The 56,283-nt window shown below is 60.9% G+C and carries 50 protein-coding genes and 1 tRNA gene (2 of these 51 running past the window's edge); 21 read left to right on the top strand and 30 right to left on the bottom strand.

Translation table 11 applies throughout. The features are described from left to right. Positions 1 to 433: the 3' portion of a lytic transglycosylase domain-containing protein gene (locus AB4Z25_RS01955; protein WP_112386970.1), read on the top strand. 521 nt of this gene lie to the left of the window's left edge; only the last 433 of its 954 coding nucleotides appear in the window; its start codon lies off the left edge, out of view; it ends in the stop codon at positions 431 to 433. A gap of 25 nt (positions 434 to 458) precedes the next feature. Here the strand turns inward: AB4Z25_RS01955 and AB4Z25_RS01950 are convergent, their stop codons facing one another. Next, a complete protein-coding gene (locus AB4Z25_RS01950; RefSeq protein ID WP_112537758.1) occupies positions 459 to 1,838 on the bottom strand; it encodes a serine hydrolase domain-containing protein in 1,380 nt (459 codons plus the stop codon). Between the two features lie 177 nt (positions 1,839 to 2,015). Between AB4Z25_RS01950 and AB4Z25_RS01945 the strand changes: the two genes are divergently transcribed. The 4 genes from AB4Z25_RS01945 to AB4Z25_RS01930 all read left to right on the top strand — a co-directional run bounded on the left by AB4Z25_RS01945 (position 2,016) and on the right by AB4Z25_RS01930 (position 6,175). Beyond that, complete coding sequence (locus AB4Z25_RS01945; protein ID WP_112537759.1) at positions 2,016 to 3,260, top strand: DUF3419 family protein; 1,245 nt, start codon at positions 2,016 to 2,018, stop codon at positions 3,258 to 3,260. Between the two features lie 50 nt (positions 3,261 to 3,310). Next, positions 3,311 to 3,931, top strand: a complete 621-nt coding sequence (locus tag AB4Z25_RS01940) for a class I SAM-dependent methyltransferase (RefSeq protein WP_442207898.1) — start codon at positions 3,311 to 3,313, stop codon at positions 3,929 to 3,931. Between the two features lie 124 nt (positions 3,932 to 4,055). Beyond that, complete coding sequence (locus AB4Z25_RS01935; protein WP_112537760.1) at positions 4,056 to 4,850, top strand: glycoside hydrolase family 25 protein; 795 nt, start codon at positions 4,056 to 4,058, stop codon at positions 4,848 to 4,850. Between the two features lie 80 nt (positions 4,851 to 4,930). Beyond that, positions 4,931 to 6,175: a lytic murein transglycosylase gene (locus tag AB4Z25_RS01930; protein WP_112537761.1), complete on the top strand. Its 1,245-nt coding sequence runs from the start codon at positions 4,931 to 4,933 to the stop codon at positions 6,173 to 6,175. 519 nt (positions 6,176 to 6,694) lie between these two features. Here the strand turns inward: AB4Z25_RS01930 and metF are convergent. From metF to AB4Z25_RS01910, 4 genes are all read right to left on the bottom strand, one after another. Beyond that, entirely contained in the window at positions 6,695 to 7,600 is a 906-nt protein-coding gene (gene metF / locus AB4Z25_RS01925) for a methylenetetrahydrofolate reductase [NAD(P)H] (RefSeq protein WP_442207825.1), read from the bottom strand. Positions 7,601 to 7,603: 3 nt separating this feature from the next. Then, positions 7,604 to 8,620: an ArsR/SmtB family transcription factor gene (locus AB4Z25_RS01920; RefSeq protein ID WP_112386963.1), complete on the bottom strand. Its 1,017-nt coding sequence runs from the start codon at positions 8,618 to 8,620 to the stop codon at positions 7,604 to 7,606. Positions 8,621 to 8,780: 160 nt separating this feature from the next. After that, the gene (gene ettA, locus AB4Z25_RS01915; RefSeq protein WP_112537763.1) at positions 8,781 to 10,430 is read right to left on the bottom strand and encodes an energy-dependent translational throttle protein EttA; all 1,650 of its coding nucleotides are present in this window, start codon (positions 10,428 to 10,430) and stop codon (positions 8,781 to 8,783) included. 113 nt (positions 10,431 to 10,543) lie between these two features. Further along, positions 10,544 to 11,281 carry a ribonuclease T2 family protein gene (locus tag AB4Z25_RS01910; protein ID WP_112537764.1) on the bottom strand — a complete coding sequence of 246 codons (738 nt, stop codon included), beginning with the start codon at positions 11,279 to 11,281 and terminating at the stop codon, positions 10,544 to 10,546. A 150-nt stretch (positions 11,282 to 11,431) separates the two neighbouring features. Between AB4Z25_RS01910 and AB4Z25_RS01905 the strand changes: the two genes are divergently transcribed. Genes AB4Z25_RS01905 through AB4Z25_RS01890 form a run of 4 tightly spaced genes read left to right on the top strand, consistent with a single transcriptional unit; the run spans position 11,432 to position 16,211 of the window. Further along, complete coding sequence (locus tag AB4Z25_RS01905) at positions 11,432 to 12,361, top strand: alpha/beta hydrolase (protein WP_112537765.1); 930 nt, start codon at positions 11,432 to 11,434, stop codon at positions 12,359 to 12,361. A 29-nt stretch (positions 12,362 to 12,390) separates the two neighbouring features. After that, positions 12,391 to 13,329 carry a DMT family transporter gene (locus tag AB4Z25_RS01900; RefSeq protein ID WP_442207824.1) on the top strand — a complete coding sequence of 313 codons (939 nt, stop codon included), beginning with the start codon at positions 12,391 to 12,393 and terminating at the stop codon, positions 13,327 to 13,329. Positions 13,330 to 13,347: 18 nt separating this feature from the next. Beyond that, positions 13,348 to 14,562: a CaiB/BaiF CoA transferase family protein gene (locus AB4Z25_RS01895; RefSeq protein WP_442207823.1), complete on the top strand. Its 1,215-nt coding sequence runs from the start codon at positions 13,348 to 13,350 to the stop codon at positions 14,560 to 14,562. Beyond that, on the top strand, positions 14,559 to 16,211 hold the full coding sequence (locus AB4Z25_RS01890; RefSeq protein ID WP_112537768.1) for a thiamine pyrophosphate-binding protein: 1,653 nt from the start codon (positions 14,559 to 14,561) through the stop codon (positions 16,209 to 16,211). The genes AB4Z25_RS01895 and AB4Z25_RS01890 overlap by 4 nt, the downstream gene beginning before the upstream one ends. Before the next feature lie 64 nt (positions 16,212 to 16,275). On the opposite strand, the gene AB4Z25_RS01885 is transcribed toward AB4Z25_RS01890, so the two are convergent. The 3 genes from AB4Z25_RS01885 to AB4Z25_RS01875 all read right to left on the bottom strand — a co-directional run bounded on the left by AB4Z25_RS01885 (position 16,276) and on the right by AB4Z25_RS01875 (position 17,927). Next, on the bottom strand, positions 16,276 to 16,620 hold the full coding sequence (locus tag AB4Z25_RS01885; RefSeq protein ID WP_112515859.1) for a RidA family protein: 345 nt from the start codon (positions 16,618 to 16,620) through the stop codon (positions 16,276 to 16,278). Between the two features lie 57 nt (positions 16,621 to 16,677). Further along, positions 16,678 to 17,016: a TIGR01244 family sulfur transferase gene (locus AB4Z25_RS01880; protein ID WP_112386955.1), complete on the bottom strand. Its 339-nt coding sequence runs from the start codon at positions 17,014 to 17,016 to the stop codon at positions 16,678 to 16,680. A gap of 71 nt (positions 17,017 to 17,087) precedes the next feature. Then, entirely contained in the window at positions 17,088 to 17,927 is an 840-nt protein-coding gene (locus AB4Z25_RS01875; RefSeq protein ID WP_112537769.1) for a DUF4432 family protein, read from the bottom strand. Between the two features lie 249 nt (positions 17,928 to 18,176). On the opposite strand from AB4Z25_RS01875, the gene AB4Z25_RS01870 reads away from it, so the two are divergent. Beyond that, entirely contained in the window at positions 18,177 to 19,541 is a 1,365-nt protein-coding gene (locus AB4Z25_RS01870) for a L,D-transpeptidase (protein WP_112387446.1), read from the top strand. Positions 19,542 to 19,607: 66 nt separating this feature from the next. Here AB4Z25_RS01870 and AB4Z25_RS01865 read toward each other — a convergent pair whose 3' ends face one another. The 8 genes from AB4Z25_RS01865 to AB4Z25_RS01830 all read right to left on the bottom strand — a co-directional run bounded on the left by AB4Z25_RS01865 (position 19,608) and on the right by AB4Z25_RS01830 (position 27,948). Continuing rightward, positions 19,608 to 20,321 carry a ParA family protein gene (locus AB4Z25_RS01865; protein ID WP_112386953.1) on the bottom strand — a complete coding sequence of 238 codons (714 nt, stop codon included), beginning with the start codon at positions 20,319 to 20,321 and terminating at the stop codon, positions 19,608 to 19,610. Positions 20,322 to 20,552: 231 nt separating this feature from the next. Next, positions 20,553 to 21,704, bottom strand: a complete 1,152-nt coding sequence (locus tag AB4Z25_RS01860) for an iron-containing alcohol dehydrogenase (protein WP_112537770.1) — start codon at positions 21,702 to 21,704, stop codon at positions 20,553 to 20,555. Then, positions 21,701 to 23,086 (bottom strand): aldehyde dehydrogenase family protein, encoded by a 1,386-nt coding sequence (locus AB4Z25_RS01855; protein ID WP_112537771.1) that lies wholly within the window; start codon positions 23,084 to 23,086, stop codon positions 21,701 to 21,703. Before AB4Z25_RS01855 ends, AB4Z25_RS01860 begins: the two co-directional genes overlap by 4 nt. An 18-nt stretch (positions 23,087 to 23,104) precedes the next feature. Next, positions 23,105 to 23,521, bottom strand: a complete 417-nt coding sequence (locus AB4Z25_RS01850; RefSeq protein WP_112515854.1) for a type II toxin-antitoxin system VapC family toxin — start codon at positions 23,519 to 23,521, stop codon at positions 23,105 to 23,107. Then, positions 23,514 to 23,909 (bottom strand): DUF7662 domain-containing protein, encoded by a 396-nt coding sequence (locus tag AB4Z25_RS01845; protein ID WP_442207822.1) that lies wholly within the window; start codon positions 23,907 to 23,909, stop codon positions 23,514 to 23,516. The genes AB4Z25_RS01850 and AB4Z25_RS01845 overlap by 8 nt, the downstream gene beginning before the upstream one ends. An 81-nt stretch (positions 23,910 to 23,990) precedes the next feature. Then, the gene (locus AB4Z25_RS01840) at positions 23,991 to 25,361 is read right to left on the bottom strand and encodes a glutamine synthetase family protein (protein WP_112537772.1); all 1,371 of its coding nucleotides are present in this window, start codon (positions 25,359 to 25,361) and stop codon (positions 23,991 to 23,993) included. Between the two features lie 149 nt (positions 25,362 to 25,510). Further along, positions 25,511 to 27,058: an amino acid permease gene (locus AB4Z25_RS01835; protein WP_112538007.1), complete on the bottom strand. Its 1,548-nt coding sequence runs from the start codon at positions 27,056 to 27,058 to the stop codon at positions 25,511 to 25,513. A gap of 116 nt (positions 27,059 to 27,174) precedes the next feature. Then, entirely contained in the window at positions 27,175 to 27,948 is a 774-nt protein-coding gene (locus AB4Z25_RS01830; protein WP_112537773.1) for an N-formylglutamate amidohydrolase, read from the bottom strand. A gap of 215 nt (positions 27,949 to 28,163) precedes the next feature. Here AB4Z25_RS01830 and AB4Z25_RS01825 point away from each other — a divergent pair, with 215 nt between their 5' ends. From AB4Z25_RS01825 to AB4Z25_RS01805, 5 genes are all read left to right on the top strand, one after another. Next, the gene (locus tag AB4Z25_RS01825; RefSeq protein WP_112537774.1) at positions 28,164 to 29,036 is read left to right on the top strand and encodes a MurR/RpiR family transcriptional regulator; all 873 of its coding nucleotides are present in this window, start codon (positions 28,164 to 28,166) and stop codon (positions 29,034 to 29,036) included. Positions 29,037 to 29,226: 190 nt separating this feature from the next. Continuing rightward, positions 29,227 to 30,330, top strand: a complete 1,104-nt coding sequence (locus AB4Z25_RS01820; RefSeq protein ID WP_112537775.1) for an ABC transporter substrate-binding protein — start codon at positions 29,227 to 29,229, stop codon at positions 30,328 to 30,330. 75 nt (positions 30,331 to 30,405) lie between these two features. Then, positions 30,406 to 31,299, top strand: coding sequence for an ABC transporter permease (locus AB4Z25_RS01815; RefSeq protein ID WP_112537776.1), 894 nt, complete (start codon positions 30,406 to 30,408; stop codon positions 31,297 to 31,299). Continuing rightward, positions 31,296 to 32,084, top strand: coding sequence for an ABC transporter permease (locus AB4Z25_RS01810; RefSeq protein ID WP_112537777.1), 789 nt, complete (start codon positions 31,296 to 31,298; stop codon positions 32,082 to 32,084). The genes AB4Z25_RS01815 and AB4Z25_RS01810 overlap by 4 nt, the downstream gene beginning before the upstream one ends. A gap of 11 nt (positions 32,085 to 32,095) precedes the next feature. Continuing rightward, complete coding sequence (locus tag AB4Z25_RS01805; protein WP_112537778.1) at positions 32,096 to 33,157, top strand: ABC transporter ATP-binding protein; 1,062 nt, start codon at positions 32,096 to 32,098, stop codon at positions 33,155 to 33,157. Positions 33,158 to 33,338: 181 nt separating this feature from the next. On the opposite strand, the gene AB4Z25_RS01800 is transcribed toward AB4Z25_RS01805, so the two are convergent. The 5 genes from AB4Z25_RS01800 to AB4Z25_RS01780 form a co-directional block, all read right to left on the bottom strand. Continuing rightward, entirely contained in the window at positions 33,339 to 34,340 is a 1,002-nt protein-coding gene (locus AB4Z25_RS01800; protein WP_112537779.1) for an ABC transporter ATP-binding protein, read from the bottom strand. 12 nt (positions 34,341 to 34,352) lie between these two features. Further along, positions 34,353 to 35,417 (bottom strand): Gfo/Idh/MocA family protein, encoded by a 1,065-nt coding sequence (locus AB4Z25_RS01795; RefSeq protein ID WP_112537780.1) that lies wholly within the window; start codon positions 35,415 to 35,417, stop codon positions 34,353 to 34,355. Beyond that, positions 35,414 to 36,256 carry a carbohydrate ABC transporter permease gene (locus tag AB4Z25_RS01790; protein ID WP_112386942.1) on the bottom strand — a complete coding sequence of 281 codons (843 nt, stop codon included), beginning with the start codon at positions 36,254 to 36,256 and terminating at the stop codon, positions 35,414 to 35,416. The genes AB4Z25_RS01795 and AB4Z25_RS01790 overlap by 4 nt, the downstream gene beginning before the upstream one ends. A gap of 10 nt (positions 36,257 to 36,266) precedes the next feature. Further along, positions 36,267 to 37,214 carry a carbohydrate ABC transporter permease gene (locus AB4Z25_RS01785; protein WP_112537781.1) on the bottom strand — a complete coding sequence of 316 codons (948 nt, stop codon included), beginning with the start codon at positions 37,212 to 37,214 and terminating at the stop codon, positions 36,267 to 36,269. Positions 37,215 to 37,460: 246 nt separating this feature from the next. Beyond that, complete coding sequence (locus AB4Z25_RS01780) at positions 37,461 to 38,720, bottom strand: ABC transporter substrate-binding protein (RefSeq protein WP_112537782.1); 1,260 nt, start codon at positions 38,718 to 38,720, stop codon at positions 37,461 to 37,463. 531 nt (positions 38,721 to 39,251) lie between these two features. Between AB4Z25_RS01780 and AB4Z25_RS01775 the strand changes: the two genes are divergently transcribed. From AB4Z25_RS01775 to AB4Z25_RS01765, 3 genes are read left to right on the top strand one after another with little or no spacing between them, the layout of a single operon-like run. Continuing rightward, positions 39,252 to 40,136 carry a BadF/BadG/BcrA/BcrD ATPase family protein gene (locus AB4Z25_RS01775; RefSeq protein ID WP_112537783.1) on the top strand — a complete coding sequence of 295 codons (885 nt, stop codon included), beginning with the start codon at positions 39,252 to 39,254 and terminating at the stop codon, positions 40,134 to 40,136. After that, entirely contained in the window at positions 40,133 to 40,894 is a 762-nt protein-coding gene (locus AB4Z25_RS01770) for a GntR family transcriptional regulator (RefSeq protein ID WP_112537784.1), read from the top strand. Before AB4Z25_RS01775 ends, AB4Z25_RS01770 begins: the two co-directional genes overlap by 4 nt. A gap of 51 nt (positions 40,895 to 40,945) precedes the next feature. Beyond that, positions 40,946 to 41,818, top strand: a complete 873-nt coding sequence (locus AB4Z25_RS01765) for a protein phosphatase 2C domain-containing protein (protein ID WP_112537785.1) — start codon at positions 40,946 to 40,948, stop codon at positions 41,816 to 41,818. Between the two features lie 92 nt (positions 41,819 to 41,910). Here the strand turns inward: AB4Z25_RS01765 and metH are convergent, their stop codons facing one another. After that, entirely contained in the window at positions 41,911 to 45,684 is a 3,774-nt protein-coding gene (metH, locus tag AB4Z25_RS01760) for a methionine synthase (protein WP_112537786.1), read from the bottom strand. Positions 45,685 to 45,856: 172 nt separating this feature from the next. Here metH and AB4Z25_RS01755 point away from each other — a divergent pair, with 172 nt between their 5' ends. Then, the gene (locus AB4Z25_RS01755) at positions 45,857 to 47,116 is read left to right on the top strand and encodes an AGE family epimerase/isomerase (protein ID WP_112537787.1); all 1,260 of its coding nucleotides are present in this window, start codon (positions 45,857 to 45,859) and stop codon (positions 47,114 to 47,116) included. Positions 47,117 to 47,160: 44 nt separating this feature from the next. On the opposite strand, the gene AB4Z25_RS01750 is transcribed toward AB4Z25_RS01755, so the two are convergent. From AB4Z25_RS01750 to AB4Z25_RS01735, 4 genes are all read right to left on the bottom strand, one after another. Next, complete coding sequence (locus AB4Z25_RS01750; protein ID WP_112538008.1) at positions 47,161 to 47,649, bottom strand: heme-degrading domain-containing protein; 489 nt, start codon at positions 47,647 to 47,649, stop codon at positions 47,161 to 47,163. A 152-nt stretch (positions 47,650 to 47,801) separates the two neighbouring features. Continuing rightward, positions 47,802 to 48,203: a DUF4174 domain-containing protein gene (locus AB4Z25_RS01745; RefSeq protein ID WP_112537788.1), complete on the bottom strand. Its 402-nt coding sequence runs from the start codon at positions 48,201 to 48,203 to the stop codon at positions 47,802 to 47,804. A gap of 100 nt (positions 48,204 to 48,303) precedes the next feature. After that, positions 48,304 to 48,684, bottom strand: a complete 381-nt coding sequence (locus AB4Z25_RS01740; RefSeq protein ID WP_112386932.1) for a hypothetical protein — start codon at positions 48,682 to 48,684, stop codon at positions 48,304 to 48,306. Between the two features lie 243 nt (positions 48,685 to 48,927). Next, entirely contained in the window at positions 48,928 to 49,674 is a 747-nt protein-coding gene (locus AB4Z25_RS01735) for an SIMPL domain-containing protein (RefSeq protein WP_112537789.1), read from the bottom strand. Between the two features lie 153 nt (positions 49,675 to 49,827). On the opposite strand from AB4Z25_RS01735, the gene AB4Z25_RS01730 reads away from it, so the two are divergent. Both AB4Z25_RS01730 and AB4Z25_RS01725 read left to right on the top strand, forming a co-directional pair. Beyond that, positions 49,828 to 49,903, top strand: a tRNA-Ile gene (locus AB4Z25_RS01730). A 190-nt stretch (positions 49,904 to 50,093) separates the two neighbouring features. Continuing rightward, positions 50,094 to 50,864: a hypothetical protein gene (locus tag AB4Z25_RS01725; protein WP_112537790.1), complete on the top strand. Its 771-nt coding sequence runs from the start codon at positions 50,094 to 50,096 to the stop codon at positions 50,862 to 50,864. Between the two features lie 442 nt (positions 50,865 to 51,306). Here the strand turns inward: AB4Z25_RS01725 and AB4Z25_RS01720 are convergent, their stop codons facing one another. From AB4Z25_RS01720 to AB4Z25_RS01705, 4 genes are all read right to left on the bottom strand, one after another. After that, positions 51,307 to 53,031 (bottom strand): peptidoglycan D,D-transpeptidase FtsI family protein, encoded by a 1,725-nt coding sequence (locus tag AB4Z25_RS01720; RefSeq protein ID WP_112386929.1) that lies wholly within the window; start codon positions 53,029 to 53,031, stop codon positions 51,307 to 51,309. A 181-nt stretch (positions 53,032 to 53,212) separates the two neighbouring features. After that, positions 53,213 to 54,757 (bottom strand): SpoVR family protein, encoded by a 1,545-nt coding sequence (locus AB4Z25_RS01715; RefSeq protein WP_442207821.1) that lies wholly within the window; start codon positions 54,755 to 54,757, stop codon positions 53,213 to 53,215. Further along, on the bottom strand, positions 54,754 to 56,028 hold the full coding sequence (locus AB4Z25_RS01710; RefSeq protein WP_112537792.1) for a YeaH/YhbH family protein: 1,275 nt from the start codon (positions 56,026 to 56,028) through the stop codon (positions 54,754 to 54,756). The genes AB4Z25_RS01715 and AB4Z25_RS01710 overlap by 4 nt, the downstream gene beginning before the upstream one ends. 18 nt (positions 56,029 to 56,046) lie before the next feature. After that, on the bottom strand, positions 56,047 to 56,283 hold the final stretch of the coding sequence (locus AB4Z25_RS01705; protein ID WP_112537793.1) for a PrkA family serine protein kinase. 1,707 nt of this gene lie beyond the right edge of the window; only the last 237 of its 1,944 coding nucleotides appear in the window; its start codon lies beyond the right edge, outside the window — the gene reads right to left on this strand; the stop codon is at positions 56,047 to 56,049.

The following is a 56,283-nucleotide window of genomic DNA, read 5'->3' as shown; positions in this document are numbered from 1 at the left end:
ATCGGCCCCGATGGATCCGCCGACGGCACCGCCAATGTTCAGCGACAACGATGCCGACGATGCGCCGACCGCAGAAAAGGGCTTCGTCAGCAAGCTGATCGCCAAATACGCCAAGCTCTACGAGATGCCGGAATCGCTGCTGCATCGCGTCGTTCACCGCGAAAGCCGCTATAATCCGCGCGCCTATAACAAGCGCGGCTATTTCGGCCTGATGCAGATCAAGTACAACACCGCGAAGTCTATGGGCTACGACGGCCAGCCGTCCGGTCTGCTCGATGCCGAGACCAACATCAAATATGCCGCGAAATATCTGCGCGGCGCCTGGCTCGTGTCCGACAACAAGGAAGACGATGCCGTTCGCCTCTATGCCCGCGGCTATTATTACGATGCCAAGCGCAAGGGCATGGACGACGTTGCCCAGGGCAACTACTGAGCCTCACCATCCGTGAACCGAATGGTCAGGGCGCCGACAGCGCCCCGACGATCTGCTTGACCAGCACCTGCGGCCTGTAACCGAGCCGGCTCGGCGTCAGCCCCATGCGGACAACGATGAGACCGGCGGATGGCACGATCGCCACGCTCTGCCCGTCATGCCCCTCCAGCCAGAACGTATCGCCCGGAAGCCCCGCAGCCGCGCTCAGATCGCCGCCTGGGGCCGCAAGCCAGGCCTGCGCCTGCGTATATTTCCCGCCCGACGACTGCGTCGGCGTCCGCATTGTCGCCACGAACCCTTCCGGCAACAGCCGCTGGCCGTTCCAGACGCCATCCTGGATCAAGAACTGCCCGAAGCGCGCCCAGTCGCGCGCCGTCGCGTAGAGATAGGAGCTTCCGGCGAAGGTGCCGCGCGCATCGACCTCCAGCACGGCGCTGGACATGCCGAGCGGCCCGAACAGCGCATCGCGCGGATAATCGAAAGCACTCTGCGGATCACCGAGCCTGTCCATCCAGATGCGGGACAGAAGCACCGCCGTGCCGCTCGAATAACGGAAGCGCTGGCCGGGCTTGTCTTGCAGCGCCGCATTTACCGGCAGGGTCACCATATCGGGGTCGAGATAGAGCATGCGCGTCACATCGGCGACGGCGCCGTAATCCTCGTTGAACGCCAGGCCGCTTTCCATGCCGAGCAGATCGGCAAGGGTAATCGCCGCCCGCCCATCGCCATGCCAGGCGGCAAACAGCTTGGCGTCGTCGAAATTGAGCTTGCCCGACAGCATCACCCGGCCGACTAGCGCCGCATTGACGGTCTTGGTCATCGACCAGCCGAGCAGCGGTGTGCGCGCATCAAATCCGTCGCCATAGCGCTCGGCGACGATCCGGCCATTGTGGACGACGACGATCGCTCGCATCTCCGGACCGGCCAGCGCCTCGTCGGCAAGCAGCGGCGCAAGCTTGCCGTTATTGGCGGCAGCGACCCGCTCGCCCTCGGGCCACAGATCGTCGCTCGGTGGCGGCGCAGCGAGATCCTCTTCGGGCGCGGCATTCATCGCAGCGCCGAAGTCGCCATCGGGAACGCTGGTGCAGCCAAAGGCGCCGCGATAGAGCGCATGGCCCGGCGCAAACAGGCCGAGGATGCGGGCCGATACTTTCCCCTCCTCGCGGTTGACGGAAACGCGGATCAACCGCAGCAGCGGATTTCCGGGCGCCTGAACGTCCTCGGCAAGAACGGTATCCGGATCACGCCCGGCCATGAATACATTCGAGCAGACGATCTTTGCCGCATAGCCATCGCCGACGCGCAGCAGTTCCGGCGGACGAACATAGAGCCACAGCGCCCCGCCGATGACCGCGACGATCACCAGCGCCAGAAGCGCCTTCAGGATACGCAGAACTACTCGCATGTTTCTTCCTCCACAGGTGGAGAGAAGCAGCAAACGCCACCATAGAAAAGGGCACAAAAGCGAGAGCGCCGTTTCATCCACGCTATTGCCCGCAAAACGCCGCCCACAGCCCGCGTCATCAAACTGTAGCAGCGCCGCGTTAAACGCCCTGAACGCTAAAAACGGTGATGGAATCAGATGACCGAATTTGCACCGGATGCCGGCTTCCGCAAGAACCGGAAACTCAAGGACGCACTTCTCCGCCATAAGGCATTCTCCAAGGAAGGCTTCTCGGAGCGGCTTTTTGGCTTGCTTTTCTCCGGCCTCGTCTATCCGCAGATCTGGGAAGATCCCGATCTCGACATGCAGGCGATGGAGCTGCAGCCGCATCACCGCATTGTCACGATCGGCTCCGGCGGCTGCAACATGCTGGCCTACCTTTCCAAGGGTCCGGCCTCGATCGACGTCGTCGATCTGAACCCGCATCACATCGCGCTCAACCGCCTGAAGCTCGCCGCCTTCAAGCATCTGCCCGGTCATGCCGATCTCGTCCGCTTCCTCGCCATGCCGAACGAAGCATCGAACAGCCACGCCTTCGACCGTTACCTCTCTCCGGTTCTGGATGATGCGACGCGCAGCTACTGGAACGGCCGCAAGTTCGGCCGCCGCCGCGTCACCGTCTTCGACCGCAACATCTATGAGACGGGCCTGCTCGGCCGCTTCATCGGCGCCGCCCATCTGCTGGCCCGCCTGCATGGCGTCGATCTGAAGCAGATCACCAAGACGCAGTCGCTGGAAGAGCAGCGCGCCTTCTTCGACCAGCAGGTCGCTCCTCTCTTCGAAAAGCCCGTCGTGCGCTGGATCACCGGCCGCAAGAGCTCGCTGTTCGGCCTCGGCATCCCGCCGCAGCAATATGACGAGCTGGCAAGCCTCGCCGCCGACCATTCGATCGCCCCGGTTCTGCGCCACCGTCTTGAGAAGCTCGCCTGCCACTTCCCGATGCGCGACAACTATTTCGCCTGGCAAGCCTTCGCGCGCCGCTACGCCGCTGGCGACGAAGGTCCGCTGCCGACCTATCTGAAGCCGGAGCACCATGAGGTGATCCGCGCCAATGTCGATCGCGTCACGGTTCACCATGCGAACTTCACCGAGCTGCTCGCCGGTGAGCCCGCCGCATCGCGCGACCGCTATATCCTGCTCGATGCGCAAGATTGGATGACCGACGAGCAGCTGAACGGCCTCTGGGCCGAGATCAGCCGCACCGCCCGCCCCGGCGCCCGCGTCATCTTCCGCACGGCTGCGGAGAAGAGCATCATCGAGGGACGTCTGTCGCCGGCGATCCGCGATCAGTGGGACTACTTCGAAGACAAGTCGCGCGACATGACGGCGCTCGATCGCTCGGCGATTTACGGCGGCTTCCACATCTACGGGAAGAAGGCGTGACAGAGATCCGCACGCTTCCGGACGATCGCTCCGAGGCACATGCCGGCCTGATGGACGGCATGTACCGCTACCAGCGTCATATCTACGATCTGACGCGCAAATATTACCTGCTTGGCCGCGACAAGACAATCCGCGGCCTCGACGTGCCCAAGGGTGGCACGCTGCTGGAAGTCGGCTGCGGCACCGGTCGCAATCTGGCGCTCGCCCACAAGCGCTTTCCGGATGCCCGGCTCTATGGCCTCGACATCTCGCAGGAGATGCTGATCTCCGCCCGCAAAACCTTTGCGACGAAGGCCATCCTGCCCGACTTCCGCGTTGCCGACGCGACCGCCTTTACCCCGCGCGAATTCGGCGCCGCCGGTTTCGATCGCATCCTGATCTCCTACGCCCTGTCGATGATACCCGATTGGGAACGCGCCATCGACGCAGCGATCGCCGCACTCAACCCCGGCGGCCAGCTGCATATCGTCGATTTCGGCCAGCAGGAGGGTCTTCCCGGCTGGTTCAGAGCCCTGCTGCAGGGATGGCTGACAAAATTCCACGTCACGCCGCGCGCCAATCTGCGTGAGGTTCTGGAAGCCCAAGCCCATGAAAACGGTGCAGGATTGGCCTTTGAGACGATCGGCGGCGGCTATGCCTGGCAGGCCGTCATATCCGCCAGGCGCGCATAATTCGCTTGAAACTAACCGATTTTTTACGTTGATATGGTGAAAAGAGGATTATTCCTCGGCTGCATTCGTCTTCGAAGGTCATGCTGTGGGGCAAGTAGATCATTCGTTACATGACGGGATAACCATGCGCAGGCTGTTGTTTTGCGTTTTGCCGCTGGCTCTTATGCTCGCCGGTTGCAGCTCCACGGGCTATGACTATCTCGAAACCGCCTCGATAAAGAAGAGCCGTTTCCAGGACACCGATCCGCAGGATTTCGGCGCAAAGACCCCGCATCAGAACGATATCCACGGCATCGACATCTCCAAGTGGCAGGGCGATATCGACTGGCAGACGGTGAAATCCTCCGGCGTGTCCTTCGCCTTCATCAAGGCGACCGAAGGCAAGGATCGCGTCGATCCGCGCTTCAGCGAATATTGGCAGCGCGCCCGCGCCGTCGGCATTCCGCATGCGCCCTATCACTTCTACTATTTCTGTTCCTCCGCAGACGAACAGGCCGACTGGTTCATCCAGAACGTGCCGAAGGAGGCGATGCGCCTGCCGCCGGTCCTCGATGTCGAATGGAACGGCGAATCCAAGACCTGCCGCCTTCGCCCCGATCCGGCCACCGTGCGCTCCGAGATGAAGCGCTTCATGGACCGCCTGGAAGGCTATTACGGCAAGCGGCCGATCATCTACACCTCCGTCGATTTCCACCGCGAAAATCTGCAGGGCTATTTCCAGGACTACCATTTCTGGGTCCGTTCCACCGCCAAGCATCCCGAAGTCACCTATGCGGACCGCCGCTGGGCCTTCTGGCAATACACCTCGACGGGCGTCATTCCGGGCATCCAGGGGCCGACGGACATCAATGTCTTCGCAGGCAACCAGAAGAACTGGAACAATTGGGTCGCTGCGGTTTCCAAGGATAGAAATTCTTAGTAACGTCCACCGAACTTTCTTGCTTCCGTCACATTCATCTGTGAAAGCGGCGGACATATTTCGGATATAAGGACGAACCCATGCACCGCTCGCTCGCAAGCCGCTCTGCACTTGCTCTTCTGTTTGCCGTCACATCAGCAACCACGGTATTTGCGCAGCAGGCGGCAGCCCCTGCCCCGGCGGCTCCGGCCGCGCCGCAGGCGCCGGCTGTTGCCTGCGACGGTGACCTCTCGCAGTTCCTGGCAGGTGTCAAAGCCGATGCGATTGCCGCCGGTGCCACCGCCGAGGCTGCCGATCAGGCGCTTGCAGGCGCCGAGATCGACCCCAAGGTTCTGAGCCGCGACCGCGCACAGGGCGTCTTCAAGCAGACCTTCCTCGAATTCTCGCAGCGCACCGTCAGTCAGGCGCGTCTCGATATCGGCCGCCAGAAGATGAAGCAATATGCCGACGTGTTCGCCAAGGCCGAGCAGGATTACGGCGTACCGGCCGGCGTCATCACCGCCTTCTGGGCGATGGAAACCGACTTCGGCGCCGTACAGGGCGATTTCAACACCCGCAACGCGCTGGTGACGCTCGCCCATGATTGCCGCCGCCCCGAGCTCTTCCGTCCGCAGCTGATCGCACTGATCGAGATGGTCCAGCACGGCGACCTCGACCCGGCCACCAATACCGGCGCATGGGCCGGTGAAATCGGCCAGGTTCAGATGCTGCCGCGCGACATCATCGCCTACGGCATGGACGGCGATGGCGATGGCCATGTCCGCCTGAAGCAGAGCGGCCCCGACGCCATCCTGACGGCCGCCAAGTTCATCCAGCATCTCGGCTTCGAGCGCGGCCAGCCCTGGCTGCAGGAAGTCACCCTTCCCGACAATCTCCCTTGGGAAAAGTCCGGCCTCGGCGGCACGATGAAGGCTGGCGACTGGTTTGCGCTCGGCGTCAAGCCGCGCGATGGCAACACGAATTTCGGCGAGCTCGAAGGCGATCTCGTTCTGCCGCAGGGCCGCCTCGGACCGGCATTCATCGCCTATCCGAACTTCAAGATCTATCTCGAGTGGAACAAGTCCTTCATCTACACGACGTCGGCCGCCTATTTCGGTACCCGCCTCTCCGGCGCTCAGCCCTACCAGAAGGGTACGCCGGAACAGGGCCTTGCCAACGACGAGATGAAGCAGCTGCAGACCAAGCTGCAGTCGCTCGGCCACGATGTCGGCGAGATCGACGGTATCCTGGGATCCGGCACCCGCGTTGCCATCCAGAAGGAACAGCAGCGCCTCGGCATGCCGGCCGACGGCTGGGCGACCCCGAGCCTTCTCGGCGCGCTCTGAGTCGCCATAACCGGCCATTCACAAGCAATCCCATCGCGTCCGTCCGTCAGGCCGGGCGCGATTTTCGTTTTAGCTCAGGATTTCAGCAGCTTCCGGCAAAGCCTTGATATCGGCGCAGGCCTTAACGCCCAATCGCCGACTTTAACGCGCCGTTAAAATGTGTGAATAAAATTTCACCGCGCTTTTTCGAATGATTTCAATGCCGTGGTTACGTTGTATAGCAGTTATCCACTGGCTGTTGCTGCAATGCAACATTGATTTCGCTTTTCAGCCGACACATTTCGGACATAGTATCGGCTCGTTAACGCAAGGAGGCAGACATGGGTATCACACGATCCTTGAATGTCCTGTTGGTCAGTGCAGCGTTCGCGTTCGTCTTGTCTATGCTCTTCATCTGAGCAGCAAACGGACCCTATGACTGGAATACCGGACTCCTGAGTAACTAACAGTTCAGCCAATTAAAAAAGCGCATGTCCCGCCTGACATGCGCTTTTTTATTGCGTTCGAAGAGCTGCCTGATCAGGCAGCAGCACCCGCTGCCGTAGCCTTCGTCTCGCCGCGGCGCAGGCCGAGATTGGTGAGCACGGCCGAGACCAGCGGCGAACGGTTCATCGTATAGAGATGGAATTCGTGGAGCCCGCGGGCCACCAGATCCTCGATCTGTTCGGCCGCAACATCCGCCGCCACCTTGGCGCGCTCTTCCGGCTTGTCGTCGAGACCAGCGAAGCGCTCGTCGAGGAAAGCGGGGATGACGGTACCGCAGGCGCCGGCAAAGCGCTTCAGCTGCGTCAGATTGAGGATCGGCATGATGCCGGGCACAATCGGCATCGTGACGCCCGCCGCCCGCACCTTCTCGAGGTACCGCTCGAAATTGTCGTTGTCGAAGAAGAACTGCGTCAGCGCACGGTTGGCGCCGTTATCGGCCTTGCGCTTCAGCATGTCGATATCGGCGGTGACATCCTTGCTCTCCGGGTGCTTCTCCGGATAGGCCGACACGGAAATCTCGAAATCGCCGATTTCGCGCAGCCCCGCCACCAGCTCGGAGGCATTGGCATAGCCGCCCGGATGCGGCTGATAGGGCGCCCCGGCACCGCCAGACGCGTCACCGCGCAGCGCCACGAAATGCTTCACGCCCGCCTTGCGGAAATTGTCGATCACCTGATGCGTCTCTTCCTTCGTCGCGCCGACGCAGGTGAGATGCGAGGCGGTGGCAAGCGGCGTCTCGTTCAGAAACCGCGTGACGGCTGTCAGCGTCGGTGCCTTGGTCGTGCCGCCGGCGCCATAGGTGACGGAGACGAAATCCGGATTCCAGTCCTGCAGCTCGCTGACGGCCTTCCAGAGCTGGCCTTCCATCTCTTCCGACTTGGGTGGGAAGAATTCGAAGGAAATGCCGATATCGCGGCGGCCACTAGTGTTCAAAGTCATAAATCAAACCTCCGCTGCCAATATTGTTCCGGCGCCTTCGGATGCCATCAGGCGCCGCGGGTCGCGGGCGAGCCAGATGGTGACCGTGAGGCCCTGCTCGCCGGCCTGACCCGGATGAAGATCGACGGCTTGCTCGACATCGAGCCCCGCCTTGCGCAGCCAGTCGGACATCGACTGGTGCGAGAAACCGAGACGGACATGAGCATGCTCGTCCCTGAGATATTCGAGCCCGTGCGGGGCCAGATCGATGACCAGCAGCCGCCCGCCGGGCGCCAGCATGCGCGCCGCCTCATTGATAGCGATCTCGGGCTGATCGAAGAAATGCAGCACCTGATGGATGGTCACCAGGTCGAAGTCCTGCCCATCGAACGGCAGGTTCAGGATATCGGCATGGCGCACCGACGCCTTGTTGATCCCTGACTTGTCGAGATTGGAGCGCGCCACGCTCAGCATGTCGCGGCTGGCATCGACGCCGATCGCCCGGCGGTAGAGCCCTGACAACAGCTGCAGGATACGGCCGGTCCCGGTGCCGAGATCGAGAAGCGAATATACCGGCTGGCTGCCGAGAAGCTTGATGACCGCCGCATCGACCTCTTCGTCGGCGGCATGCAGGCGGCGCAACTCGTCCCACTCGGCCGCATTGCGGCTGAAATAGGCCTGTGCCCGCTCGGCGCGCTGGCGCTTGACCGAAGACAGGCGCTCGCCGTCACGCTGGACGACCGGATCGTTCTCCGAGGAATGCTGCAGGAGCACGCGCACCAGCGCCGCCGCCTTGCCCTCCTGCTTCAGCCGGAAATAGGCCCAGGCGCCTTCCTGGTAGCGATCGATGAGATCGGCCTCGCCGAGCAGCTTCAGGTGACGGGAAATGCGGGGTTGGGACTGACCGAGAATTTCGGTAAGGTCGGTGACGGTCAGATCGCCTGCCGCCAGGAGCGCCAGCAATCGCAGACGGGTCGGCTCGCCAGCCGCCTTCAAGACGTCCACGATCGCATCCAATCCAAGCTTTACCGGTTCAGCCATATTCCGCCCAATCAAGATATAAAGATATCTTTATGTGATTTTCGTAGCGGTAGCAAGCTTCAATTCAGATAATCGCGAAATTCATTGGCCAGATCACGACGCCGCAGACATGCAAAAGCCCCGGCCATGACCGGGGCTTCCAAAGGCGCAGAGGCAGATATCAGCGCGTCAGGCGCTTGTAGGCCTGGCTGCCCGGATTGAGGGCGTCGGGGCCGAGGCGGCGGACCTTGTCCTGCTCGTAGTCTTCGAAGTTGCCTTCGAACCATTCGACATGGCCGTCGCCTTCGAAGGCGAGGATATGCGTCGCCAGACGGTCGAGGAACATGCGATCGTGGCTGATGATGATGGCGCAGCCGGCGAAGTTTTCGAGCGCCGTTTCCAGCGCGCCTAGCGTTTCCGTATCGAGGTCGTTGGTCGGTTCGTCGAGCAGCAGCACGTTGCCGCCGGCCTTCAGCATCTTGGCAAGGTGAACGCGGTTACGCTGACCACCCGAGAGATTGCCGACCTTCTGCTGCTGATCGCCACCCTTGAAGTTGAAGGCGCCGCAATAGGCTCTGGAGTTCATATCGAACTTGCCGAGCTTGATGACTTCGGCGCCGCCGGAGATCTCTTCCCAGACCGTCTTGTTGCCATCCAGCGCATCGCGGCTCTGGTCGACATAGCCGAGATGTACGGTGTCGCCGATGCGCACCGAACCGGCATCTGGTGTTTCCTGGCCGGTGATCATCTTGAACAGCGTCGTCTTGCCGGCGCCGTTCGGGCCGATGATACCGACAATGCCGCCCGGCGGCAGCTTGATCGACAGGTCGTTGATCAGCGTGCGGCCTTCGAAGCCCTTGGTGATGCCTTCCATCTCGATGACGACATTGCCGAGACGCTCGGAGACCGGGATGATGATCTGCGCGTCGCCGGGACGGATGCCTTCGGCGGCATCGACCAGCTGTTCGTAGGCCTTGATACGGGCCTTCGACTTCGCCTGGCGCGCCTTCGGGCTGGAGGCGATCCATTCCTGTTCGCGCGACAGCGCCTTCTGGCGGCCGGCTTCTTCGCGGTTTTCCTGCAGCATGCGCTTGGCCTTGGCCGTCAGGTAGGCAGAGTAGTTGCCTTCGTACGGAATGCCGCGGCCGCGGTCGAGCTCAAGGATCCAGCCCGTGACGTTGTCGAGGAAGTAGCGGTCGTGGGTGATCATCATCACGGCGCCCGGATAATCGCGCAGGTGCTTTTCGAGCCAGGCGATGGTTTCGGCGTCGAGATGGTTGGTCGGTTCGTCGAGCAGCAGCAGGTCCGGCTGCGACAGGAGCAGGCGGCAGAGTGCGATACGGCGGCGTTCACCGCCCGAGAGAATGGTGACGTCGGAGTCCTTCGGCGGGCAGCGCAGCGCTTCCATCGCCATCTCGACCTGCTGTTCCAGATCCCAGAGGTTCTGGCTGTCGATGATGTCCTGCAGCTTGGCGCCCTCGTCCGCCGTCTCGTCGGAATAGTTCATCATCAGCTCGTTGTAGCGGTCGATGATCGCCGTCTTGTCGGCAACACCCATCATGACGTTCTCGAAGGCGGTCTTTGTCGGATCGAGATGCGGCTCCTGCTCAAGGTAGCCAACGGTCGCGCCGTCGGCGAGCCAGGCTTCGCCGGTATATTCCTTGTCCTGACCGGCGATGATGCGCAGCACCGTCGACTTACCGGCGCCGTTCGGGCCGAGAATACCGATCTTGGCATCCGGGTAGAACGACAGGTTGACGTTCTCGAGAATTTTCTTGGCGCCGTAAGACTTGTTGAGTCCCGACATGTGATAAATGAACTGACGTGCCATCTTTAAACTGCTCCGCGCGCAAACGTGTAAATCCGTGGCCGCTATGTAGGCGAAACCCGGCTCCCGGGCAACGCCGAAACCGGCCTCTCTTGCGCTTTGCAGCAGTCTTTGCGTCAGAAACCGGCCGCGTCGACCACACCCTGGTCGCATCCGAAGGAGGTTCGTCCCGCCCCCTGGATCAGCGTTCCGAGATTATCGGCAGAGCCTGGCGCCACCGCATCCTCAGACAAGCCGATCGTCAGCTCGCTGATAACCCGCACACCGCCTGCCCGGCGGCAGCTCATCTTCACCCGGTCGGAAGCGCCAGCGCCAAAACTATTGTCGAAGGCCGCCTTGATCTGATCGGCGCTGACAGACTTGCCGACATTGGCGGCAAACAGCTCGCGCACCGCCGATGCATTGAGATCGCCGATCAGCCGCACGGCCGTGCCGAAATAGGCGTCGGCCGAGAGTTTCGTGCAGGTGCCGTGCTTGGTCCACTCGTGACGCTCGAGCGCCGATTGCGTCCCGGGCATCGCTTTTGCCAGCGCCGCCGCATTCTCCGACGTCAGCTTGACCTCAGGCAGCGACCGCCAGTCGCCATCCTTGTCCGCCGCCTGCTCCTCCTTCGAGACGCCGCAATAATTCTGCCGCATCGGCCAGAGACCATGGAGGGTAAAATTGGTCGCGTCGAAGCGATCCCGCGTCTGGCTGGCGCATTCCGGCTTCTTCTGGTTCGTCTGGCAAAAGGCCGGTTGCCAGCTTGCAGCGAGAATGAAACGCGTGCGCCCCTGCCCTTCCTGTGCGAAAGCCGAAGCCGCCAACAGGCCTGACAAAGCCACGATTGCCGCATTCAGAAAGAACCTGCTCATCTCCATCCCCTAGACAGAACAATACAAGAACAAGTAAGCATGAAGCGCAACGTTCCGCAACCCTGAATCGCAGCATTTTCCCCTGCAAATCGCCGCAGCCCCGCTTGCATTTGACGGCCGATCTGATCTTCTGCGCGCCGGGAGGATCGGATGTTTTCGCAAACACAATGGCTTAACGTGACAGGCGCCTCGCTCGCCTTTCACAGCGAGATGGCCGCGGGCGCGCCACGCGGTATCCTCGTCGTCTGCCACGGCCTTGCCGAGCATTCGAAACGCTATCAGCGCTTTGCGGAAGCCATGGCCGCGCGCGGCTATCATGTCTTTGTGCACGATCATCGCGGCCACGGCGAGACCAAGGCGCCGGATGCGCCGATCGGGCAGTTCGCGAGGCGCGACGGTGTATCCCGCGTGATCGATGACGTTGCCGCCATGCGCGATCATGCAGCGAGCCTGCACCCCGCGCTCCCCGTTATCCTCTTCGGTCATTCGATGGGCGGGCTGATCGCGCTCAACGCCGCGGAGACCTATCCGGAGAAATTCGATGCGGTCGCCATCTGGAACTCGAACTTTGCCGTTGGCCTTTCCGGCCGCGCCGCACAGGCGATCCTTCGCGCCGAAAAGGCGCTGAAGGGCTCGGATGTGCCAAGCGGCATGCTGCCGCGATTGACCTTCGCCGCCTGGGGCAAGTCCATTCCCGGCCACACGACGGAATTCGACTGGCTGTCGCGCGATCCGGCGGAGGTCGCGAAATATATCGCCGATCCTCTCTGCGGCTTCGATGCCTCTGTATCGATGTGGCTCGACGTTTTCGAGCTCACCTTCCGGGCAACTGAAAAGGAGCAACTCGACCGTCTTCCGAAGGATCGTCCGATCCATCTCGTTGGCGGCGGGCAGGATCCGGCAACGGAGCGCGGAAAAGCCGTTTTCTGGCTCTCAAACCATTTGAAACGCCAGGGCTTCTCCCGTATCACCACTGAAATATATCAGGACTTCAGGCACGAGACCTTGAACGAGACCGGCGCAGCAGACACCATCTCGGCCTTCGCCGATTGGTGCGACGGCGCGGTCATGCGGTCCTGACGGGAACATTCCACATGGCAGGCGCGGCAATGAAGACGAACACCTCCTCCGAAGTCACCATGGGCCTGGCGCTCATGCTTCTGTCGGTGCTGTTTTCACCGCTGATCGACATCTTCGCCAAGCTGGCGATCGCCACCGTCCCGTCGGCCGAGATCACCGCCGCGCGTTTCGCCGTCCAGGCGATCTGCATGCTGCCTGTCGTCATCTGGCGCAAGAACCTCGCCGACCTGTCGTGGAAGCAGACCTTCTATCACGCGATCCGCGGGATCATCATGACCATCTCGATGATCTCCTTCGTCGCCACGCTGAAATACATGTCGGTCGCCGATGCCATCGCCATCTTCTTTGTCGAGCCGATCATCCTGACGATCCTCAGCAGCATTTTCCTCGGCGAAGCCATCGGCTGGCGACGCTACACAGCCTGCGGCGTCGGCTTCTTCGGCGCCATCCTGATCATCCAGCCGAGCTTCCAGGAAGTCGGCTTCGTCGCGCTGCTGCCCGTCGTCAGCGCCGTCTGCATCGCCATTTCGGCGATGATGAACCGTGCGCTGGCGCAGCGTGAAGACCCCTGGGTAATGCAGTTCCAGATGGGCCTCTGGGGCCTGCTGTTCTGCGCCATCATCCTCTATATCGGCGAAGGCAGCGGCTCCGATGTCTTCGATCCGGTCATGCCCTCCACTATCGCCTTCGCCTATCTTGCAGGCGTCGGCGTCATGGCGGCGATCGCCGGCATTCTCGGCGTCTATGCCTATCGCGCCGCCCCGGCATCGACGCTGGCGCCACTCCAATATTTCGAAATCGTCTCGGCGACGATCTTCGCCTGGCTGGTCTTTGGCGACTTCCCGGATGCGATCAAATGGCTCGGCATCCTGATCATCATCGCTTCGGGCCTCTACATCATCTGGCGCGAGCGGCGCTTTGCATCCAAGCCCGTATCCGATACATCTGAGGCAACACGGGCGCCGTAATCCGCCCGCGGGAGGAACATGACGGTCAGCAGCAAAAAGCCGCCGCTTGCAGGCATCAGGGTCATCGAACTGGCCCGCGTGCTTGCCGGTCCCTGGGCCGGGCAGATGCTGGCCGATCTCGGCGCCGATGTCATCAAGGTCGAAAACCCCGATGGTGGCGACGATACAAGGCAATGGGGGCCGCCCTTCGTCGAGGGCGCCGACGGCGAAAATCTTTCCGCCGCCTACTACCATTCCACCAACCGCAACAAGCGCTCGATCACCGCCGACCTCAAGACAGAGGAAGGCCAGGTGCTGGTCCGCCGCCTGGCTGCAACAGCCGATGTGCTGATCGAGAACTTCAAGCTCGGCGGCCTCGTCAAATACGGTCTCGATTACGAGAGCCTGCGCCAGATCAATCCCAAACTCGTCTATTGCTCGATCACCGGTTTCGGCCAGACCGGCCCCTATGCCAATCTCGCCGGCTACGATTACATCGTCCAGGGCATGTCGGGTTTCATGTCCGTTACCGGCGAACCAGACGGGCAGCCGATGAAGGCCGGCGTCGCCATCGCCGATATCTTCACCGGCATCTATGCGGTCTCGGCCATCGAAGCGGCGCTGATCCACGCGCTGAAGACCGGCGAAGGCCAGCTGGTCGATATGGCACTGCTCGATGTGCAGTCCGCCATTCTTGCCAACCAGAACATGAACTATCTGGTCTCGGGCAAGGCGCCGGTGCGGCTCGGCAACGCGCATCCGAACATCTCGCCTTACGAAGTCATCCCGGCCGCGGATGGCTATCTCATTCTCGCCGTCGGCAATGACGGACAGTTCCGCCGCCTCTGCACCATCCTCGGCCTCGACGGCATCGGCGAGGACGAGCGTTTCGCCACCAACAAGGCGCGCGTCGCCAACCGCGACGAGGTTCGCCGCCTGGTTTCCGGCAAGACATTGAACTGGCAGAAGGCCGATCTCCTGAAGGCCTGCGAGGATAATGCCGTGCCGGCCGGCGCCATCAATACGATCGAGGAGATGTTCGCCGATCCGCAGGTCATTGCCCGCGGCCTGCGGCTCGATCTCACCGATGCCGCCGGAACACTGATCCCGACGGTTCGAACCCCTGTGGTTCTCTCGGAAACACCGCTACGCTACGAAAGACCGAGCCCGCGCCTCGGCGAGCACCAGGAGGAGGTGCTGGCCGAACTCGAAGCGCTGGAACGGAAAGCACAAGGGAGGGAACAGGCATCATGAGAAAGACCGGCGGAGAATTGATCGTCGAAGCGTTAAAGGCGAATGGCGTCAGCCGCCTTTCCTGCGTTCCCGGCGAAAGCTTCCTCGCGGTCCTCGATGCCCTTCACGACAGCGATATCGAAGTCGTCGTCTGCCGCCAGGAAGGCGGTGCGGCGATGATGGCAGATTGCTGGGGCCGGCTGACCGGCGAGCCCGGCATCTGCATGGTCACCCGCGGCCCCGGCGCCACCAACGCCTCGGCCGGTCTCCACATCGCCCGCCAGGATTCGATCCCGATGATCCTGTTCATCGGCCAGGTCCAGCGCGATGCCCGCGAGCGCGAAGCCTTCCAGGAAGTCGAGTTCCGCCGCGCGCTGACGGAATATGCCAAATGGGTCGGCGAGATCGATGATGCCGCACGCATCCCGGAATTCGTCACCCGCGCTTTTTCCATCGCCACATCCGGCCGCCCCGGCCCCGTCGTCCTGTCACTACCCGAAGACATGCTGCGCGACGAGGTCGAGGCACCCCGCGCCAAGCCCTATGTCCGCGTGGCCGCCTATCCCGGCCGCCGTCAGGTCGATGATTTCTACATGCGCCTGCTGAAGGCCGAACGTCCTCTGGTAATCCTCGGTGGCACCCGCTGGGATGCCGATGCGGTCGCCGATGTCCGCGCCTTCGCCGAGCGCTTCCAGCTGCCGGTCGGCTGCTCGTTCCGCCGCCAGATGCTGTTCGATCATCTGCATCCGAGCTATGCCGGCGATGTCGGCATCGGCATCAACCCGGCTCTGGCGAGAGAGATCAAGGAAAGCGACCTGCTGATCCTGCTCGGCAGCCGCATGTCGGAAATGCCGTCGTCGGGCTATACGCTGATCGATATCCCCTATCCCCAGCAGCAGCTCGTCCATATCTATCCCGATGCATCCGAGCTCGGCCGCATTTATCGCCCGGATCTCGCCATCTGCGCCTCGCCGCAGGATTTCGTCGATGCGCTTGCCGATCTCGAAGCGCCGGGCGAACCACGCTGGGCGGAGCGTACCGAGCGCATGCACCAGGCCTATCTCACATGGTCGAAGCCGCCCCAAACCGGCCCCGGCGCGGTGCAGATGGGGCCGATCATGGACTGGATCGAAGGCAATACCAGAGCCGATGCGATCTTCACCAATGGCGCCGGAAACTACGCCACCTGGCTGCACCGCTTCCATCGCTTCCGGCAGTTCAATACGCAAGCAGCCCCGACCTCAGGCTCAATGGGCTACGGCCTGCCGGCCGCCGTTGCCGCCAAACAGCTGTTTCCGGAGCGCGAAGTGATCTGCTTTGCCGGAGACGGCTGCTTCATGATGCATGGCCAGGAATTCGCCACCGCTGTGCGCTATAACCTGCCGATCATTGTGCTTGTCATCAACAACGGCATCTACGGCACGATCCGCATGCATCAGGAACGGGAATATCCGGGCCGCGTCAGCGGCACCGATCTCACCAACCCTGACTTCGCCGCGCTTGCCCGCGCCTATGGCGGCCATGGCGAAACGGTCGAGACGACGGCGGAATTCGTGCCCGCCTTCGAGCGCGCCCGTGCCAGCCGCAAGCCGGCGATCATCGAGATCAAGCTCGATCCTGAGGCCATTACCCCGGCACGCACGCTGACGCAGATCAGGACGAAGAGCTGAGGGCTCCAAACAAAAAAGCCGGTGAGCGAACCCACCGGCTTCCTGTTTCGGTAGCTCCGGAAAATCAGTCGATCGCCGCCGTGACGATGAACTCGACCTTGTATTTCGGTGCGGCAAGCTTGGCTTCGCTGGTGGCGCGGGCCGGGGTGTTGGCCGGATCGACCCAGGCTTCCCAGGCAGCGTTCATTTCGGCGAAGTCGGAAATGTCGGAGAGATAGATCAGTGTCTGCAGGATCTTCGACTTGCTGGAGCCGGCAGCCGCCAGCAGGCGGTCGACTTCGGCAAGAGCAGCCTTGCACTGATCCGTAACGCTCTCGCCTTCGGCAACCTGGCCGGCGAGGTAAACGGTGTTGCCGTGGACGACGGCGCCGCTCATGCGGGGACCGGGGCCGATGCGCTTGATGCTCATGGTTTTCTCCTGAGTTTCTTATGGAATGAAGGGCGCGGACAAAACCGCGCCGCAGGGTCAGCCGCGAATATGATGGGTCTTCTGATAGATCGCGGTGGAACGGGCGCCGGAGCGGCAATAGCCGAGCATCGGGCGCGGGAATTCGTCAAGCGCGTCGACCATGCCGGTCACGGCTTCTTCGGTCACACCCATCGTGCCGACAGGCACATGCGCGATCTCCAGGCCAAGCTCCTTGGCGCGCGCCGCGATCACGGAAAACGGCGTCTGGTCGGGGCTTTCCTGGTCCGGGCGATGGCAGACGATCGACTTGAAACCCAGAGCCTTGATCTGGTCGAGATCCTCGACCGCAATCTGGCCGGACACCGAATAGTCGTCGTCGATCTGGCGGATGTCCATCACGCGTACCTCCTGAAAATGAACGGCAGAAGCTCTACGATGCGCGACCGCGAGCGTCAACAATTGTTAGCTCATACAAAGGCGAAGGTCAGCGCATAGCTGCGGCTTTCGCCGGGCTTCAGCATGTTGAATTCGCCCGCCGCCTCCAGCTCGCTGCGCAGCACCCAGCGATGCGAGACCGGCTCGATGCCGAGAATATGGGCCGGTGCATTCTGGTTGCGCCAGACCTGCAGGTGCGGCAGCGTATCGGAGCGCGTGCGCACCCTCAGGGTCTTGCCATGCACGGCCTTCATCGGCCCGAGGCGGACTTCGGCAAAGCCGCCCTCTGTCGCCGGTGCCTCGACGCAGAACAACCCGCCGAGTTCGTCGCCGAAGGTCCAGGGGAAGCCGCCGTCTTCCAGCATCTTGCCTTCGAGCCGGGTGCCCTCGTCGAACCATTTGCCGCCGACATTCATATGGTACATCAGGAAGGTCGGGAGAGTCTGGTCACTGGTATTGATGACCTTGTCCTCGAGCGAGACCTCGCCTGTTTGGCCATTGATCTTCCAGAGGCGCTCGATGCGCTGCGGCAGTCCTTCGACAGTGATGAGGTCGATATCGGCGCGGCATTCGGCATTGCCGTTTTCGAACTTGGTCCACAGCACCTTCGCCTTGTGGCCGGAAACCGAGCCATGCAGCGGATAGATCGCGCCGTCGGTACGGCCCGGGATCGGCTCGCGGTGACGGATATGGTCGGGGCCGCAGGTGAACAGGAAGCCTTCGAGCGAATGGTCGATGCGGGGATCGCCGTCATCCGGAATGGCACGCTTGGGCGAAATGTCGACGCCATCGACGACGCAGGCGCCGATATCCATCACAGACGTCTCGTCCAGCATCAGGCGCGGCCCCTTGGCGGCTGCAAACTCGATCATTTCAATCCCTCCCCCTGTCTCAAAACTGCCGTAGCGTTAGGGGCAGCGCAAGGTTTCGTCAATCACGTCGCGCATGATTGCCCGCAACCGGCGATCCGCTGAGGAACCACCGTGGCAAACCAAACGTTTAGCTTCACGCAAGTGATCACGGATATTTTCATAATTTGTTCAGTACGAATTCATAAATTCCACACTAGCGTCAAAATTCGCGGGTGTGTGTCGGCCCAGTCCCTGTTTGAGGTGCAAGACGTGAATCGCATTCTGAAATACGGCCTTTCGCTCGCCGCTGTCGTTCTGGCCGTCACATCCGTCGCGCCGGTAGCGGACGCGCAGCAATATGGCCGCCGCCAGCGCGACGTCGTCATGGTCACGCCAGATGGCCAGATCGTTGACTATATCCCGCCGGGCGCCGACGTTTATTATTCGCGCGACCGCAACGGCAATCGCGTTCTCGTCGACAGCTACGGCAATGTCGTCGCCACCGAAATGCGCTCCAAGGGCTATTATCCCGCAGCTCCATCGCGCGATCCCTATAACAACGACCCCTATAATGCGGAGAGCGGCGATCAGACCCGCTATGGCAGCACCCGCTACATGGAGCGCGGCGCAGTCACCGGCGCGATCCCACGTGACGGAAGCATCGAGCGTCAGCCGCTCGATCAGCCCTATCCTGATAACGGCGACTATGCCGCGATCGATCCCGATCAGCAGGCACCTCAGGCACAGCAGCCAAGGGCACCCGAAGAGCCGGCGATCACCCTGAAGGGCAAGTCGAAGCCGGAGATCGTCGCGCTGCAGGTGTTCCTCGACCGCTCCGGCATCTCGCCAGGTGTCATCGACGGCCACATGGGCTCGAACGTCACTAAGGCGATCTATGCCTACAACCAGATGACCGGCGAAAATCTCGATCCGAACAATACCGACGCGATCCTTGAACAGCTGCGCCTGTCGGGCGGCCTGCCTGTTATCAGCTATACGATCACCCCTGCAGACGCGGCTGGCCCCTATGTCGCCGAGATTCCGGAAGACTACGCACACAAGGCGCTTCTGCCGTCGCTCGCCTATACGTCCACGACCGAGATGCTGGCCGAGCGTTTCCATATGGACGAGGCCTTCCTGAAGGAAATGAACCCCGGCGCCGACTTCACCGTCCCCGGCACCATCATCAAGGTTGTCAATCCGGGCGACCCGAAGACCGGTACGGTCGCCAAGATCCTGGCGGACAAGGCCAAGAAGCAGGTCTTCGCCTATGACGACGCGGGCAATCTGATCGCTGCTTACCCGGCCTCGATCGGTTCCAACGACACGCCCTCGCCGTCAGGAACGGTGCAGGTCGATCGTGTCGCGCTGAACCCGGGCTACACCTACAATCCTAAGATCAACTTCCAGCAGGGCGCCAACGACAAGGTCCTGAATATTCCGCCAGGCCCGAACGGCCCGGTCGGCACAGTCTGGATCGCGCTGTCCAAACCGACCTACGGCATTCACGGTACCCCCGAACCCTCGAAGATCGGCCGCACACAGAGCCATGGCTGTATCCGCCTGACCAACTGGGACGCGACGGAACTGGCCAAGATGGTCAAGCCCGGCGTCACAGTCGAATTCGTCGATTGATCGCCATGCATTGAAACAAAAAAGCCGCCGGTCTCCCGGCGGCTTTTTTGTTTTCGGCTTGTGAGATCAGGCTGCGTCACGCATCAGCAGGCCGGAGAGACGTGCTGCGACCGGAAGCTTGACCGGCAGCTTGCGCATCATTTCCTCGGCGAAACAGAGAGCATTTTCGCGGGCCTTTTCGAGGTTCGAGACCCGGGTCGCATCCATGGTGGCAAGCGTGCCGCCGCAATCGAAGATGTCGCGAAAAGCCGAGCGTTCGATGATCGCCGTGTCGAGAACAGGAACGTGACGCTCGTTCAGCAGAGCCTTGACCAGCTGCAGCGCGCGCGTCGTCACCATCGAGTTGACGCGGGTCAGCACGACCGAATGACCGATCTTGATCCCTGCCTTCTCGTCGAGATACTGCAGCAGTTCCAGAACCTGCGCGCCGCCGCGGGCATCCATGGCACAGCCCTGGATCGGGATCAGCACGTGGTCGGAAAGACCGACAGCAGTGGCAAGCAGCGGATTGCGCGCGCCCGGCAGATCGATGATGAAATAGTCGGTATTGGCCTTGTTCTCGCTGATATGCAGCGGCAGCGATGCCGAGGTGACGAAGTCGATGACAGAGACGTTCTTCACGTTGCCGGAAATCTCATGCCAGCGGGAAATCCAATGCTGGGGATCGGCGTCCAGAATGGTGACGCGATACCCCTTGCGCGCAAGCTCGGTCGCCAGCAGCAGCACGGCCGTGGTCTTGCCGGCGCCGCCCTTGGTATTTGCAAAAGTAATGACTGGCATATCAGGTCCTCGAAGGGAAAAGTGGCGAGCCGGTTATCGCTCTCATACGCACTTTTCGATTCATCGTGCGGTTAATGCATCCTTTCCAATCGTGGTTAACAAAATCTAAACGGACGACCCGAAATTGCAGCCCGGATTTCTTACATCCCAAGAATTTGGGATGTTTGCAGACAAAAAAAGCCCGGAAAGCCTGTGCTTTCCGGGCCAGCTGGTTGGTCCGCCTTGGTTAACTCAGAAGCAATCCTTGAACAAAGCCTTGGTGTTTTCGAGCGTCATCGTGACAGGATTGCCACCGGCGCTCGGGTCTTCGATCGCCATCGCTGACAATTCGTCGATCCTGTCAGGCGCGATTCCCATCGCCGAGAGGCTTTCGGGAACGCCGAGTTCGGAGCGCAGCTTCAGCACGTAATCATAGAAGCCGTCGAAACCTCCGGCGATGCCGAGATAAGCCGCCGCACGGGCGATCTTCTCTTCGATCACAGCGCGATTGAAACGCAGCACGGCCGGCATCACGACGGCATTGGTCATGCCGTGATGGGTGTTGTAGACGGCGCCGATCGGGTGCGACAACGCATGGATAGCGCCGAGGCCTTTCTGGAACGCGACGGCGCCCATGGCGGCAGCAGCCATCATGTTGGCGCGGGCTTCGAGGTCCGTGCCCTCCTTGTAGGCGCGCGGCAGGAATTCCTTGACGAGGCGCATGCCTTCAAGCGCGATGCCGGCCGACATCGGATGGTAGAAGGGCGAGGAATAGGCTTCCAGGCAATGCGCGAAAGCATCCATGCCGGTGCCGGCGGTGATGATCTTCGGCATCCCGACGGTCAGTTCCGGATCGGAGATCACGACGCCGGGCAGGAACTTCGGATGGAAGATGATCTTCTTCACATGCGTCGCCGAATTGGTGATGACGCTGGCGCGGCCGACTTCCGAGCCGGTTCCCGCCGTCGTCGGCACGGCAACGATCGGTGCAATGCCTTCGACGCTGGCGCGCGTCCACCAGTCGCCGATATCTTCGAAATCCCAGACCGGACGCGTCTGCCCGGCCATAAAGGCCACGCACTTGCCGAGATCGAGACCGGAGCCGCCGCCGAAAGCAACGACGCCGTCGTGACCGCCATCCTTGAAGGCCTTCACACCGGCCTCGAGGTTCTTCTCGTTCGGGTTCGGATCGACATCGGCGAAGATGGCGCGGCCGAGGCCAGCGTCTTCGAGAATGTCGAGCGCGTTCTTGGTGATTGCCATCGAGGCCAGGCCACGGTCGGTGACCAGCAACGGCTTCTTCATGCCGAGGCTCTTGCAGGCGTCGGCGAGCTCCTTGATGCGGCCGCGGCCGAGCTTGACCGCTGTCGGATAGCTCCAGTTGGCTGTGATATTGCTGCTCATGCTGTGACTTTCTTCAGATGGTAGGATTTCGGACGCGTCAGGTTCTGGAAGCCGATGATCGACAGCGAGCCACCGCGGCCGGTTTCCTTGACGCCGGTCCAGCAAAGCGCCGGATCCAGATAGTCGGCGCGGTTCATGAACACCGTTCCGGTTTCGATTTCGCGGCCAAGCCGCCCTGCCCGCTCGGCATCCTTGGTCCAGAGCGAGGCCGTCAGGCCGTACTGGCTGTCATTCATCAGCGCCAGCGCTTCGTCATCGCTCTTGACCTTCATGATACCGACAGCCGGACCGAAGGTTTCTTCGCGCATGAAGGCCATCGAGTGGTCGACATTGACGAGAACCTGCGGCGCGAGATAGGCGCCGCCATCATCCTGCGGGAAGAGCTTCGGATCGACGAGCGTCTTGGCACCCTTGGCAACAGCATCGGCGATCTGCTCGCGCACCACCTTGGCGAAGCGCTTGTGCGCCATCGGGCCGAGCGAGGTTTCAGGATCGAGCGGATTGCCGAGCTTGTAGTTCGAGACCCAGGCGACCGACTTCTCGACGAAGCTGTCGTACAGTGACTCGTGCACATAGATACGCTCGATGCCGCAGCAGCACTGACCGGAATTGTAGGTCGCGCCATCCATCAGCGTATCGACGGCAGCGTCGAGATCGGCGTCTTCCATGACATAGCCCGGATCCTTGCCGCCGAGCTCGAGGCCGAGACCGGTGAAGGTACCAGCCGCCGCCCGCTCCATGGAGCGACCACCTTCGACCGAGCCGGTGAAGTTGACGAAATTGAAGCTGCCGGCAGCGATCAGCGCCGAGGTCGTCTGGTGATCGAGGAAGACATTCTGGAAGACATCTTCAGGGACACCGGCCTCGACGAAAGCCTGTACGAGGCGCTCGCCGACCAGCAGCGTCTGCGATGCATGCTTCAGCACAACGGTATTACCCGCCATCAGCGCCGGAGCGATCGTGTTGATCGCCGTCATATAGGGATAGTTCCAGGGGGCCACGACGAAAACGACGCCATGGGCTTCGCGCTCGATGCGGCGCTCGAACTTGTCGCTCTCTTCAACGACGAGCGGCGCCAGTGCCTCGGCTGCGATCGAGGCCACGTAATTGGAGCGCTCGTTGAAGCCCTTGTACTCGCCGTCATAACGGATCGGACGGCCCATCTGCCAGGCGATCTCGGGTACCACCACGTCGGACATCTCATTAAGACGCGCAACACCCTTCAACACCAGCTGAACGCGCTCTTCGAGCGGGCGCTTCGCCCAGCTCTTCTGCGCCTTGCGCGCCCGCGCCACGGCTTCCGCCGCCGCCTCAAGCGAGAGCGCCGGGCGCTCCGCGTAAACCGATCCGTCGACCGGCGATATGCATTGGATTGCAGTCATTTCAAACGTGCTCCATTTCTAACAAGCCATGACCTTCACATGGCCAGCCGCGCCGTACGCGAGGATAGCTCGATCGCGAGTGACAATCGTCAAGTCGTGCTCGCGAGCGGTGGCGATAAGTATCCGGTCAATAGGATCTTTGTGTTGCAACTGGGGTAGAAACGATGATGCGACGAAGATTTCAGCAGTCACATCACGCTCGGCAACACGCGATTCCAGGAGGAAATCCTGATACCATTTCAGTGCTGTTTTGGTTTCCGAAATGCGGCCTCTTGCCACCAGCATTCCCATTTCCCAAGCGGTTACAGGAGAAACAAAAACTGGTGTGCCGTCACGCCACGCCAATCGCAAAGCGAACCTGGCCTCCTCCGCAAAAGGCGCCTTTTGCGTAAGCCAGATCGCTGCGCAAGTGTCGATCAGAAAACCGTCACTCATTGTAGAGTTTTTCGCTCCATTCGAAATCCATCGGCTCGGTCAAATCGACACCCGGCATAACTGTAAGCGTCCCAACCATGCATCCAAAGATTGGATGATCGGGAAGCTCTGTTACGGGGATATCGCCGTCGGACGCCGTTGATGCAGACTCCACTCGCCGAAAGACCAGACGCTCCGAGGCGATATCGACAGACTCTGTCTCGTAACCTGCATCTAGCCATTGCTTCGTCATAACGTTGTTGTTGGCATTGTTGCTCCACCAAGCGCGATGAAGCTTCGAAGCAGGAAGCTCCTTGCCGAGTATCCGCTCGATGTCCATAAACGTCATAGGTATATGGGCCCGCCTCTGATGCCGGAGGTACTCCCCTAACGGCTCGTACTTGCTCATTTCAGGCCTCCTTTTTGCTCAAACGGCATCCTGAAAATACGCAACAACCATCAAGATTTCAATATAAGTGTTTGTGTGTGTTTATGCCCGCTCGAACCCTCTCGCCACCTCCCAGTCCGTGATCCGGCGATCATATTCTTCCTGCTCCCACTCCGCAGCGCGGGTGTAGTGGTCGATGACGTCGTCGCCGAAGGCGCTGCGCAGCATCTTCGACTTGGTCATGGCAACCGTCGCGGACCGGAGCGTCCGCGGGATCTCGCGCACCTTGCGGGCGCCGTAGGCATCTCCCACGAAGGGTGCTTCGAGTTCAAGCTTGTTCTCGATGCCGTCAATGCCTGCGGCAATCAGCGCAGCGAAGGCGAGATAGGGATTGAGGTCGGAGCCGCCGACACGGCATTCGATGCGGATCGCCTTGGTGCCGTCGCCGCAGAGGCGGTAGCCGGCGGTGCGGTTGTCCTTGCTCCAGATCGCCTTGGTCGGCGCGAATGTGCCGGCCATGAAGCGCTTGTAGGAGTTGATGTAAGGCGCCAGGAAATAGGTGATCTCGCTTGCATGGGCGAGAAGACCGGCGACGTAGTTTTCCATCAGCGGCGACATGCCGTATCTGCCCTTCTCGTCGAAGAACAGCGCCTTCTTGCCATCGAGGCTCCAGAGCGACTGGTGGATATGCGACGAGCTGCCGGCGGCATTGTAATGCCACTTGGCAAGGAAGGTGATGGCCTTGCCCTTCGACCAGGCGATTTCCTTGCAGCCGTTCTTGATGATCGTATGGCGGTCGGCCATCGTCAAAGCTTCGGCATAGCGAACGTTGATCTCTTCCTGTCCGGCAGAGGCTTCGCCCTTCGAATTCTCGACAGGGATTTCGGCGCCCTGCAGTCCGGTACGGATCGCCCGCATGACCTCTTCTTCCTTGGTCGTCTGGAAGATGTGGTAGTCCTCGTTATAGGCGCTCGCGAGCTTCAGGTTGCGATAGCCCGAGGCATGGGCGGATTCATAGGTCTGGTCGAACAGGAAGAATTCCAGTTCCGACGCCATGAACGGCTTCATGCCCATCGCCTCCAGGCGCTTGACCTGCTTCTTCAGGATGGCGCGCGGCGAATGCGCCACTTCCTCATGCGTATGATGATCGAGCAGATCGCAGAGCACCAGAGCCGTACCTTCGAGCCACGGAATACGCCGCAGCGTCGAGAGGTCAGGCTTCATCGTATAGTCGCCGTAACCCTTTTCCCAACTCGTCGCCTTGTAGCCCGAGACGGTTTCCATCTCCATGTCGGTGGCGACGAGATAGTTGCAGCTGTGGGTTTCCTTCCAGGCGCTGTCGAGGAAATACTCGGCCTGGAAGCGCTTGCCCATCAAGCGGCCCTGCATGTCGATCTGGCACGCCAGAACGGTATCGATGCGGCCCTCGGCCACGTCCTTCTTGAGATCGTCGAGAGTGTAGCTGGTGGTCATGATTTACCCGCCTGAATTTTTGATTTTGCGATTTCGGAACAACGAAAGGGCATGCAGCGGCGGGCGAACCCGCCTGATGCTTTTTCATTGAACCGGGGATGGGGCCGCGTGCGCCGCGGCCCCGCCATTCGAGAGGGAAGCCTCTGGCCTTAGTGTTCGCCCACGGCCTTTTCGGCAGCAGCGATTTCTGCCTGACGGCGTGCCACTTCGTCGCCGATCGGCGGACCCTTGAAGCGGCGCTGCTCGAAGCCGAACCAGACGATACCGGCCAGGACAAGGAAGCCGACCGTAACGTAGAGAGCCGGACCGTTCGGCGGCTGAACACCGAGAACGAAGATCAGGATCATCGCCAGGACCGTCAGCACTGCGAACAGCTTGAAGGCGCCCTCACCGATGTTCCACGGGCCCATCTTGTCCCACTTCGACGTACCCCAGGCGAAGAGGCCGAGCGTGATCGGGATCGCGAAGGAGAAGAACAGGAAGATGACCGTGCACGAGACGACGATCGTATAGACCGGCGTATCGCCGATCGAGACGAGCGAAGAGCCCCAGACAAAGAGGACGGAGAGGATCGAACCCGTCCAGATCGCAGCAACCGGCGTGCGGTATTTCGGGCTGACCTTGGCAAGCGCCTTGGAAGCAGGCAGGCCGCCGTCACGCGAGAAGGCGAAGATCATGCGCGACACCGAGGTGACCGTTGCAAGACCGCACAGCCACTGGCTGACCAGAATTGCGAAGTACAGGATGTCCTTGACGAGAGGATTCACCTGCGCGTCCATCGCCCAGAAGAATACGTTCCAGCCCTGCTTTGCGGCATCGTCCATGTTCGGCAGCATGAGGACGAACGAGCACAGCATGATGTAACCGAACAGCGCCGACCACAGCACCGAGGAAACCATGCCGCGCGGCACGGAATGTGCCGCCTTGACGGTTTCTTCGGACGTATGCGCCGAAGCGTCATAGCCGGTGATCGTGTAGATCGGCAGCAGCAGACCGAGCAGGAACACCCAGGTGCCCGATGTCGCCGGCCAGACATTGCCGCCAGCTTCGCCGGAATAGTTGGCGAAGGTGAAGAGGCGGCCGATTTCGTAGGACGGGGCCGCAAAGAGGCAGACGGCCGAAAGCACGATGGCCGTTGCGAAGATCAGGTAGCCCGAGAAGTCCGTGAGCTTGGCGGTCAGGCCGATACCCATGTGATTCACGAGAGCCTGGGCGCCGGTGATGATGACCAGGAAGACGATACGCACGACAGTCGTATCCGTCAGGCCGAAATAGCTGGTGCCGAAGGAACCCATGAAGAAATAATAGGTACCGACATTGATGGCGCCGAGAACGGTGACCAGACCGAGCAGGTTGAACCAGGCGGTCAGCCAGCCGGTGAAGCGGTTGCCGAGGATCGAACCCCAGTGATAGAGGCCGCCGGCCGTCGGATAGGCAGAGCTGATCTGCGCCATCGCCACGGCGAAGACGAGCGAGACGAAGCAACCGATCGGCCAGCCGATGCCGATTGCCGCGCCGCCGGCACCTGCCGTTGCCTGAGCCAGCGAATTGATGCCGCCGGAGAGAATGCAAATGATCGAAAACGAGACTGCGAAGTTCGAGAACGAGCTCATGCGCCGTTCAAGTTCCTGGGCATAGCCCATGGAATGCAGGACACTCATGTCCTGCTTCTTATCCAGATCGGTATAGTCAGACATGACTTCCCCCTGTTCCCGATCGGCCGCGGGATTGCGGTCGATCTTGTGCCAAATTGCCCGTGGCATTTGCCATCGGGCGGTCCGCAGCTAAGCTGCTCCCTGGGGTCTTTTTCTTTTTAGTGTGAGCCTTCCAGACATTGCTGGAGAAGCCCTGAGAGATAGTCGGCCATGACCCCTTGGCCGGCATCGTCCTTGATGAGGTCGTTTCGGACCTCGATCATTACATTGCGGAACCCATTGGAAACCCCGTGCAGGATCAGCGTATGCGTCACGCCGTCTTGAGGGCCGTAGGGCTCGTTGCGTTCTGTCTTGTAGAGCGGCGCATCGGCCGCAGCCGTCAGCATCTTGTCCGCGAGGCGGCTGTCGGCATCGTGCAGGATACCGAGCTCGACTGCACGCGGCTTGCCGTTGAAAACAGGCGTAAAGCTGTGGATTGTGACGACGACAGTCTCCTGTCCCCTCGCCTTTCGCTCCGCGATCAGCCCGCGCACGGCATCGTGAAAAGGAATGTACAGCGCTTCTGTCCGCGCCCTGCGCTCGTCAGCGCCGAGATTCTGGTTGCCCGGAATGGGGTAGATCTCGCTCTTCTCCGGCATCGCGCCCGGCGCTTCCGGCGGGCGGTTGCAATCGTAGATCAGGCGGGAAAAGCGCTGCGAGACGAGCGTTGCGTCAAGTGCGGCGGAAATACCGCGGGCAACTGCCAAAGCGCCCGGATCCCAGGCGATGTGGCTCTCCCGCGCATCCTTCGAAAGGCCAAGATCACCGTAGCGTTCAGGCAGGGTGCGCGAAGCGTGCTCGCAGATGACCAGCAGCGCACTCTTGCCGTCGCGCCGCTCGATGCTGACGCAACTTCCTTCTGCTTCGCTTAGCACCTTCAGTTCAGTGAGCACGGGGGCAACGCCTCGCCAGATGGCTTTATAAAAAATTAATAAGAAAAGAATTCTTCAGGTTCTCCACACTGTCAAGCGCATCCTGAAAATTTCTTTTCATGACAGTAGTTGACATGGATTGTGACAGCGTTGTTAACTTTGAGTGGGAAAGTGGCACCTGACGCAAAGGGAAAGCGTCGGGATCAAAACAAGCCATTCCCGGGGAGCATGATCGAGTGAACGCCGCGTCGAAGACGGTCTCGGACGTCATCCACTCGCATTTCGACGCGCTGACGCGCGCCGAGAAGCAATTGGCTGAAAGTCTGCTGGACAACTACCCAGTCTCCGGGCTGGGCAGCATCACCACCATTGCGGAAAATGCCGGCGTCTCGACGCCGACGGTGGTGCGCATGGTGCAGAAGCTCGGCTTCAAGGGCTATCCGGATTTCCAGGCGCATTTGCATCAGGAGGTCGAAGCGACGATCTCCAACCCGATCGCCAAACACGACCGCTGGGCCTCGAATGCCCCGGGCACACATATTCTCAACCGCTTCGCCGATGCTATCATCGGCAACCTGCGCCAAACGCTGACTGATCTCGACACAGCAACCTTCGAGAACGTCGCGTCGCTGCTGTCTGACCGCAAGCGCGGCCTCTATTTCGTCGGCGGCCGCATCACCGGCGCGCTGGCCGAGTACTTTTTCACTCACATGCAGGTCATCCGGCCAAACACCGCCCTGCTCTCCTCGAATTCGTCGAGTTGGCCGCAATATGTTCTCAACATGAATGCCGGCGACCTGCTGATCATCTTCGATATCCGCCGCTACGAGCAGGAGATGGTGAGCCTGGCGCAGGCAGCCCGCAAGCGCGGCGCTGAAATCATCGTCTTCACCGACCAATGGGGTTCGCCCGCCGCCAAGCTCGCAAGGCACGCGTTCCGCGTCCAGATCGAGGCACCGTCGGCCTGGGATTCCTCGGTCGTCACGCTTTTCATCGTCGAAGCCCTGATCGAAGCCGTCCAGAGCTCGACATGGGACGAAACGAAGGAGCGCATGAAAACGCTGGAGGGCCTGTTCGAGCAGACGCGGCTCTTCCGCAGGCTGAGTTGAGAGGGAAAGGGGCAAGACTAAACGAAATCAATGAGGGCGTAGATAAAATAGAATAGCGCGTCGCAAACAAGACAGCGGCCGCAAGCACCTGCAATCATAAGAAAAATTAACGTCACGCGGCTGTCATACAAGCTTCATGCAACGTCAGTAACAGCTTCGCCAGACCACTGAAAACCGAAGGAGAACAACAGTGATCTCTAACATTTCTCGACTGCTTTCGCTTTCTACTGCGATCGTCGTAGCTTCGACTGCGATTGCCGCAGCTGAACCGAGCGCCGACCTCATCGCTGCCGCCAAGAAGGAAGGCACGCTGACGACCATCGCGCTGCCACACGACTGGTGCGGTTACGGCGACGTCATCGCAGGCTTCAAGGCCAAGTACGGCCTCGAAGTCAACGAACTGAACCCGGACGCTGGTTCGGGCGACGAAATCGAAGCCATCAAGGCCAACAAGGGCAACACCGGCCCGCAGGCTCCTGACGTCATCGACGTCGGTCTCTCCTTCGGCCCGTCTGCCAAGGCCGATGGCCTGATCCAGCCCTACAAGGTCTCCACCTGGGATTCCATTCCGGACACCGCCAAGGATGCCGACGGCTACTGGTACGGCGACTACTACGGCGTTCTCTCGTTCCTCGTGAACAAGGATCTCGTGAAGCAGTCCCCCGCAGACTGGTCTGATCTGCTCAAGAGCGACTACGCTAACTCGGTTGCGCTCGCAGGCGATCCGCGTACCGCAAACCAGGCTGTTCAGGGCGTTTACGCTGCAGGTCTCTCCGCTTCTGGCGGCGACGCTGCCAAGGCTGGCGACGAAGGTCTGAAGTTCTTCGCCGAGCTCAACAAGGCTGGAAACTTTGTGCCGGTAACCGGCAAAGCTGCTCCGTTCGCGCAGGGCTCCACGCCGATCATCGTCGCATGGGACTATAACGCTCTGTCGTGGGGCGAGAGCCTCAAGGGCAACCCGCCATACGAAGTCGTCGTTCCGAAGTCGGGCGTTGTCGCTGGCGTTTACGTTCAGGCGATCTCGGCATTCGCACCGCACCCGAACGCTGCCAAGCTCTGGATGGAATACCTCTATTCGGACGAAGGTCAGCTCGGCTGGCTGAAGGGTTATTGCCACCCGATCCGCTTCAACGATCTTGCCAAGAACAACAAGATCCCGAAGGACCTGCTCGACAAGCTGCCTCCGGCAGCAGCCTACGAAAAGGCTGTTTTCCCGACGCTTGAAGAACAGGCTGCTGGCAAGGAAGCCATCACCAAGAACTGGGATTCCGTCGTCGGCGCCGCCGTCAAGTAATCGACAGGACCGGAACCGGCCTTCCCGCTCACGCGGGGAGGCCTTTTGCCCCTCGGATACGACTGGAAGCCTGCTATGAGTACAATATCTGCCCCCATCGCAGGCACGTCCTCGATGATCAACAAGGAACGGGTGATCGACTGGCTCGGCATTGCGCCATTCGTCATCTTCTCTCTGTTGTTCCTGATTATCCCGACCGTCTACCTCGTCGCCGGTGCGTTTCTCACGCCTGACGGCAGCTTCACTTTCAAGAATATCGGTGACCTGTTCACCCCCTCGATTATGAGTGCCTACTGGATCAGTATCCGCGTTTCCGTTGCTTCTGCTCTGGGCGGCGCGTTGATCGGCTTCTTCCTTGCCTGGGCCGTGGTGCTCGGCGGTCTGCCAGCCTCGGTCCGCTCGACCCTCATGACGTTTTCCGGCGTCGCATCCAACTTCGCCGGCGTTCCGCTCGCCTTCGCATTTCTGGCAACGCTCGGTCGCACCGGCCTTGTCACCATGTTCATGCGCGACTGGTTCGGCTTCAATCTCTACGGCACCGGCTTCAACCTGCTGTCGTTCCTCGGCCTGACCATCACCTACATGTACTTCCAGATCCCGTTGATGGTGCTAATCCTGACGCCGGCGCTCGACGGCATGAAGAAAGAATGGCGCGAAGCCTCCGAGATCCTCGGCGCCACCAACCGCCAGTACTGGACGATGGTTGCCTTCCCAATCCTGTGGCCAAGCCTGCTCGGAACCACGCTGCTGCTCTTCGCAAACGCCTTCGGCGCCATCGCGACCGCCTACGCGCTGACCGGCTCGTCGCTGAACATCGTTCCTATCCTGCTCTATGCACAGATCCGCGGCGACGTGCTTCACAATGCGAACCTCGGCTATGCGATCGCCCTCGGCATGATCGTCATAACAGGCGTATCCAATATCCTCTATCTCATGCTGCGCATGCGCGCTGAACGGTGGCAGAAATGAAGGCTCAACGTCTCGGCGCCTGGATCGCCGTCATCATCGGCGCAAGCTATTTCGTCATTCCTCTTATTGGCACAATCGAGTTCTCGCTGCGCATGCGCCGCGGCACTTACAGCCTGGATGCCTATGCGTCGGTATTTTCCGACGAGCAGTTCCGCGCCACGTTTGGCTATTCGATGCTGATGGCGTTGCTCACGATCGTGTTCGGCATGCTGCTTGTCGTGCCGACCGCCTACTGGGTCCGCCTGCGCCTGCCGCAGATGCGCCCGGTCGTCGAATTCGTCACGCTGCTGCCGCTGGTTATCCCGGCGATCGTCATCGTCTTCGGCTATCTCAGAATGTACAATTCGTCTTCGATCCTGCCGCTGACGGGTTATACGACGGGTACCAACATCCTGCTCGTCTGTTCATACATCACGCTGTCGCTCCCCTACATGTACCGTGCCGTCGATACCGCGATGCGCGCCATCGACGTCCGCACGCTGACGGAGGCTGCCGAAAGCCTTGGTGCCAAGTGGACGACGATCATGTTCCGCTGCATCTTCCCGAACGTCATGAGCGGCGTGCTTTCGGGTGCCTTCATCACGCTCGCGATCGTCATGGGCGAGTTCACCATGGCCGCCCTGCTGAACCGTCCGGCCTTCGGTCCGTATCTGCAGCTCGTCGGCGCCAACAAGGCCTATGAGCCTTCGGCACTCGCGGTCATCGCCTTCTCGATCACGTGGCTCTCCATGGGCCTCCTCAATCTCATCTCCCGCTTCGGCAAAGCCGCCCCCGCGAAGGCTTAAGGTATCTGTCCATGTCATTTCTAACACTGACCAATCTTCAGAAGTCCTTCGGCCAGGTTCAGGTCGTTCATAACTTCAACATGAATATCGAAAAGGGCGAGTTCATCTCCTTCCTGGGCCCATCGGGCTGCGGCAAGACGACGGTCCTGCGCATGATCGCCGGTTTCGAGACGCCGACCGGCGGCACGCTGCATATCAACGGCAAGGACCAGAGCCCGTTGAAGCCGAACCAGCGCAATATCGGTATGGTCTTCCAGGCCTACGCATTGTTCCCGAACATGAGCGTGCACGACAATGTCGCCTTCGGCCTGAAAGTTGCAGGTGCCCCGAAGGCCGAGATCGATGCCCGCGTGAAAGAGATGCTCGGGCTCATCCGTCTCGATCATCTGGCCGACCGCTACCCCTATCAGATGTCAGGCGGCCAGCAGCAGCGCGTCGCGCTCGCCCGCGCTCTCGCGGTCAAGCCGCAGGTTTTGCTTCTCGACGAGCCGCTCTCGGCTCTCGACGCCAAGATCCGCGTGTCGCTGCGCGAAGAAATCCGTGCCATCCAGCAGAAGCTGGGCATCACCACCGTCTTCGTGACCCACGATCAGGAAGAAGCGCTGTCGATCTCCGACCGTATCGTCGTCATGAACGCCGGCAGAGCCGACCAGATCGGAACCCCGTTCGAAATTTACAACACGCCGGCAACCCGCTTCGTCGCCTCCTTCGTCGGTACGCTGAACCTGATTGAAGCAAAGGTCGTCGATCCGGCGGCCAACCGCATCCAGATCGGCGACCAGGGCATCACGCTGAAGCAATCGGTCGCTGACTCAAAGGCAGGCGATACCGTTTCGCTGGCACTGCGTCCGGAAGCAGGCTCGCTTGCGGAAGGCGTCAAGAGCGATACCGCCCTCACCGGCCAGGTCGTGTCCGCCCACTTCCTGGGCTCGGTCATCCGCACCCGCATGAATGTCGGCGGCAACGTCATCTCCTTCGACATGTTCAACAGCCCGGGCGTCACCCCGCCTCAGTCAGGCGAAACAGTGACGCTGCGCTTCATGGCTGCGGATCTCCTCGTCATCCGCGACTGATCGGACAAGTATAACCTCCTGCCAGGCGCCGCTTTCCGCGGCGCCTTTTTTGTGCGATTCCTTGCAATTGCGAGCACCCCTCGGCCGGCGCAAAAAGGGCGGCATTGCCAAGCAACACCGCCCTTTATTTTTAAATGCTTCGGCCCGGAGAAGGCGGCAAGCGCCCTCACCCCGTCAAACCCTACCGGATCGCCTGATCGTTCCCATCAAACCGGTGCATATGCCCCCGGTCCGGCGTCGCATAGACGATCTCGTCAGGAGCATACTGATGCTCGCCGAAAAGCCGCGCCGTCAGCAGCCCGCATTGGTCGGATTCCAGATAGACGATCGTGTCAGCGCCGAGATGCTCGACATGGACGATCTTCGCCTTCCAGGTGCCGCTGTCGCGCGACAGCGTCAGATGCTCGGGACGCACGCCGATGGTCTTGGCTTCCGCGTCGCCGAGCTTGTCGGCGGCGATGAAGTTCATCATCGGCGAGCCGATGAAGCCGGCGACGAAGACATTGGCCGGGCGGTTATAGAGCTCCATCGGCGAACCGACCTGCTCGATCGCGCCGGCATTCAGGACGACGATCTTGTCGGCCAGCGTCATCGCCTCGACCTGGTCGTGGGTGACGTAGATCATCGTCGCCTTCAACTGGCGGTGCAGCTTGGCGATCTCCAGACGCGTCTGGACGCGCAAGGCGGCATCGAGGTTCGACAGCGGTTCGTCGAACAGGAAGAGTTCAGGTTCGCGCACGATGGCGCGCCCGATGGCGACACGCTGACGCTGGCCGCCGGAGAGCTCCGCCGGGCGGCGGGCGAGATAGGGCGCCAGCGACAGCATGCCGGAGGCATCCGCCACCCGCTTCTCGATCTCGTCCTTCGGCTTGCCCGCCTGCTTCAGGCCGAGGCCCATATTGTCCTTGACGGTCAGGTGCGGATAGAGCGCGTAAGACTGGAAGACCATGGCGATGCCGCGCTTGGCAGGCGGCGTCAGCGTCTCGTCGCGGCCATTGATCAGAACGGTACCCGAGGTGACGTCCTCCAGGCCGGCGATACTGCGCAGCAGGGTCGATTTCCCGCAACCGGAGGGGCCGACGAAAATGACGAACTCGCCGTCCTTGACCTCGAGGTCGATACCCTTCAGCACCTCATGCGTGCCGTAGGTCTTGCGGATGGATTTCAGTTGAAGCGATCCCAAGGGTCGAATTCCTTACAGTTTGACCGGCTGGCCGGTGCGTACGCTCTCGTCGGCGGCAAGGCAGATGCGCAGCGAAGCCACTGCATCGCCCATATGCCTGTTAAGGTCGATATCCTCGCGGATGGCCTTCAGCATGAAAGCCTGCTCGAAATCGCAGAGTTCCTGATGGCCGGGCTCACCTGCCATCGTCATGTCCTGATCCGGCGTGATGAACTTGCCGTCAGGACCGGTCTCGGCGTTGTGCAGGCGGATGACGGATGTCTTCGTATGCGTGTCGATATCGTCGGACTTGGCGTTCGGATCCATGACGATCGAGACCGCGCCGTTCGGCGACATCACGTCCTTCACGAAGAAGGCCGTCTCGGAAATCATCGGCCCCCAGCCGGCTTCGTACCAGCCGACTGAACCGTCTTCGAACAGCACCTGCAGCTGCCCATAATTATACATATCAGGCGCGATCTCGTTGGAGAGGCGCAGGCCCATGCCGCGCACTTCGACCGGCTTGGCGTCGGTGATCTGGCACATGACGTCGACATAATGCACGCCGCAATCGACGATCGGCGATGTCGTCTGCATCAGCGACTTGTGGGTTTCCCAGGTCGGGCCGCTGGATTGCTGATTGAGGTTCATGCGGAACACGTAGGGGCCGCCGAGCTTGCGCGCTTCCTCGATCAGCTTGATCCAGGACGGGTGATGGCGAAGGATGTAGCCGATGACAAGCTTGCGCCCTGCCTTCTTCGCAGCTGCAACGACGCGCTCGGCATCGGCAACCGTGGTCGCCAGCGGCTTTTCGACGAAGACGTCGCAGCCCGCCTCGAATGCCGCAACGGCGTAGTCGGCATGGCTGTCGGAATAGGTGCAGACGGCGCAGAGATCGGGCTTCAGTTCGGCAAGGGCCGCATAGAAATCCGGATGGATCTTGTAGCCTGAAAGAGCCGGATCGAGCTTCGGCGCCGAGCGGTTGACGAGGCCGACGATCTCATAGCCGGGGTTGTTGTGATAGGCGAGCGCATGGCTGCGGCCCATATTGCCGAGACCGGCAACGAGGACGCGGACTGGCTTCTGTGAACTGGTCATTTCACTGCTCCGGAAGTAATGCCGCGGATCAGCTGCCGCGAGAAGATGACGTAGAGAACGAGGATCGGCAGGATCGCCAGCGACAGCGCCGCCAGAACAGCATTCCAGTTGGTGACGAACTGGCCGATGAAGATCTGCGAACCGAGCGTCACGGTCTTCGTGGCTTCGGCCGGGGCCAGGATCAGCGGGAACCACAGGTCGTTCCAGATCGGGATCATCGTGAAGACGGCGACCGTCGCCATGGCCGGGCGCACCAGCGGCAGCACCAGACGGAAGAAGATCGCATATTCGGAGAGACCATCGATACGCCCGGCATTCTTCAGATCGTCAGAGACGGTGCGCATGAATTCCGAGAGAATGAAGATCGCGAGCGGAATGCCCTGCGCCGTATAGACGAGAACAAGCGCCGTTAGCGTGTTGACCAGACCGGCAGCGACCATGCCCTGCAGGATGGCGACCGTGCCGAGGCGGATCGGGATCATGATGCCAATCGCCATGTAGAGGCCGACGAGCGTATTGCCCCTGAAGCGGTATTCCGACAGCGCGAAAGCGGCCATGGCGCCGAACAGCAGCACCAGGAAGATCGCCACCACGGTGACAATAAAGCTGTTCTGGAAATAGAGCGCGAAATCGCCCTGCCCCAGCACCGTCTGATAGCCGACAAGGCTGAAGGTCGATGGCGTCGGGATCTGCAGCGGCGAGCGGAAGATCGCGTTGCGGTCCTTGAACGAGTTGATGATCGTCAGGAACACCGGGAAGATGGCGATCAGCGTGTAGCCGAGGAGCGCCAGGTGAACGAGCCCGGTGCGCAGAGGAGACGTGCGTGCTTTGTTGGACATGTCGCGCCCCTCAGAACTGGTACCGGCGCATGCGCCGCTGGATGGCAAAGAGATAGAAGGAGACGCCGGCAAGAATGATGACGAACATCACGGTGGCGATCGTCGCCCCCATCGAGCGGTCGCCGAGCTGCAACTGGAAACCGAAGAAGGTGCGATAGAGCAGCGTGCCGAGAATATCGGTCGACATGTCAGGACCGGCAAGAGCGCCCTGCACGGTGTAGACAAGGTCAAAGGCGTTGAAATTGCCGACGAAGGTCAGGATCGAGATGATGCCGATGGCAGGCAGGATCAGCGGCAGCTTGATCTTCCAGAACTGCGCCCAGCCGGTGATGCCGTCGCATTCGGCAGCTTCGATCACCTCTTCGGGGATCGACAGCAGCGCCGCGTAGATCAGCATCATCGGTATGCCGATATACTGCCAGTTGGAAATCAGCGACACGGCGATCAGCGCCGGACCGGACTGGCCGAGCCAAGGCGCAAACAGCCCCTTCAGCCCGACAAGGCTCATCAGCCAGGGCGCCACACCCCAGATCGGCGAGAGGATCAGCTTCCAGATGAAGCCGACGATGACGAAGGAAAGCAGCGTCGGCAGGAACATGGCGGTGCGGTAGAAGGCCACGAACCGCAGCCGCGGCGTCGACAGCAGGGCCGCCAGCGCAATGCCGATCGGGTTCTGCACGCACATGTGAATGACGAAGAAGATCAGGTTGTTGACCAGCGCGTTCCAGAAATCCCGAGCCCAGCGCGCATCACCGAACAGCACCTTGTAATTCGCCAGCCCAACGAAGGCCGGCTGACCGTCAACGAGATTGTAGAACGAAAGCCTGAGCGTTTCGATCAGCGGCAGGATCATGATCGCCGAATAGACGACGAATGCCGGAAAGAGAAAGACGCCGATATGCCAGCGTATGGGGCGCTTGATCGGTATCACGTCAAGACTGTTTGCGGCTTCGCTCATTGGCCCTCGCCTTATTGCTATTGGCTGACGTCAAAGCGCAGCGCAGATGAATCTTGGGGACGGTCAGGTGCCCTCTTGTGCGTCATGCCTGCGGCATGACGAAAGACCCCTTCTGGCCTGCCGGCCATCTTCCCCACAAGGGGGAAGAAGACTCGCGGCATGCTCCCCTCCCTGCCAATTGCCGCAGACTGGCTGCGGCAAAAGCCCCTCCCCCTTGTGGGGAGGGGTTGGGGAGGGGTTTTCGCGTTACTTGCCCGGCTTGTACCAGCTGTCGAGGCCCTTCTGGAGCTTCTCGCCGGCAACGGCAGGCGTGTCGGTGCCGTTGATGACGTTGGCCGATTCAACCCAGGTCTCGTTTTCGAGGTTCGGGGTGCCGCGCGACAGGATCTGGTAGGTCGAGCGGACGGTCGACTTGTACGGGCCGCGCCAGGAAACGAATTCCTGAGCCAGCGGATCGCTCATCTTCACCGGGTTGGAGTTCAGGCTGAAGAAGCCCGGCAGCGAGTTCGCGTAGATGTCGGCGAATTCGCTCGAAGCAACCCATGACAGGAACTTCTTGGCTTCTTCGGCATGCGCGCTCTTCGCGTTCAGGGCAACGCCGATATCCGGATGATCCGAGATGTAGCCCTGGTCGCCAGCCTTCGGAACCGGGGGCGGGAATGCGCCCATCTTGAACTGTGCCTGCGTGTTGAACAGCGCGATTTCCCACGAACCGGCAGGATAGATCGCTGCGCGGCCGAGCGTGAAGAGGTTCTGGCTGTCCGAGTAGGTCTGCGCTTCGAAGCCGTCCCCGAGGTAAGGCTTCCACTTGGCAAGCTCTTCGTAAGGCTTGACCCAGTCGGCATCCGTCAGCTTCTGCTTGCCGGAAATCAGAGCGGCGCGGCCGTCTTCACCCTTCCAGTAGTTCGGACCGATGTTCTGGTAGCCCATGGTTGCGGCTTCCCAGAGATCCTTCGTGCCCATGGCGAGCGGGATATAGGTGCCGTCAGCCTTGATCTTGTCGAGGGCCGCGAAGAACTCGTCTTCCGTCTTCGGGATCGAGATGCCGAGCTTGTCGAACGCATCCTTGTTGTAGATGAAGCCGTGGATGACCGAGGCCATCGGCACGCAGAAGGTGGACTTGCCGTCGTCGGTCGACCAGGCGGCCTTGGCGACCGGCGTGAAGTTCTCCATGCCCGGCAGGCTCGTCAGGTCGGCCAGCTGCTTCTTGTTGAAGAGCTCAAGCGAGGCGTCGAACGGACGGCAGGTGATGATGTCGCCTGCGGAACCGGCATCGAGCTTGGCGTTCAGCGAAGCGTTGTATTCAGTCGGAGCGGTCGGCGAGAAGACGATCTTGATGCCCGGATTCTTGGCTTCGAAAGCCGGGATGATCTTCTCCTGCCAGATCTGCAGGTCGTCGTTACGCCAGCTTTCAACCGTCAGCGTCACGTCGGCGCCATAGGCAAAACCGGCCGACGTCAGCAGGCTCGACGCCAGCAGGAAGCTTTTCAGAGCAGTGTTTTTCATTTCCCTCTCCTGTTTTTAAGCGCCATCAGGCGCGTCTTTGGTTCTGAAACAAGCAATCGGAGTGTCTGAGGAAACACCCAACGCCCCTTTGAAGGATCGCCAGGGCTGGCGGTCCCTTAAGCTTGAACCGGCATGAAGGCTTCAAGCCTCCGGGCCGGACTGCACGCTCCCATACACAAGCGGGGCGCGGTGTTTTCATGAGGAAAAAGCTGATGATGACGGGCCAGCGGATTGCCTGAACGGGCAGTTTCGCGTCAAACCCAATCACCTTCAGGAGCGTCCCGGCATTTGATTTTGGCGCCGGTGTAAATTTGCCCCTGTTTGCTGTTCCCTTTTTCAGAATTAAGGCCAAAAAAATACCAATTGTCCAGCCGAATTTAACTTTTGACGGTCCGAATTTTCATAAAAAATTTTTATCATTAAATATCAACATGATAGAAATATGAAATTTCAAAGCCAATTTTGCTTGGTAAATGGTATTTTTTTGGTATGGTAATAAAAACGACGGGAACAGCGTTATCCGGGGGTCCGATGACGGAACTGGCAATCGGCATTGATGGCGGCGGGTCAAGCTGCCGCGCCGCGGTCGCAGACCGGAGCGGCAAGATTTTGGGCCGCGGCACCGCGGGGCCCGCCAATATCCTGTCCAATCTTCAGGGATCCCTGGAAAACATCATTCTCGCCGCAAAAGAAGCATTGCGCGATGCCGCATTGCCGCCTGAAACCGTTTCCAGCGTCTCCGCCGTCGTCGGCGTGGCCGGCGCCAATGTCGGCGACTACGGCAGCCGTATCGAAAAGGCCCTTCCCTTTGCCGATGGCAAGGTTGTGACCGATGCCTTGATCGCGCTGCAGGGCGCACTCGGCGATTCCGACGGTGTCATCGGCGCCTTCGGCACCGGCTCCGTCTACAATGCGCGGCGCAACGGCACGATCAGCGGCATCGGCGGCTGGGGCTTCATCGTCGGCGACCAGGCAAGCGGCGCCCGCCTCGGCCGCAACCTGCTGGAAGGGTCACTCCTCGCTTATGACAAGGTGCGGCCCCGCTCTGCCTTGACCGAGAGGATCATGGCCGAGTTCGGAAACGATCCGGAAAAGCTCGTCGAATTCGCCCATGTCTCCAAGCCCAAGGATTTCGCGCGCTACGCGCCTGTGATCTTCGACCATGCGAACAACAATGACGAAGTCGCAGCAGCCATCGTCAGCGAAGCCGCATCCGCGATCGGCGAAAATCTCGATGCGCTGATCTGGCCGGAATGCCCGGCGATCTGCCTGCTGGGTGGCCTGGCAAATGCCTATCGCCCCTGGCTCGCGGAGCGCCATGTGGCGCTGCTGACCGAGCCGAAAGGCGACGTGCTGCAGGGGGCTGTCGAACTGGCCGTCAAACGCCTTCACATCGAGACGAGGGGGGCGGCATGACCGAAGATCTTTCCGCCATCCTCTCACCCGAACGCGTCCAGGCCGGCGGCACCGGCCCGCTCTACGTCAAGCTTCGCCGTACGCTGGAAGAGGCCGTTCGCACCGGCACGCTGGGACACGGCGATGCCCTGCCCCCGGAACGTGACATCGCCGAACTCGCCGCCGTCAGCCGCGTCACCGTCCGCAAGGCGATCGACGATCTCGTCGCCGATGGCCTGCTGGTGCGCCGTCACGGCTCGGGCACCTTCGTCACCAAACCGGTTTCCAAGGTCGAACAGCGCCTGTCGCAGCTGACCTCGTTTACCGAAGACATGGCGCGGCGCGGCATGACCTCGCGCTCCGAATGGCTGCACAAGGGCATCCACACGCCCTCGCCCGACGAAATGATGATCCTCGGCCTCGGCACCGACGTCAAAGTCTCGCGCCTGTCGCGCCTGCGCATCGCCGACGATCAGCCACTGGCGATCGAGAATGCCAGTGTTTCCGGCGAGTTCCTGCCTGATCCCTCTGTCGTCACCGCCTCGCTCTATGCCGAACTCGAACGCCGCCAGGTCCGCCCGACCCGCGCCGTCCAGCGCATCTCGGCCACCAACATGAAGGAAGCCGACGCCCACCTCCTCGGCGTTGCGGTCGGCGCCGCGGGCCTGTCGATAGAGCGTATCTCCTATCTGGCCTCCGGCCGCGCCGTGGAATTCACCCGCTCGCTCTACCGCGGCGACGCCTATGATTTCGTCGCCGAATTGACGATCGCCTCGTAGTCATGCAGATCGCATTGAAGAGCCGCTCGCCTGGCGCTATTCCTTGAGATCATGATCACAGAACCCAGAATTTCCGTCCTCGACGCCGTTTCCGACCCGGGCAATCCGGCAAAGGCAAACGAAGACCGCTTCGGTCACAACGAAGCCTGCGCCTTCGTCATCGACGGTGCAACGGGTCTCGGCGATCGCCAATATATCGATGCTGATGGCAGTGATGCCGCCTGGATCGCCGCACGTTTCGCGGATGGTTTTCAGCGCGGCATTACCCGCAAGACGGCAATCTCGGATATCGCCCGCGCTGTATCCGAGAAGGCCCGCAAGGACTTCACCGGGAGCCATCCCGGCGTCCCCCGCTATGCCTGGCCGCTCTCGGCCTTCGCCATGATTCATGCGACGGATGAGGCCTTCGACTTCTATGGTCTCGGCGACTCCTGCGTATTCCTGCTTCAAGACGACGGCTCGGCAAGCCTCCACACGGCGATACCGGGTGCCTATACCCGCGAGCAGGAGCACGCGCGCAGCCACATCGCCCGCACCGGCGGCATCAACAAGGGCGGCGGCGCGCTCGGTGACACCGAGACGCTTGCCGCACTTCGGCGGCACCGCGAAAGCCAGAACACCCCAGGCGGCATCTGGACGCTCGGCCTCGTTCCCGAGGCAGCCGACCATCTTGTCCATGAGCGGCTACCGGTCAAAACCCGGGCGCACGCCGTCATCTGCAGCGATGGCCTGGCCGACCTCGTCGTGCTCTACGCCCGCTACGACGCGGCAAGCCTGGTCCGGACGGCGCTCGACAAGGGACTGCGCCCGATGATCGAAGAGCTCCGCCAATTAGAACGGGAAATCGACCCCGAAGGCCTGCGCTATCCGCGCTTCAAGCAGAGCGACGATACGACGGCGATCTTGGCGGAGCTCAGCGCCTAGACCAAAAACAGCATCATTTCATAATGATAAGGGCGGAAAGTGAATCACTTTCCGCCCTTCCTGATTCAATCTCTGAACTTGCCGCCCTGAGATCAGGCCGCGTCTTCGATCTCGTCGCTGACCTTGGCAGGCACATAGTTCAGCACCGGGCCGAGCCAGCGTTCGACCTCGGTGACCTCCATGCCCTTGCGGGCCGCGTAGTCTTCCACCTGATCCCGCTCCACCTTGGCGACGCCGAAATAGTAGGAATCGGGGTGGCCGATATAGATGCCTGATACCGAAGAGCCCGGCCACATCGCGTAGCTTTCCGTCAGCGCCACGCCGGCGGTCTTCTCAGCGTCGAGCAGTTCGAACAGCGTCTTCTTCTCGGTATGATCGGGCTGCGCCGGATAGCCGGGCGCCGGGCGGATACCGGCGTACTGCTCGGTGATCAGCTCGTCGTTTGAGAGCGTCTCGTCTTTGGTGTAGCCCCAGTACTCGCGGCGAACCTGCTCGTGCATGCGCTCGGCAAAGGCTTCCGCGAAGCGGTCTGCCAGCGCCTTGACGAGGATCGACGAGTAATCGTCGTTCGCCCGCTCGAAGCGCTCGGCAATCGCCACTTCCTCAATACCGGCGGTAACGACGAAGCCGCCGACATATTCCTCGATACCGGTTGCTTCGGGCGCGACGAAATCCGACAGCGCCACATTCGGACGGCCGTCCCGCTTCGACAGCTGCTGACGCAGCGTGTAGAAGGTCGCGAGCTCTTGCTTACGGTCCTCGCCGGTGAAGAGACGGATATCGTCGCCGACGGCGTTCGCCGGCCAGAAGCCGATCACCGCGCGCGGCCGGAACCATTTCTCGTCGATGATCTTCTTCAGCATCGCCTGCGCATCGTTCCACAGCGCCCGTGCCGCCTCACCCTGCTTCTCGTCTTCGAGAATGGCCGGATAGCGGCCGCGCAGTTCCCAGGTCTGGAAGAACGGCGTCCAGTCGATATAGCGGGCGATATCGGCCAGATCGTAATCTTCGAAAACCTTGGTTCCCAGGAAGCTCGGCTTGGTTGGCTTGTAACCGGTCCAGTCGACCTTGTGAGCATTTTCACGGGCACGCGACAGCGGCAGGCGCACCTTCTCGGCTTCGCTGCGCGCATGCGCGGCCGCGACCTTGGCATATTCGGTGCGGATATCGGCGACATAGCCGTCCCGGTTGTCAGGTGACAGCAGCGACGACACCACGCCGACTGCGCGGCTGGCATCCGTCACGTAGATCGCCTGGCCCTTGTTGTAGCCCGGATGGATCTTCACCGCGGTATGCACACGGCTCGTCGTCGCGCCGCCGATCAGCAGCGGGATCTCGAAGCCTTGGCGCTCCATTTCGGCCGCCACATGCACCATCTCGTCGAGCGACGGCGTGATCAGGCCGGAGAGGCCGATGACATCGACCTTCTCGGCAACCGCCGTCTCCAGGATCTTCGTTGCCGGCACCATGACGCCGAGATCGATGATCTCGTAATTGTTGCAGGCGAGCACGACGCCGACGATGTTCTTGCCGATATCGTGCACGTCGCCCTTGACGGTCGCCATCAGGATCTTGCCGGCCGATTTCTGCTCGCTGCCGCCATTCAGCCGCTTCTCTTCCTCCATGAAGGGAAGCAGAACGGCAACGGCCTGCTTCATGACGCGGGCGGATTTCACCACCTGCGGCAGGAACATCTTGCCCGAGCCGAAGAGATCGCCGACGACATTCATCCCGGCCATCAGCGGGCCTTCGATGACATGCAGCGGACGCGCAGCCTTTAGTCGCGCCTCTTCCGTATCAGCCTCGATATATTCGGTGATGCCGTTGACCAGCGAATGCTCGAGACGCTTCTCGACCGGCCATTCACGCCAGGAGAGATCCTGCACACGGCCTTCGCGCGCAGCCCCGCCCCGGAACTTCTCGGCCACCTCAAGCAGGCGCTCGGTGCTGTCAGACCGGCGGTTCAGCACCACGTCTTCGCAGGCTTCGCGCAGCTCGGCATCGATGTTGTCATAGACGGCCAGCTGACCGGCATTGACGATGCCCATGTCCATGCCCGCCTGGATGGCGTGGTAGAGGAACACGGCGTGCATGGCCTCGCGCACCGGCTCGTTGCCGCGGAACGAGAAGGACAGGTTGGAGACGCCGCCGGAAATATGCACCAGCGGCATTTCCTTGCGGATCGTCCGCGTCGCCTCGATGAAATCGACGCCGTAGTTGTTGTGCTCTTCGATGCCAGTGGCGACAGCGAAGATATTCGGATCGAAGATAATGTCTTCAGGGGAGAGACCCGCCTCTTCCGTCAACAGCTTGTAGGCGCGGCGGCAGATCTCGACCTTGCGGTCGTAGCTATCCGCCTGCCCGGTTTCGTCGAACGCCATGACGACGACAGCAGCACCGTAGCGATGCAGCAGCTTCGCCTGCGCCAGGAAATTCTCCTCGCCTTCCTTCAGCGAGATCGAATTGACGATCGGCTTGCCCTGAACGCATTTCAGGCCCGACTCGATGATCTGGAACTTCGAACTATCGATCATCACAGGGACGCGGGCGATATCCGGCTCCGCGGCGATCAGGTTCAGGAACTCGACCATCGCCTTCTCGGAATCGATCAGGCCTTCGTCCATGTTGATGTCGATAACCTGCGCGCCGTTCTCGACCTGGTCGCGGGCCACGTCGAGCGCTGCGGTGTAATCGGCATTGGTGATCAGCTTGCGGAACTTGGCAGAACCCGTGACGTTGGTGCGCTCGCCGACATTGACGAACGGAATGTCCTTGGTCAGCTCGAAGGGCTCAAGGCCCGACAGCGACATGAAGGGGCGATGTTCCGGGATCGGCCGCGGCTTGTACTTGGCAACCGTCTCGGCGATGACGCGGATATGCTCCGGCGTCGAGCCGCAGCAGCCGCCGACGATATTGACCAAGCCTTCGCGGGCAAAGCCCTCGATCTGCGCCGCCATCAGCTCGGGCGTCTCGTCATACTGGCCGAATTCGTTCGGCAGGCCGGCATTCGGATAGGCGCAGATGAAGGTATCGGCAACGCCCGACAGCTCCTGCAGATGCGGGCGCATCGCATTGGCGCCGAGCGCGCAGTTGAGACCGATGGTGAATGGATTGGCGTGACGCACCGAGTTCCAGAAGGCCGAAGGCGTCTGTCCCGACAGCGTACGGCCGGAAAGGTCGGTGATCGTACCGGAGATCATCACCGGCAGACGCACGCCCTTGGCCTCGAAGCGCTCCTCGCAGGCAAAGATCGCCGCCTTGGCATTCAGCGTATCGAAGATCGTCTCGATCAGGATGATGTCGGCGCCGCCGTCGATCAATCCGTCGATCTGTTCGCCATAGGCGATGCGCAGATCGTCGAAGGAAACGGCGCGGTAGCCCGGATTGTTGACGTCGGGCGAAATCGAGGCGGTGCGGTTGGTCGGGCCTATAGCACCCGCCACGAAACGGCGGCGGCCATCTTCGCGTTCCGCGCGGATGGCCGCGCGACGCACGATCTCGGCACCTTCCTTGTTCAGCGCGTAAACCTCGCCTTCCATCTCGTAATCGGCCTGCGCGATGCGGGTCGAGGAGAAGGTGTTGGTTTCGAGAATATCGGCGCCGGCCTTGGCATATTTATAATGGATCTCTTCGATCGCATCCGGCTGGCTGAGGATCAGAAGGTCGTTATTGCCCTTCTGATGGCAGGCGCAACCGATGAACCGGTCACCGCGAAACTGGTCCTCGTCATAGCCGAGCCCTTGGATCTGCGTGCCCATGGCGCCGTCGAGAACGAGGATGCGTTCGCTGGCAGCTTTCTTCAGCGCTGCGAACACTTCACTGCCGTCGCGTTTTACCCCATCGGGGCCAAAAAGATTGTCGAACACGGGCGGACTCCTTGACGTCGCTAAGAACAGGGCGATCAAATCACATAAAGATATCTTTATGTCAATATATGCAGCGCGATTCCGCCATTTGCAAGCCCCGGCGGATGACAGACTCGGCGGACCCCTATATAGGCGTTCCGCAAAGCTTTGTGCACGAATTCGGAGGAGTAGCATGGCACTCGCAACTGGCGGCACCGCCCTCGGCAATTGGACGAACCGGGCCTATCACCGGAACTGGCTTCTCGCCCAGGCAAACGGCCTCTTCGACTTCTTCCAGCACAATTCCATCAGCCCGAAGGGCGGCTTCTACGATCTCGATGATCAGGGCAAGCCGCTGGATGCCGAAGGACAGGTGCGCAGCATCCACATCGCCGCCCGCTCCGTGCATTGCTTTACCCTCGGCGCGCTGTTAGGCCGCCCTGGCGCATCCGATGCCGTCGACCACGGCATGGATTATCTCTGGAACCACCACCGCGACCGCAAGAACGGCGGCTATTTCTGGTCTTTGGACAACAACGGCCCTGTCGATTCCAACAAGCAGGGCTATGGCCACGCCTTCGTGCTGCTCGCCGCCTCCTCTGCCAAGACCATCGGCCATCCGCTCGCCGACGGCATGATCGCCGATATCACCGAAGTGCTGAACACCCGCTTCTGGGAAGCCAAGCACGGCGCCATCGCCGAAGAGTTCACCGCCGACTGGCAGCCGCTCGATGGCGGCAACTACCGCGGCCAGAATTCCAACATGCATCTGACCGAGGCGCTGATGGCCGCCTTCGAGGCAACTGGCGACCGCGAATACCTGACCAAGGCCGAAAGCATCGCCGATCTCGTCATCCGCCGTGCCGCCGGTTCCGTCGGCTGGCGCGTTGCCGAGCATTTCGGCGCCGATTGGCAGCTCGACAAGAATTACTACCACCCGAACGAGATGTTCCGCCCTGCCGGCACCACGCCCGGCCATTCGCTGGAATGGTGCCGCCTCATCCTGCAGCTCTGGGTGCTCGGCGGCAAGAAGCAGGACTGGATGCCGGAAGCCGCACGCGGCCTCTTCTCACAGTCGATCGCGCTCGGCTGGGACAATGACAAGGGCGGCTTCTTCTATACGCTCGACTGGGACGACAAGCCCGCCAAGCGCAATAAGCTCTGGTGGCCGGTCTGCGAAGCGGCCGCTGCGGCGCACTTCCTCAACGAGCATCAGCCGAGCGATTTCCACGAGGAAAGCTACCGCAAGGTTTGGAACCTCATCGAGCGCCACTTCATCGACCACAAGAACGGCGGCTGGCACGAGGAACTGACGGAAGACCTTGTGCCCTCGCACAGCCTCTTCCCGGGCAAGGGCGATATCTACCACGCCCTGCAGGCCTGCCTGATCCCGCTCTTCCCGGCAACCGGCAGCATCACCAAGGGCATCATCGAGGCCGACGGCAAGATTTGAACGGCATTTGCCATTCCCGCTCCGGTGGGAATGGCTTTCCGGCCTCAGGCAAGCCGCAGCGAATCCAGGTCCTTGGCGAGCATCAGCGCCAGCGCCTCGACCGCGAGATTATGGTCGTCGCGCTGCGGCAGGCCGGAAACGGTCACCGCGCCGATGCAGCCCGTGCCCTTCACATTGATCGGGAAACTGCCGCCATGCGCGGCGTAATCGGCGCTCGAAAGCCCGTTGGTCTCAATCGTCTTGCCGTCCGATTTCAGCTTCAGGCCAGAGGCATAGCTGCTCTTCGAATAACGGAAGACCATATTGCGTTTGCGCCTCACCCACTGCACGTTGTCAGGAGTGACGCCTGGCAGCGCCGCATAGAACACCGGCATGGAATGCAGCGACACATCGATCGCCACGCCGAGGCCGCGCTCTGTCGCCAGCTCCTGCAGGAGCTTGCCGAGCTGCCAGGCGGTCGTCAGGTCGAAACTGTCGAAGGCCAGCACCTTTTCCTGCTCGGCAATGCGAACCAGATCGTCCTCGATGGTCATGACAAGCAATCCTCTTCCGATACAAACAATCGGAAGAGAACATCCGCAGGCTGCGGAAAAAAGTAAAGCGAAATCGTAGTGATAGCTGTTGGTGCGGCATCGGCGATAGTGGCTGGCGCGGCATCACGCCGGTGCCGCGTACGAGCTCCTCGTCAATGCGGCATCGTTGCAAGCGCCCCGATGATCTCTTCCGGCCGCATCGGCTCGCCGGCGCGCAGCTTAACCTTGCCGTCGCGGTCGATCAGGATCAGCCCGAACTCGCCCGGCTGCGGACCATGAAGATCTTCGCGCAATTCGTCGGCATCGAGATCATGCGGATCGTCGAACAGCGGAAACACCCCGCCGCCGGCGACATTGAAAACCTCGATGTCTTCCTCGATGAAGCGCATATGCGCCTTGCGCAGCAGATCGTCCTGCCTGCTGGCGCGGTCGTCCTCGGCATCGGCAAACACCAGGAGAACGCGTTTCTTGCCGGCGAACTGCCTGAGGCATCGCGGCGCCGGCAGTTTATGCGGCGCCGTTCCCATAATTTCCCGTACGAATGATTTCAGCATGATGCCCGTCCTTCCTATCACCATCAACGGCTGGAAGCGTGAGCGGTTCCCGTTTCAGGGATGGGATCGCCGCGTGGCAGCGATCCCGAGCCTTGTGAGGCTATTCGCAGGATTCGCGCGCTGCGCGTCCCTCGATGGCGACGACATCGGTCACGCCATTGGCGAGAAGCCGTTTGCGGACGAGAACGCGCATGACGCGCGCCGCCGTCGAAAACGTCATCTGATCGAGCGGCCCCTCGCCTTCCCAAGGCTTGGTGAGCCGTTCGGTGACGGCGCCGACGATATTCCGCGGCACGATGTCATCGCATTCGCGCATGGCTTCGAATACCATGCTGATCGGCAGAACCTTCCCTTCGAAGGTCACGATCGGTTCCGTGAGTTCCGTATCCCATTCTTCGAAGGCATAGAGCGCCTCGCGAAAGAGTTCCTGAAGGGTGAACGGGGCGTGTCCGTTGTGAAGTGGCGGCAAGGCATTCGTCATGTCTGTCTCCTCTTGGCAGGGATGAAGCCATTTCCTCCTCATCGGCCGGGTACAATGCGGAAAACAGAACTCGGGTTCCCTCGCGCGGCCGAATAACACGATCGATTTTATAGTGTAACAGTCGCGTGATAAAGCGATTTATGCCCGGGGCTCTCTGCAAGCGCCTGCCGGAAACAGACAAGCCGTTGATATCGCTCAGGATACCAACGGCCATTTTTTGACACCGGAAAGCGATGTTAGCGCTTACTGCTCAAGCGCGAAGGTGACGTTGACGGTTACATTATAGGTATTTTCGCCGCCCTGAACCGGCACGGAGGAATCGGCTGCCTCCTTCATCATCGCGGCGCGATAGACCGGCTGCGGCATCGGCCGAACGCTGTTTTCGCTGATTTCGATGATCCGGCCGAGCTTGACGCCGGCCGCCTGCGTCAGCGTCTTCGCCTTCTTCAGCGCCGAAGCGACAGCATCCTTGCGCGCCTCATCGATCACGCCCTCGGGCTTGTCGTTGGTGAAGGAGATATCGCCGCCCTGATTGATGCCGAGCGTCACCGACTGGTCGATGATGGCACCGAGTTTCGAAAGATCGCGAACCCGCACCGTGATGCCGTTCGACACCTGGTAGCCGATCAACTCAGGCTGCTTCGGCTGGCCGTCGCTGCTCTGCGGATAGTTATATTGCGGCTGCACCGAAAAGCCCGATGTCTGCAGGTCCTTCTCGGCGATCCCGCCCTTCTTCAAGGCGGTAAGCACGTCCGTCATCGCCTTGTTGTTCTCGTCGAGCGCCTCACGCGCCGTCTTCGCCTGTTTGACGACCGAGAGATTGATAACCGCCATATCGGGCGCCACCGAAGACTGCCCATCCCCCGACACGGTGATAACAGCCTCGCGCGGCTTTGAATCATCGGCCAGAGCCGCCGCCGTCACCGGCAAAACGGCCGCCGCCGTCATCAAAAGGCCGAGCACAAGCTTTGTGGAATTCCGCAGCGCCATGATTCACTCCTTGGTTGTCGCTACCCCTTTTCCTTCTTTGGCGTTTGATTGTGAAGCTATTGCGGCAACGTCTTGTCGCTGCATCCGAATTACGCTAGAGCGAAACCGCTGCGGGGAACCATTGCCCCGAAGCCAGCGCAGACACCTGCGCCAGGGCCTGTAGCTCAATGGTTAGAGCCGGCGGCTCATAACCGCTTGGTTGGGGGTTCGAGTCCCTCCGGGCCCACCATTTGGTCTTTTTCCGATAAGCTTTTCGATGGGTTATGCGGCGATTGGGCTACTGCCGAATGTCGGTTAGCCAACTTATGCGCATGGCCTTAAACAACGTGTGGAAGAATTCGAGGTGGCGGTCGCAACCGCGCTTGAAAAGAAGTAGAAATCGTAGCAAGCCATTTGAAATTGATTTCATCGGGGATGCCATGCCAATAGTCGAAGATTACGAGCGCGACCTGGCGAAGCTGAGCGCTGACGGCTACGCACTTTACTACGGTCTTTTTCAAGAACATGGCACGGAACAAGACCGAAAGAAAATCCCTAAGGATCAGAAGCTTGCATCCTTCAGCCTCAATTATCAAAAATGGTACACCGAATGTCTGGCTCTGTTGTTGCAAATCGTTCCGGAGCGCGTGGACGATTTTCGGGCTCTTTATGCGCCCAAGAATGTCCGGAAGGAAATCGACTATTCCAATTATACGATCAGTGATGCACTTAAGGGTCTAATTGGACGGCGATATGGCGACATATTGTATGAGCCGGTATCAGCCGCAACTGCAATGTTACAACAGGCTGCAATGATTGGAGGGCTTAAAAGCCGCTTCAAGTCCACGCTATACGATATAAAGACCCTCGTTCATGCTGATCTGCTTGACGACGAATTGCACGCTGCCGAAGTTTTAAACAAAAACGGTTTCCAGCGCGGTGCAGGTGCTGTCGCGGGCGTGGTATTGGAAGGGCATCTCGGCGCGGTTTGCGACCGGCATCAGGTAAAGCTCAAGCCCAAGCCGACAATTTCCACATTAAACGATGCCCTGAAGGATGCTTCCGTGATGGACATCTCTCAATGGCGGTTCGTCCAGCACCTTGGCGATATACGAAACAAATGCGACCACAAGCTGGTGGCAGAGCCCACTCGCGAGGAAGTGCAGGAATTGATTGAAGGCGTGCGCAAGATGACAAAGACTGTGATCTGATGGCGGGCCTACACCAAGAAGACGACATATATCGGATGGCCAAAGCTCGTAAAGAGTGGACCGCCCGAAGTGACGAGCTTTTCATTCACGACATATGCGACAGACCGGCAACTAAGAAGATTGGACGCCGGAGGCCCTCACGTAGAATGGGGATCTCATTCGATGGGAAGAACCTGTTTGCCACCGACATGGAAGCCTTCGACGAGTTTCTGGCGAAGATCGCCCGCGACGGAATAGCCTCGCTTCTAGACGAAGACACTCGTCGGTGCGTTGAAGGCATAGCACCTTTCTTCTCGTCGCACAGACCTGCCGCCTTGCACCGTCGGCAGGATGGTATAAAGGCTCAAGGCAGAACGCGACTGCCATTGACTTTAGAATGGGGTCGGGCGGCCGATTGACGTCACGCTGCTGCCACGAGATCACGTGGCCGTTCCTCAGCCCTTCAATAGCCCGCCAGCAGGTTCTGTCCGAAATCCGGTTCGACGCCGAGGAGCGGTGCCGTCCGCGCGATGATGTCATGCACCATCGGGGCGGCCGTTTCGGCGGCGAGGTTCAGGTTGTGCACCCCTGTCAGCGGCTGATCGATGAAGGACAGAACCACATATTTCGGGTTGCTCATCGGGAAGGCGGCGAGGAACGAGTTGAAGCTCAGCTTGTGGGAATAGACGCCGTTGATGACCTTGTTGGCCGTCCCCGTCTTGCCGCCCACATGAAAGCCCGGAACATCGGCGGCGCGGCCGGTACCCTGCTCGCCATTCAGGCGAAACAGGTAGCGGATCGTATCGCTGGTACTCTTCTTGACCACCTGCGTTTCGGTCTTTTCCGCCTCCTCCTGCGTGCGCGGGAAGAAGGTCGGCTCGATCAGCTTGCCGTCGTCGATCAGCGCTGCACCCGCGACCGCCGTCTGCATCGGCGTCGTCGCAACGCCGTGGCCGAAGGCGATGGTGATCGAATTGATCTTCTTCCAGACCTTCGGCTGGCTCGGCGCCTTCACTTCAGGCAGTTCCGTCTGCATCCGTGACAAGAGGCCGAAGCGCGTCAGGTAGTCTTTCTGGATATCCATGCCGACCTTGTCCATCATCCGGGCGGTGCCGATGTTGGACGAGTAGCGGAAGATTTCCGGGATCGACAGCACGCGGCGCGGCACGTCGCGGTCGTCATGGATGGTGAAGCCGCCATAATGCAGCGGCGCGCTGGCATCGAAACTGTCGCTGAGCTTCACCGTTCCGGTGTCGATCGCCATTGCGATCGAGAAGGTCTTGAACACCGAGCCCATCTCGTCGGTGCCGTTGCTCATGCGGTTCAGCCAGCCCTCGCCGCCGGTCGCCTTCGGATCGTTCGGATCGAAATCCGGCGCCGAGGCCATGGCGATCACCTCACCCGTATGGATATCGAGGATGACGGCGCCGGCCGCCTTGCTCTGATAGGTGGTCAGCGCGTCGGAAACGACGTCATGGACGATATTCTGGGCGCGGATATCGATCGACAGCTTCACCGGCTCCAGACTGTTGTCGCTGGCAAGCCCGGTCGAGGCAAGGTCCGACATTCCCTGGTTATCGAGATACTTCTCCATGCCGGCAACGCCGTGGTTGTCGATATCGACATAGCCCAGAATATGCGCGGCCGTGCGCCCCGCCGGGTAGAAGCGCTTCACTTCCGGCCGGAAGCCGATCGCAGGCAGACCGAGCGCCAGAACCTCGCTCTGCTGCTTCGGCGTCAGTTGGCGACGCAGCCAGGTGAAGTGCGATTTGCGGTCGGAGAGCTTCTGGTAGAGCGATTTGCGGTCGAGATCAGGGAAGACCTGCGTCAGCTTTTCCACCGCCTCGTCGGCATCGACGACATGAATCGGCTCGGCAAACATCGAGACGGTGCGCACATCCGTCGCCAGCACCTGTCCGTTGCGATCGACGATATCGGGGCGCGAAGCAACGATGGCGTTCGGCGGAATGCTCGACGTCTCGTCGTCGGTCAGCATCGCGTAATAGACGAGCTTTCCCGACATTGTCGAAAAGACGAGCAACAGGGCACCCGCGAGCGTGAAGATACGCGATCGCGTCTGCTTGTCCCGGCGATGGCTGGCCCCGCGGCTGTTGGCGCGGGATCCGGAGCCGAACGTCAGTCTGACGACCCGGCCACTTCTGGAGGTAACGGCATGAATAATAGACATGGGCTATGCACATTGCGGAGGATGAAGCCGGCGCGCCTCTTTCCGCACATGAGACCAGCTAGCGCCGGTAAGGCTAACAGACCCTTAATCCGGATTATGGATTGTCATATTTCGGCCGCGAACTGCCGCCGCAGGTGGCAAGCGCGCGGCAAGATCACGAGAACGTGATCGCAATGCGGCCCTAGAACAGCTTGCCGCGCGGGCTTGCATGGTGCTCGGCGACGACAGCGTCGCTGCCGTCGATCTCCTGCAAAAGAACGTCGTAGCCCCAGAGATCGGCGAGGTGCTGGAGGACGAGCTTGGTGTCGTTTTCCTGCAGCATCCAATCGTTGGTGACCTTGTGCTGGACCAGCAGGCGCCGGTCGCCGGCCAGATCGACATCGACGATCTCGATGCCCGGATCCGTCCAGCCGATATCATATTCGCGGGAGAGCTGGCGGCGGATGCGGCGGTAACCGCGTTCGTCGTGGATCGCCGAGACCAGGATCCCCTCCTCCTGCTCCGGATCGTCATAGAGGTGGAAGAGCCTGAGCTGGCGGATGAGATTGGGGCTGAGGAACTGGCTGACGAAGCTCTCGTCGCGGTAATCGGCCCAGATGCCGCGCAGCACGCCCATGACATCACCGCGCCCGGCAATATCGGGGAACCAGGCGCGATCCTCCTCTGTCGGGTTGGTGACGATCCGCTCGATGTCCTGCATCATCGCAAAGCCGAGTGCATAGGGGTTGAAGCCCGAGAAGCGGCGGTCGTCATAGGTCGGCTGGAACACCACGTTGGCGTGGGATTTCAGGAACTCGAGATAATTTCCGTCCGACAGCTGCCCCTTCTCGTGCAGCCGGTTCATGATCCGGTAGTGCACATAGGTGGCAGTTCCCTCGTTCATCACCTTGGTCTGGCGCTGCGGATGGAAATATTGCGCCACGTGGCGGACGATGCGCAGGATCTCGCGCTGCCAGGGTTTTAGCCGAGGGGCTGATTTTTCGAGGAAATAGAGGAGATTGTCCTGCGGCAGGCCAAGCGCTGCCCGCCGGCGCTCCAAATCGACATTGGCAGCCGTTGCCGTCTTGCCTGCAGGTACCGTGCGCCAGAGATCGTTGAAGATCTGCTCTTCGTGGCGCCGGCGCTCTTCCTCGCGCTTTTGCTCCTCGCGCAGGTTGAGCTTCACCTTGCCGGCATGGCGGTGGACACCGTGCGACATCAGCGCATGCGCCGCATCCAGCGTCCGCTCGACGGCGATCTCGCCATAGCGCTCCTCGCAGCGGGCGATATAGCCCTTGGCAAAATCGAGATAGTCGAGAATGCCCTCCGCATCGGTCCAGAGCTTGAAGAGATAGTTGTTCTTGAAGAAGTGGTTATGGCCGAAGGCAGCATGGGCGATGACCAGCGTCTGCATCGTCGCCGTGTTCTCCTCCATCAGGTAGGAGATGCAAGGCGACGAGTTGATGACGATCTCATAGGCGAGATCGCGCATGCCGCGCCGGTAGAAGGCCTCGTGATGGGCAAAATGCTTGCCGAACGACCAGTGGCGGTAGAAGAGCGGCATGCCGGTCGAGGAATAGGCGTCCAGCATCTGTTCCGAGGTGATCACCTCGATCTGGTTGGGATAGACGTCGAGGCCGAGCTCCTTGAGCGCGATCTCCTCGCAGGCATCGTGAATGCGTTGCAGCGTCGGGAAGTCCCAGTCCGATCCGTCGAAAAGCAGCCTTTCCTTCACCGCAGCCGTCATGGCGCCACCCTTTCGCCCTCGCGTTTCTGGAAGAGATCGTGGAAGACGGGGAAGATCTCGTTCTTCCGGCAGACCTTGCGCATCGACAGCGGCAGCGCCTCGGCGCGGATACTGTCGTAAAGCTGCCAGAGAGGCGAACGCGACACCGAGGAGTCACCGCTTTCCTCATCGACCTCGATATAGGCGAAGTACTGGCAGAGCGGCAGAATCTCGTGGCGCAGCAGCTGCCCAGTGGTCGAACCATCCGAATAGGAGTTGTCGCCGTCGGACGCCTGGGCGGCATAGATGTTCCACTCGGCCGGATCGAAGCGGGCGGTAATGATCTGGCGCATGCAGGCCAGCGCGCTCGAAACCAGCGTGCCGCCGGTCGCCGGACCGTAGAAGAAGGTCTGCTCGTCCACCTCCTCGGCACGATCCGTGTGGCGGATGAAGACGATCTCCACCTTCTTGTAGCGCTGCGACAAGAACAGATAGAGCAGCAGATAGAAGCGCTTGGCGAGATCCTTCATATGCTCCGACATCGACCCCGAGACGTCCATCAGGCAGAACATCACGGCTTTCGCGACCGGCTTCGGCTCGTCCTCGAAGCGGCGGTAGCGCACGTCGAGCGGATCGATATAGGGAATGCGCTTGCTCTTTTCGGTGAGCGACTTCAGCTCGGCCGTCAGCGCGATCTTCTTCTCCTCGTCGTCGGTCTCCTCGATCTCCCGCTTCAGCGCCTCGATCTCATCGGTGCGCGGACGCTTCAGCGCGATGCGGCGCATCATGGCAAGCCGCGTGGTGCGGCCAACGGCGATGTTGGAGGGGGAGCCGGAGACAGAGAACCCCGCCCGCGCCGGGCTGTATTCCTCGGTTTCGCTGAGGCGGCGCTTGGCGAGGTCCGGGAGTTCGAGATCGTCCAGGAAGACGTCGAGGAATTCCTCGCGGGTCAGCACGAAACGGAAACTGTCTTCCGCTTCGCCCTCGCCTGCTTCCTTCGGCTTTCCGCCGCCGCGGCCGGGAGGCCGCGGAATGATGTCGCCTTCGACGAAGGCTCTGTTGCCGGGCAGCACCTGATCGCTGATGCCGCCCTCGCCGCGCCGGAAGCTCGGCTCGGTCATCCCGTCGATGGGCAGGCTGATCTCGCCGCCATCGAGCACATCACGGATGCTCCGGTTCTGCAGCGAGCGCTTTACCGCTTGCTGCACGGCGCTCTTGGCACGCCGCAGGAACCGTTGACGATTTTCCAGACTTTTACCGCGCGGATTCAGCCGGCGGTCGACGATGTGCATGTTGGCTCCAGTTTTACATTAACCCGCCTGTTTGACGCGCATGTACCACTCCACCAGGCGGCGCACCTGCCGCTCGGTATATCCGCGCTCCGTCATCCGGGACACGAATTCGCTGTGCTTCTTCTCGCTATCGCCATCCTTCTTCGAGCCGAAGGAGATGACTGGCAGCAGATCCTCGACTTGCGAGAACATCCGTTTCTCGATCACTTCCCGGATTTTCTCGTAGCTCGTCCAGGAGGGGTTCTTGCCTGTGTT

The sequence above is a fragment of the Rhizobium sp. RAF36 genome, from assembly GCF_052114105.1.
Taxonomy (GTDB): domain Bacteria; phylum Pseudomonadota; class Alphaproteobacteria; order Rhizobiales; family Rhizobiaceae; genus Rhizobium.
This window is presented reverse-complemented; position numbering and strand designations above follow the sequence as displayed.

What these genes read in the sequence shown, in the direction of transcription:
- AB4Z25_RS01725 (WP_112537790.1), top strand. Translation starts at nt 50,094, where the DNA reads ATGCCAATAGTCGAAGATTACGAGCGCGACCTGGCGAAGCTGAGCGCT.
- AB4Z25_RS01810 (WP_112537777.1), top strand. Translation starts at nt 31,296, where the DNA reads ATGAAGGCTCAACGTCTCGGCGCCTGGATCGCCGTCATCATCGGCGCA.
- AB4Z25_RS01910 (WP_112537764.1), bottom strand. Translation starts at nt 11,281, where the DNA reads ATGAGCAGGTTCTTTCTGAATGCGGCAATCGTGGCTTTGTCAGGCCTG.
- AB4Z25_RS01715 (WP_442207821.1), bottom strand. Translation starts at nt 54,757, where the DNA reads ATGACGGCTGCGGTGAAGGAAAGGCTGCTTTTCGACGGATCGGACTGG.
- AB4Z25_RS01930 (WP_112537761.1), top strand. Translation starts at nt 4,931, where the DNA reads ATGCACCGCTCGCTCGCAAGCCGCTCTGCACTTGCTCTTCTGTTTGCC.
- AB4Z25_RS01770 (WP_112537784.1), top strand. Translation starts at nt 40,133, where the DNA reads ATGACCGAAGATCTTTCCGCCATCCTCTCACCCGAACGCGTCCAGGCC.
- AB4Z25_RS01940 (WP_442207898.1), top strand. Translation starts at nt 3,311, where the DNA reads ATGGACGGCATGTACCGCTACCAGCGTCATATCTACGATCTGACGCGC.
- AB4Z25_RS01815 (WP_112537776.1), top strand. Translation starts at nt 30,406, where the DNA reads ATGAGTACAATATCTGCCCCCATCGCAGGCACGTCCTCGATGATCAAC.
- AB4Z25_RS01875 (WP_112537769.1), bottom strand. Translation starts at nt 17,927, where the DNA reads ATGATCGAGTTTGCAGCCGCCAAGGGGCCGCGCCTGATGCTGGACGAG.
- AB4Z25_RS01835 (WP_112538007.1), bottom strand. Translation starts at nt 27,058, where the DNA reads ATGTCTGACTATACCGATCTGGATAAGAAGCAGGACATGAGTGTCCTG.
- AB4Z25_RS01710 (WP_112537792.1), bottom strand. Translation starts at nt 56,028, where the DNA reads ATGCACATCGTCGACCGCCGGCTGAATCCGCGCGGTAAAAGTCTGGAA.
- AB4Z25_RS01745 (WP_112537788.1), bottom strand. Translation starts at nt 48,203, where the DNA reads ATGCTGAAATCATTCGTACGGGAAATTATGGGAACGGCGCCGCATAAA.
- ettA (WP_112537763.1), bottom strand. Translation starts at nt 10,430, where the DNA reads ATGGCACGTCAGTTCATTTATCACATGTCGGGACTCAACAAGTCTTAC.
- AB4Z25_RS01935 (WP_112537760.1), top strand. Translation starts at nt 4,056, where the DNA reads ATGCGCAGGCTGTTGTTTTGCGTTTTGCCGCTGGCTCTTATGCTCGCC.
- AB4Z25_RS01795 (WP_112537780.1), bottom strand. Translation starts at nt 35,417, where the DNA reads ATGACCAGTTCACAGAAGCCAGTCCGCGTCCTCGTTGCCGGTCTCGGC.
- AB4Z25_RS01885 (WP_112515859.1), bottom strand. Translation starts at nt 16,620, where the DNA reads ATGAGCATCAAGCGCATCGGCCCCGGTCCCCGCATGAGCGGCGCCGTC.
- AB4Z25_RS01780 (WP_112537782.1), bottom strand. Translation starts at nt 38,720, where the DNA reads ATGAAAAACACTGCTCTGAAAAGCTTCCTGCTGGCGTCGAGCCTGCTG.
- AB4Z25_RS01920 (WP_112386963.1), bottom strand. Translation starts at nt 8,620, where the DNA reads ATGGCTGAACCGGTAAAGCTTGGATTGGATGCGATCGTGGACGTCTTG.
- AB4Z25_RS01750 (WP_112538008.1), bottom strand. Translation starts at nt 47,649, where the DNA reads ATGACCATCGAGGACGATCTGGTTCGCATTGCCGAGCAGGAAAAGGTG.
- AB4Z25_RS01785 (WP_112537781.1), bottom strand. Translation starts at nt 37,214, where the DNA reads ATGAGCGAAGCCGCAAACAGTCTTGACGTGATACCGATCAAGCGCCCC.
- AB4Z25_RS01860 (WP_112537770.1), bottom strand. Translation starts at nt 21,704, where the DNA reads ATGAGCAGCAATATCACAGCCAACTGGAGCTATCCGACAGCGGTCAAG.
- AB4Z25_RS01855 (WP_112537771.1), bottom strand. Translation starts at nt 23,086, where the DNA reads ATGACTGCAATCCAATGCATATCGCCGGTCGACGGATCGGTTTACGCG.
- AB4Z25_RS01840 (WP_112537772.1), bottom strand. Translation starts at nt 25,361, where the DNA reads ATGACCACCAGCTACACTCTCGACGATCTCAAGAAGGACGTGGCCGAG.
- metF (WP_442207825.1), bottom strand. Translation starts at nt 7,600, where the DNA reads ATGACTTTGAACACTAGTGGCCGCCGCGATATCGGCATTTCCTTCGAA.
- AB4Z25_RS01850 (WP_112515854.1), bottom strand. Translation starts at nt 23,521, where the DNA reads ATGAGTGACGGTTTTCTGATCGACACTTGCGCAGCGATCTGGCTTACG.
- AB4Z25_RS01755 (WP_112537787.1), top strand. Translation starts at nt 45,857, where the DNA reads ATGGCACTCGCAACTGGCGGCACCGCCCTCGGCAATTGGACGAACCGG.
- AB4Z25_RS01720 (WP_112386929.1), bottom strand. Translation starts at nt 53,031, where the DNA reads ATGTCTATTATTCATGCCGTTACCTCCAGAAGTGGCCGGGTCGTCAGA.
- AB4Z25_RS01735 (WP_112537789.1), bottom strand. Translation starts at nt 49,674, where the DNA reads ATGGCGCTGCGGAATTCCACAAAGCTTGTGCTCGGCCTTTTGATGACG.
- AB4Z25_RS01895 (WP_442207823.1), top strand. Translation starts at nt 13,348, where the DNA reads ATGACGGTCAGCAGCAAAAAGCCGCCGCTTGCAGGCATCAGGGTCATC.
- AB4Z25_RS01880 (WP_112386955.1), bottom strand. Translation starts at nt 17,016, where the DNA reads ATGGACATCCGCCAGATCGACGACGACTATTCGGTGTCCGGCCAGATT.
- AB4Z25_RS01890 (WP_112537768.1), top strand. Translation starts at nt 14,559, where the DNA reads ATGAGAAAGACCGGCGGAGAATTGATCGTCGAAGCGTTAAAGGCGAAT.
- AB4Z25_RS01775 (WP_112537783.1), top strand. Translation starts at nt 39,252, where the DNA reads ATGACGGAACTGGCAATCGGCATTGATGGCGGCGGGTCAAGCTGCCGC.
- AB4Z25_RS01945 (WP_112537759.1), top strand. Translation starts at nt 2,016, where the DNA reads ATGACCGAATTTGCACCGGATGCCGGCTTCCGCAAGAACCGGAAACTC.
- AB4Z25_RS01740 (WP_112386932.1), bottom strand. Translation starts at nt 48,684, where the DNA reads ATGACGAATGCCTTGCCGCCACTTCACAACGGACACGCCCCGTTCACC.
- AB4Z25_RS01950 (WP_112537758.1), bottom strand. Translation starts at nt 1,838, where the DNA reads ATGCGAGTAGTTCTGCGTATCCTGAAGGCGCTTCTGGCGCTGGTGATC.
- AB4Z25_RS01765 (WP_112537785.1), top strand. Translation starts at nt 40,946, where the DNA reads ATGATCACAGAACCCAGAATTTCCGTCCTCGACGCCGTTTCCGACCCG.
- AB4Z25_RS01900 (WP_442207824.1), top strand. Translation starts at nt 12,391, where the DNA reads ATGAAGACGAACACCTCCTCCGAAGTCACCATGGGCCTGGCGCTCATG.
- AB4Z25_RS01790 (WP_112386942.1), bottom strand. Translation starts at nt 36,256, where the DNA reads ATGTCCAACAAAGCACGCACGTCTCCTCTGCGCACCGGGCTCGTTCAC.
- AB4Z25_RS01805 (WP_112537778.1), top strand. Translation starts at nt 32,096, where the DNA reads ATGTCATTTCTAACACTGACCAATCTTCAGAAGTCCTTCGGCCAGGTT.
- AB4Z25_RS01865 (WP_112386953.1), bottom strand. Translation starts at nt 20,321, where the DNA reads ATGCCAGTCATTACTTTTGCAAATACCAAGGGCGGCGCCGGCAAGACC.
- AB4Z25_RS01845 (WP_442207822.1), bottom strand. Translation starts at nt 23,909, where the DNA reads ATGAGCAAGTACGAGCCGTTAGGGGAGTACCTCCGGCATCAGAGGCGG.
- AB4Z25_RS01905 (WP_112537765.1), top strand. Translation starts at nt 11,432, where the DNA reads ATGTTTTCGCAAACACAATGGCTTAACGTGACAGGCGCCTCGCTCGCC.